63 protein-coding genes (2 of these 63 only partly in view) are annotated in these 54155 nt (G+C 61.7%); 21 read left to right on the forward strand and 42 right to left on the reverse strand.

Annotated features, from left to right (window positions below):
• The 4 genes from ACL0K2_RS10040 to betA all read left to right on the forward strand — a co-directional run.
• Positions 1-488: the 3' portion of an OprD family porin gene (locus tag ACL0K2_RS10040; protein ID WP_413044336.1), read on the forward strand. The gene continues 823 nt to the left of window position 1, outside the view; 488 of the gene's 1311 nt are visible here — the last part of the coding sequence; its start codon lies beyond the left edge, outside the window; it ends in the stop codon at positions 486-488.
• Positions 489-755: 267 nt separating this feature from the next.
• A complete protein-coding gene (gene betI / locus ACL0K2_RS10045; protein ID WP_413044337.1) occupies positions 756-1349 on the forward strand; it encodes a transcriptional regulator BetI in 594 nt (197 codons plus the stop codon).
• 34 nt (positions 1350-1383) lie between these two features.
• A complete protein-coding gene (gene betB, locus ACL0K2_RS10050; RefSeq protein WP_413044338.1) occupies positions 1384-2856 on the forward strand; it encodes a betaine-aldehyde dehydrogenase in 1473 nt (490 codons plus the stop codon).
• Between the two features lie 83 nt (positions 2857-2939).
• Entirely contained in the window at positions 2940-4661 is a 1722-nt protein-coding gene (betA, locus tag ACL0K2_RS10055; RefSeq protein ID WP_413044458.1) for a choline dehydrogenase, read from the forward strand.
• Between the two features lie 611 nt (positions 4662-5272).
• Here betA and choX read toward each other — a convergent pair.
• Together choX and betC are read right to left on the reverse strand one after the other, a co-directional pair.
• Positions 5273-6208 carry a choline ABC transporter substrate-binding protein gene (gene choX, locus ACL0K2_RS10060; protein ID WP_045160630.1) on the reverse strand — a complete coding sequence of 312 codons (936 nt, stop codon included), beginning with the start codon at positions 6206-6208 and terminating at the stop codon, positions 5273-5275.
• Between the two features lie 64 nt (positions 6209-6272).
• Entirely contained in the window at positions 6273-7781 is a 1509-nt protein-coding gene (betC, locus tag ACL0K2_RS10065) for a choline-sulfatase (RefSeq protein ID WP_196298634.1), read from the reverse strand.
• Between the two features lie 109 nt (positions 7782-7890).
• Between betC and ACL0K2_RS10070 the strand changes: the two genes are divergently transcribed.
• Together ACL0K2_RS10070 and gdhA are read left to right on the forward strand one after the other, a co-directional pair.
• Positions 7891-8811: a choline sulfate utilization transcriptional regulator gene (locus tag ACL0K2_RS10070; RefSeq protein WP_045160629.1), complete on the forward strand. Its 921-nt coding sequence runs from the start codon at positions 7891-7893 to the stop codon at positions 8809-8811.
• A gap of 166 nt (positions 8812-8977) precedes the next feature.
• Complete coding sequence (gene gdhA / locus ACL0K2_RS10075) at positions 8978-10315, forward strand: NADP-specific glutamate dehydrogenase (protein WP_045160628.1); 1338 nt, start codon at positions 8978-8980, stop codon at positions 10313-10315.
• A 180-nt stretch (positions 10316-10495) separates the two neighbouring features.
• Here the strand turns inward: gdhA and ACL0K2_RS10080 are convergent, their stop codons facing one another.
• A complete protein-coding gene (locus ACL0K2_RS10080; protein ID WP_045160627.1) occupies positions 10496-11272 on the reverse strand; it encodes a ferredoxin--NADP reductase in 777 nt (258 codons plus the stop codon).
• 216 nt (positions 11273-11488) lie between these two features.
• On the opposite strand from ACL0K2_RS10080, the gene ACL0K2_RS10085 reads away from it, so the two are divergent.
• The 4 genes from ACL0K2_RS10085 to ACL0K2_RS10100 all read left to right on the forward strand — a co-directional run bounded on the left by ACL0K2_RS10085 (position 11489) and on the right by ACL0K2_RS10100 (position 14839).
• Complete coding sequence (locus ACL0K2_RS10085; RefSeq protein WP_045160626.1) at positions 11489-12616, forward strand: methyltransferase; 1128 nt, start codon at positions 11489-11491, stop codon at positions 12614-12616.
• Positions 12613-12990, forward strand: coding sequence for a MerR family transcriptional regulator (locus ACL0K2_RS10090; protein ID WP_080890543.1), 378 nt, complete (start codon positions 12613-12615; stop codon positions 12988-12990). Before ACL0K2_RS10085 ends, ACL0K2_RS10090 begins: the two co-directional genes overlap by 4 nt.
• Before the next feature lie 56 nt (positions 12991-13046).
• Positions 13047-13451 carry a carboxymuconolactone decarboxylase family protein gene (locus ACL0K2_RS10095; protein WP_413044339.1) on the forward strand — a complete coding sequence of 135 codons (405 nt, stop codon included), beginning with the start codon at positions 13047-13049 and terminating at the stop codon, positions 13449-13451.
• A gap of 161 nt (positions 13452-13612) precedes the next feature.
• Entirely contained in the window at positions 13613-14839 is a 1227-nt protein-coding gene (locus ACL0K2_RS10100) for an MFS transporter (RefSeq protein ID WP_239612145.1), read from the forward strand.
• Between the two features lie 154 nt (positions 14840-14993).
• Here ACL0K2_RS10100 and ACL0K2_RS10105 read toward each other — a convergent pair whose 3' ends face one another.
• The 4 genes from ACL0K2_RS10105 to ACL0K2_RS10120 all read right to left on the reverse strand — a co-directional run bounded on the left by ACL0K2_RS10105 (position 14994) and on the right by ACL0K2_RS10120 (position 19546).
• Positions 14994-17198, reverse strand: a complete 2205-nt coding sequence (locus ACL0K2_RS10105) for a xanthine dehydrogenase family protein molybdopterin-binding subunit (protein WP_239612144.1) — start codon at positions 17196-17198, stop codon at positions 14994-14996.
• Positions 17195-18181, reverse strand: a complete 987-nt coding sequence (locus tag ACL0K2_RS10110; protein WP_045160622.1) for an FAD binding domain-containing protein — start codon at positions 18179-18181, stop codon at positions 17195-17197. The genes ACL0K2_RS10105 and ACL0K2_RS10110 overlap by 4 nt, the downstream gene beginning before the upstream one ends.
• On the reverse strand, positions 18178-18711 hold the full coding sequence (locus tag ACL0K2_RS10115; protein ID WP_413044340.1) for a (2Fe-2S)-binding protein: 534 nt from the start codon (positions 18709-18711) through the stop codon (positions 18178-18180). Before ACL0K2_RS10115 ends, ACL0K2_RS10110 begins: the two co-directional genes overlap by 4 nt.
• Positions 18712-18943: 232 nt before the next feature.
• On the reverse strand, positions 18944-19546 hold the full coding sequence (locus ACL0K2_RS10120; RefSeq protein ID WP_413044341.1) for a nucleotidyltransferase family protein: 603 nt from the start codon (positions 19544-19546) through the stop codon (positions 18944-18946).
• Positions 19547-19890: 344 nt separating this feature from the next.
• Between ACL0K2_RS10120 and ACL0K2_RS10125 the strand changes: the two genes are divergently transcribed.
• The 3 genes from ACL0K2_RS10125 (at position 19891) to ACL0K2_RS10135 (ending at position 23224) form a co-directional block, all read left to right on the forward strand.
• Positions 19891-21186: an NCS2 family permease gene (locus tag ACL0K2_RS10125; protein WP_413044342.1), complete on the forward strand. Its 1296-nt coding sequence runs from the start codon at positions 19891-19893 to the stop codon at positions 21184-21186.
• 123 nt (positions 21187-21309) lie between these two features.
• On the forward strand, positions 21310-22398 hold the full coding sequence (gene trmA, locus ACL0K2_RS10130; protein ID WP_413044343.1) for a tRNA (uridine(54)-C5)-methyltransferase TrmA: 1089 nt from the start codon (positions 21310-21312) through the stop codon (positions 22396-22398).
• A 274-nt stretch (positions 22399-22672) separates the two neighbouring features.
• Positions 22673-23224: a cytochrome b gene (locus ACL0K2_RS10135; protein ID WP_413044344.1), complete on the forward strand. Its 552-nt coding sequence runs from the start codon at positions 22673-22675 to the stop codon at positions 23222-23224.
• 54 nt (positions 23225-23278) lie between these two features.
• Here the strand turns inward: ACL0K2_RS10135 and glp are convergent, their stop codons facing one another.
• Both glp and ACL0K2_RS10145 read right to left on the reverse strand, forming a co-directional pair.
• On the reverse strand, positions 23279-24511 hold the full coding sequence (glp, locus tag ACL0K2_RS10140) for a gephyrin-like molybdotransferase Glp (protein ID WP_413044459.1): 1233 nt from the start codon (positions 24509-24511) through the stop codon (positions 23279-23281).
• 401 nt (positions 24512-24912) lie between these two features.
• Positions 24913-25449, reverse strand: coding sequence for a DUF4345 domain-containing protein (locus ACL0K2_RS10145; protein WP_413044345.1), 537 nt, complete (start codon positions 25447-25449; stop codon positions 24913-24915).
• Between the two features lie 172 nt (positions 25450-25621).
• On the opposite strand from ACL0K2_RS10145, the gene ACL0K2_RS10150 reads away from it, so the two are divergent.
• Complete coding sequence (locus ACL0K2_RS10150) at positions 25622-26056, forward strand: DUF411 domain-containing protein (RefSeq protein ID WP_045160616.1); 435 nt, start codon at positions 25622-25624, stop codon at positions 26054-26056.
• A 92-nt stretch (positions 26057-26148) separates the two neighbouring features.
• Positions 26149-27009, forward strand: coding sequence for a neutral zinc metallopeptidase (locus ACL0K2_RS10155; protein WP_239612140.1), 861 nt, complete (start codon positions 26149-26151; stop codon positions 27007-27009).
• Between the two features lie 20 nt (positions 27010-27029).
• Here ACL0K2_RS10155 and ACL0K2_RS10160 read toward each other — a convergent pair whose 3' ends face one another.
• Complete coding sequence (locus ACL0K2_RS10160) at positions 27030-27353, reverse strand: hypothetical protein (RefSeq protein WP_045160614.1); 324 nt, start codon at positions 27351-27353, stop codon at positions 27030-27032.
• A gap of 109 nt (positions 27354-27462) precedes the next feature.
• Here ACL0K2_RS10160 and ACL0K2_RS10165 point away from each other — a divergent pair, with 109 nt between their 5' ends.
• The 4 genes from ACL0K2_RS10165 (at position 27463) to ACL0K2_RS10180 (ending at position 30641) form a co-directional block, all read left to right on the forward strand.
• Positions 27463-28074 carry a DUF2796 domain-containing protein gene (locus ACL0K2_RS10165; protein WP_413044346.1) on the forward strand — a complete coding sequence of 204 codons (612 nt, stop codon included), beginning with the start codon at positions 27463-27465 and terminating at the stop codon, positions 28072-28074.
• 69 nt (positions 28075-28143) lie between these two features.
• Positions 28144-28851: an ABC transporter ATP-binding protein gene (locus ACL0K2_RS10170; RefSeq protein WP_413044347.1), complete on the forward strand. Its 708-nt coding sequence runs from the start codon at positions 28144-28146 to the stop codon at positions 28849-28851.
• Between the two features lie 3 nt (positions 28852-28854).
• On the forward strand, positions 28855-30120 hold the full coding sequence (locus tag ACL0K2_RS10175) for an ABC transporter permease (protein ID WP_239612138.1): 1266 nt from the start codon (positions 28855-28857) through the stop codon (positions 30118-30120).
• A gap of 8 nt (positions 30121-30128) precedes the next feature.
• Complete coding sequence (locus ACL0K2_RS10180; RefSeq protein WP_413044348.1) at positions 30129-30641, forward strand: DUF3299 domain-containing protein; 513 nt, start codon at positions 30129-30131, stop codon at positions 30639-30641.
• 102 nt (positions 30642-30743) lie between these two features.
• Here the strand turns inward: ACL0K2_RS10180 and ACL0K2_RS10185 are convergent, their stop codons facing one another.
• From ACL0K2_RS10185 to ACL0K2_RS10210, 6 genes are read right to left on the reverse strand one after another with little or no spacing between them, the layout of a single operon-like run.
• On the reverse strand, positions 30744-31835 hold the full coding sequence (locus tag ACL0K2_RS10185) for a tetratricopeptide repeat protein (protein WP_413044349.1): 1092 nt from the start codon (positions 31833-31835) through the stop codon (positions 30744-30746).
• A 1-nt stretch (position 31836) separates the two neighbouring features.
• Complete coding sequence (locus tag ACL0K2_RS10190; protein ID WP_045160607.1) at positions 31837-32547, reverse strand: energy transducer TonB; 711 nt, start codon at positions 32545-32547, stop codon at positions 31837-31839.
• Entirely contained in the window at positions 32547-32960 is a 414-nt protein-coding gene (locus tag ACL0K2_RS10195) for an ExbD/TolR family protein (protein ID WP_021210047.1), read from the reverse strand. The genes ACL0K2_RS10190 and ACL0K2_RS10195 overlap by 1 nt, the downstream gene beginning before the upstream one ends.
• A gap of 10 nt (positions 32961-32970) precedes the next feature.
• Positions 32971-33516 carry a MotA/TolQ/ExbB proton channel family protein gene (locus tag ACL0K2_RS10200; protein ID WP_045160606.1) on the reverse strand — a complete coding sequence of 182 codons (546 nt, stop codon included), beginning with the start codon at positions 33514-33516 and terminating at the stop codon, positions 32971-32973.
• Positions 33509-34855, reverse strand: a complete 1347-nt coding sequence (locus ACL0K2_RS10205) for a MotA/TolQ/ExbB proton channel family protein (protein ID WP_045160605.1) — start codon at positions 34853-34855, stop codon at positions 33509-33511. The genes ACL0K2_RS10200 and ACL0K2_RS10205 overlap by 8 nt, the downstream gene beginning before the upstream one ends.
• On the reverse strand, positions 34852-35622 hold the full coding sequence (locus tag ACL0K2_RS10210) for a DUF3450 domain-containing protein (RefSeq protein ID WP_045160604.1): 771 nt from the start codon (positions 35620-35622) through the stop codon (positions 34852-34854). The genes ACL0K2_RS10205 and ACL0K2_RS10210 overlap by 4 nt, the downstream gene beginning before the upstream one ends.
• 273 nt (positions 35623-35895) lie before the next feature.
• Here ACL0K2_RS10210 and ACL0K2_RS10215 point away from each other — a divergent pair, with 273 nt between their 5' ends.
• On the forward strand, positions 35896-36582 hold the full coding sequence (locus tag ACL0K2_RS10215; RefSeq protein WP_413044460.1) for an OmpW/AlkL family protein: 687 nt from the start codon (positions 35896-35898) through the stop codon (positions 36580-36582).
• Positions 36583-36652: 70 nt separating this feature from the next.
• Here ACL0K2_RS10215 and ACL0K2_RS10220 read toward each other — a convergent pair whose 3' ends face one another.
• The 4 genes from ACL0K2_RS10220 to ACL0K2_RS10235 form a co-directional block, all read right to left on the reverse strand.
• A complete protein-coding gene (locus ACL0K2_RS10220) occupies positions 36653-37582 on the reverse strand; it encodes an NAD-dependent epimerase/dehydratase family protein (protein WP_239612136.1) in 930 nt (309 codons plus the stop codon).
• Entirely contained in the window at positions 37575-38459 is an 885-nt protein-coding gene (locus tag ACL0K2_RS10225) for a sugar nucleotide-binding protein (protein ID WP_045160601.1), read from the reverse strand. The genes ACL0K2_RS10220 and ACL0K2_RS10225 overlap by 8 nt, the downstream gene beginning before the upstream one ends.
• An 11-nt stretch (positions 38460-38470) precedes the next feature.
• Positions 38471-38965: a single-stranded DNA-binding protein gene (locus ACL0K2_RS10230; RefSeq protein WP_019339955.1), complete on the reverse strand. Its 495-nt coding sequence runs from the start codon at positions 38963-38965 to the stop codon at positions 38471-38473.
• A gap of 174 nt (positions 38966-39139) precedes the next feature.
• Complete coding sequence (locus tag ACL0K2_RS10235; RefSeq protein WP_239612135.1) at positions 39140-40507, reverse strand: MFS transporter; 1368 nt, start codon at positions 40505-40507, stop codon at positions 39140-39142.
• A gap of 131 nt (positions 40508-40638) precedes the next feature.
• On the opposite strand from ACL0K2_RS10235, the gene uvrA reads away from it, so the two are divergent.
• Complete coding sequence (gene uvrA, locus ACL0K2_RS10240) at positions 40639-43476, forward strand: excinuclease ABC subunit UvrA (RefSeq protein ID WP_045160599.1); 2838 nt, start codon at positions 40639-40641, stop codon at positions 43474-43476.
• A 394-nt stretch (positions 43477-43870) separates the two neighbouring features.
• Here the strand turns inward: uvrA and rplQ are convergent, their stop codons facing one another.
• From rplQ to rplV, 22 genes are all read right to left on the reverse strand, one after another.
• On the reverse strand, positions 43871-44257 hold the full coding sequence (rplQ, locus tag ACL0K2_RS10245) for a 50S ribosomal protein L17 (protein ID WP_019339959.1): 387 nt from the start codon (positions 44255-44257) through the stop codon (positions 43871-43873).
• A 45-nt stretch (positions 44258-44302) separates the two neighbouring features.
• Positions 44303-45304, reverse strand: a complete 1002-nt coding sequence (locus ACL0K2_RS10250; RefSeq protein ID WP_019339960.1) for a DNA-directed RNA polymerase subunit alpha — start codon at positions 45302-45304, stop codon at positions 44303-44305.
• A gap of 22 nt (positions 45305-45326) precedes the next feature.
• The gene (gene rpsD / locus ACL0K2_RS10255; RefSeq protein WP_025240354.1) at positions 45327-45947 is read right to left on the reverse strand and encodes a 30S ribosomal protein S4; all 621 of its coding nucleotides are present in this window, start codon (positions 45945-45947) and stop codon (positions 45327-45329) included.
• A gap of 17 nt (positions 45948-45964) precedes the next feature.
• Entirely contained in the window at positions 45965-46354 is a 390-nt protein-coding gene (gene rpsK / locus ACL0K2_RS10260) for a 30S ribosomal protein S11 (protein ID WP_014854207.1), read from the reverse strand.
• Positions 46355-46384: 30 nt separating this feature from the next.
• Positions 46385-46741 (reverse strand): 30S ribosomal protein S13, encoded by a 357-nt coding sequence (gene rpsM, locus ACL0K2_RS10265; RefSeq protein WP_014854208.1) that lies wholly within the window; start codon positions 46739-46741, stop codon positions 46385-46387.
• A gap of 131 nt (positions 46742-46872) precedes the next feature.
• On the reverse strand, positions 46873-46989 hold the full coding sequence (rpmJ, locus tag ACL0K2_RS10270) for a 50S ribosomal protein L36 (protein WP_014854209.1): 117 nt from the start codon (positions 46987-46989) through the stop codon (positions 46873-46875).
• A gap of 30 nt (positions 46990-47019) precedes the next feature.
• Positions 47020-48348 (reverse strand): preprotein translocase subunit SecY, encoded by a 1329-nt coding sequence (secY, locus tag ACL0K2_RS10275; RefSeq protein WP_045160598.1) that lies wholly within the window; start codon positions 48346-48348, stop codon positions 47020-47022.
• On the reverse strand, positions 48349-48783 hold the full coding sequence (rplO, locus tag ACL0K2_RS10280; RefSeq protein WP_045160597.1) for a 50S ribosomal protein L15: 435 nt from the start codon (positions 48781-48783) through the stop codon (positions 48349-48351).
• A gap of 3 nt (positions 48784-48786) precedes the next feature.
• A complete protein-coding gene (gene rpmD / locus ACL0K2_RS10285) occupies positions 48787-48966 on the reverse strand; it encodes a 50S ribosomal protein L30 (protein ID WP_003281818.1) in 180 nt (59 codons plus the stop codon).
• Positions 48967-48968: 2 nt separating this feature from the next.
• Entirely contained in the window at positions 48969-49469 is a 501-nt protein-coding gene (gene rpsE, locus ACL0K2_RS10290; protein ID WP_019339966.1) for a 30S ribosomal protein S5, read from the reverse strand.
• Between the two features lie 3 nt (positions 49470-49472).
• The gene (rplR, locus tag ACL0K2_RS10295) at positions 49473-49823 is read right to left on the reverse strand and encodes a 50S ribosomal protein L18 (protein ID WP_025240351.1); all 351 of its coding nucleotides are present in this window, start codon (positions 49821-49823) and stop codon (positions 49473-49475) included.
• A gap of 10 nt (positions 49824-49833) precedes the next feature.
• Positions 49834-50367 (reverse strand): 50S ribosomal protein L6, encoded by a 534-nt coding sequence (rplF, locus tag ACL0K2_RS10300; protein WP_025240350.1) that lies wholly within the window; start codon positions 50365-50367, stop codon positions 49834-49836.
• A 12-nt stretch (positions 50368-50379) separates the two neighbouring features.
• The gene (gene rpsH, locus ACL0K2_RS10305; protein ID WP_003281824.1) at positions 50380-50772 is read right to left on the reverse strand and encodes a 30S ribosomal protein S8; all 393 of its coding nucleotides are present in this window, start codon (positions 50770-50772) and stop codon (positions 50380-50382) included.
• A 189-nt stretch (positions 50773-50961) separates the two neighbouring features.
• On the reverse strand, positions 50962-51267 hold the full coding sequence (rpsN, locus tag ACL0K2_RS10310; protein ID WP_025240349.1) for a 30S ribosomal protein S14: 306 nt from the start codon (positions 51265-51267) through the stop codon (positions 50962-50964).
• Positions 51268-51279: 12 nt separating this feature from the next.
• Entirely contained in the window at positions 51280-51819 is a 540-nt protein-coding gene (gene rplE, locus ACL0K2_RS10315) for a 50S ribosomal protein L5 (RefSeq protein WP_019339970.1), read from the reverse strand.
• A gap of 19 nt (positions 51820-51838) precedes the next feature.
• On the reverse strand, positions 51839-52153 hold the full coding sequence (gene rplX, locus ACL0K2_RS10320; protein WP_019339971.1) for a 50S ribosomal protein L24: 315 nt from the start codon (positions 52151-52153) through the stop codon (positions 51839-51841).
• A gap of 11 nt (positions 52154-52164) precedes the next feature.
• A complete protein-coding gene (rplN, locus tag ACL0K2_RS10325) occupies positions 52165-52533 on the reverse strand; it encodes a 50S ribosomal protein L14 (RefSeq protein WP_003289207.1) in 369 nt (122 codons plus the stop codon).
• Between the two features lie 23 nt (positions 52534-52556).
• Positions 52557-52823 (reverse strand): 30S ribosomal protein S17, encoded by a 267-nt coding sequence (rpsQ, locus tag ACL0K2_RS10330; RefSeq protein ID WP_029404618.1) that lies wholly within the window; start codon positions 52821-52823, stop codon positions 52557-52559.
• A gap of 2 nt (positions 52824-52825) precedes the next feature.
• Positions 52826-53017, reverse strand: coding sequence for a 50S ribosomal protein L29 (gene rpmC / locus ACL0K2_RS10335; RefSeq protein ID WP_003289209.1), 192 nt, complete (start codon positions 53015-53017; stop codon positions 52826-52828).
• A complete protein-coding gene (gene rplP / locus ACL0K2_RS10340) occupies positions 53017-53430 on the reverse strand; it encodes a 50S ribosomal protein L16 (protein WP_003176421.1) in 414 nt (137 codons plus the stop codon). The genes rpmC and rplP overlap by 1 nt, the downstream gene beginning before the upstream one ends.
• Before the next feature lie 12 nt (positions 53431-53442).
• Positions 53443-54129, reverse strand: coding sequence for a 30S ribosomal protein S3 (rpsC, locus tag ACL0K2_RS10345; RefSeq protein ID WP_021209375.1), 687 nt, complete (start codon positions 54127-54129; stop codon positions 53443-53445).
• A gap of 13 nt (positions 54130-54142) precedes the next feature.
• Positions 54143-54155, reverse strand: the 3' end of a protein-coding gene (rplV, locus tag ACL0K2_RS10350) for a 50S ribosomal protein L22 (protein WP_003103908.1). It continues 320 nt past the right edge of the window; only the last 13 of its 333 coding nucleotides appear in the window; its start codon lies off the right edge, out of view; its stop codon occupies positions 54143-54145.

Here is a 54155-nt window from a genome sequence, read left to right on the forward strand (position 1 = left end):
CCACAGCCTGGTCGCTGGCCGCCGGCTATTCGATCGGCGCGCATAGCTTCACCCTCGCCCATCAGCAGGTGAACGGCAACGCGCCCATGGACTACATCAGCATGGACGGCACCAACGCCGGCGACTCCATCTATCTGGCCAACTCTTCGCAGTGGTCGGACTTCAACGCGCCCGGCGAGAAGTCGGTACAGGCCCGCTACGATCTCAACATGGCGACCTACGGCGTGCCGGGTCTGAGCCTGATGGCCAGGTACATCAAGGGAGACATTGATGGCGCGAGCGTCGATCCCGATGGCGCCTACGCTTACTACGCCGGAGCCGCCGGCAAGGGCAAGGAATGGGAGCGCGACCTCGAAGCCAAGTACGTGGTCCAGGACGGTGACCTCAAAGACCTCTCCTTGCGTGTGCGTTACGCCACTGCGCGCGGCTTCGCCGGCGACATCGACGAACTGCGCGTGATCACCGAGTACCCACTGGACATCCTGTAAGCAGCACCCGTACGGGCGCTCACGCGCCCGCACCTTACCCCCGAACGCCGTCGTGGCAGTGCCCGGCGGCCTTCGATTGGGCCGCAGGCAACACTGCCATCGGGAAAACCGGCTAGCTGTCCCAACCCGCCTTTGGGCTCGTTCACATCTGCGTCTGCGACGCACGACATAGTCATATCCATTCCCGACAGCCCTTTGTTTTTTTATTGATCGATCAATCAATAAAAACTAGGGTGTACAGCATTCATCATCCTCCCGGAGCCTCCAATGCCCAAGGTTGGAATGCAGCCCATCCGACGCAAACAGCTGATCCATGCCACCCTCGCGGCCGTGGACCAGGTCGGTATGAGTGACGCCAGCATCGCCATGATTGCGCGACTGGCGGGCGTCTCGAACGGCATCATCAGTCATTATTTCCAGGATAAGAACGGCCTGCTCGAAGCCACCATGCGGCATCTGATGAAGGCGCTGAATCAGGCCGTTCGTATACGCCGCGAGGCGCTGACCGACAACAGTCCGCGCGCGCACCTGAAAGCGATCATCGAGGGCAACTTCGACGACAGCCAGGTGAACGGACCCGCGATGAAAACCTGGCTGGCGTTCTGGGCGTTCAGCATGCATCAACCCGCCCTGCACCGATTGCAGCGGATCAACGACTGCCGCCTGTATTCCAATCTCTGCTGCGAGTTCCGCCGCGTTCTGCCAAAGGAGCAAGCACGCTCGGCCGCGCGAGGCATGGCGGCATTGATCGACGGCCTGTGGCTGCGCGGCGCGTTGGCCAGCGACGACTTCGATATCGAACAGGCACTGCAACTGGCCTATGACTACCTGGATCAGCTACTGACCAAGCAGGTGCACTGATCCCCCTCCTTCACTATGCACCGCGAGGATGACCATGCCCCGTTTCGAACAACAGAAACTCTACATCGATGGCCGCTATACCGAGGCCACTAGCGGCGACACCTTCGAGACAGTCAATCCAGCGACCGGCGAAGTGCTTGCCGAGCTACAGCGCGCGTCGCGGGACGATGTCAATAAAGCTGTCGCCAGCGCCACCGCGGGACAGAAGGTCTGGGCCGCGATGACCGCCATGCAGCGCTCGCGCATCTTGCGTCGGGCAGTGGATATCCTGCGCGAACGCAACGATGAACTGGCCGAGCTGGAGACCCTCGATACCGGCAAGCCTCTAGCGGAAACCCGGGCGGTGGACATCGTGACCGGTGCCGATGTGCTCGAGTACTACGCCGGGCTGATCCCCGCCATCGAAGGCGAGCAGATCCCGTTGCGCGACACCAGCTTTGTCTATACCCGCCGCGAGCCGCTGGGTGTAGTAGCAGGCATCGGCGCCTGGAACTACCCGATCCAGATCGCCCTGTGGAAATCCGCGCCAGCATTGGCAGCCGGCAACGCGATGATCTTCAAGCCCAGCGAGATGACGTCCCTGAGCGCCCTGAAACTGGCCGAGGTCTATACCGAGGCCGGCGTACCGGACGGTGTGTTCAACGTACTCACCGGCAGTGGCCGGGAAGTCGGCACCTGGCTCACAGAGCACCCGGGCATCGCGAAGATTTCCTTCACCGGTGGCACCAGCACCGGCAAGAAAGTCATGGCCAGCGCGTCCAGCTCCTCGCTCAAGGACGTGACCATGGAGCTGGGTGGCAAGTCGCCGCTGATCATCTTCGAGGACGCGAACCTCAACCGTGCCGCTGACATCGCGGTCATGGCCAATTTCTTCAGCTCGGGCCAGGTCTGCACCAACGGCACCCGCGTGTTCGTCCATCGCTCGCTGCAAGCGCGGTTCGAAGCCAAGGTGCTCGAACGCGTCAAGCGCATTCGATTGGGCGATCCGCTGGACGAGGCGACCAACTTCGGTCCGCTGGTGGGCTATGCGCACATGGACAGCGTGCTCGACTACATCGAGTCGGGTCGGGCCGAAGGCGCGCGCCTGCTTTGCGGCGGAACGCGGGTGACCGAGGGCGAGTACGCCAAGGGCGCCTACGTCGCGCCGACCGTGTTCAGCGACTGCCGGGACGACATGCGCATCGTGCGCGAGGAAATCTTCGGCCCGGTGATGAGCATCTTGGTCTTTGACGACGAAGCGGAGGTGATTCGCCGCGCCAACGACACTGATTACGGGCTGGCCGCCGGCGTGGTGACCCGCGACCTGGCCCGCGCCCACCGGGTGATCCACAGCCTGGAAGCGGGTATCTGCTGGATCAACACCTGGGGCGAATCGCCAGCCGAAATGCCGGTCGGCGGCTACAAGCAATCCGGCGTGGGCCGCGAGAACGGGCTGATGACCCTGGCCCATTACACCCGCACCAAGTCGATCCAGGTCGAACTGGGCGATTTCGCCTCGGTGTTCTAAACCGTTGCCAGCCACACGCTTCAGGCAGGACAGCGCTCACTGTTGCTCGCGGCTTCAGGCCTGAAGCGTCCATCCCAAGGACGCTGCTCATGGAATACGACTACATTATCATCGGTGCCGGTTCGGCCGGTAACGTTCTGGCGACTCGCCTGACCGAGGACGCTGATGTCAGCGTGCTGCTGCTCGAAGCCGGAGGTCCCGACTACCGGATGGATTTCCGTACCCAGATGCCCGCCGCGCTGGCCTTTCCGCTGCAGGGGCGGCGCTATAACTGGGCCTACGAGACCGATCCCGAGCCGCACATGAACAATCGCCGCATGGAGTGCGGTCGAGGCAAGGGCCTGGGCGGCTCGTCGCTGATCAACGGCATGTGCTACATCCGAGGCAACGCCATGGACTACGATGGCTGGGCCAAGGCGCCCGGTCTGGAAGACTGGACCTATCTCGACTGCCTGCCCTATTTCCGTAAAGCCGAGACACGTGACATCGGCCCCAACGACTACCATGGCGGCGACGGCCCGGTGAGCGTGACCACGCCCAAGCCCGGCAACAATCCCTTGTTCCGCGCCATGATCGAGGCCGGCGTACAGGCCGGCTATCCAGAAACCGACGACCTCAACGGTTATCGCCAGGAAGGCTTCGGCCCGATGGATCGCACGGTCACGCCCAAGGGGCGTCGCGCCAGCACCGCGCGTGGGTATCTGGACATGGCCCGTGGCCGACCGAACCTGACCATCGTGACCCATGCGCTGACCGATCGCATCCTGTTCAGCGGCAAGCGGGCCATCGGGGCGGCTTACCTGCATGGCAGCAACGACACGCCAGTGATCGTCCATGCCCGGCGTGAAGTGCTGCTGTGCAGTGGCGCCATCGCCTCGCCACAGATCCTGCAGCGCTCTGGCGTCGGCCCGGGCGCGCTGCTGCGCGAACTGGGCATCCCGATCGTCCACGATCTTCCAGGCGTCGGGGCCAACCTGCAGGATCACCTGGAGATGTACCTGCAGTACGCCTGCAAACAACCGGTTTCGCTCTACCCTGCGCTGCAGTTGCATAACCAGCCTCTGATCGGCGCCGAGTGGCTGTTCCTGGGCAAGGGCATCGGCGCCAGCAACCAGTTCGAGGCGGGCGGGTTCATTCGCTCGCGCGCCGAGTTCGAGTGGCCGAACATCCAGTACCACTTCCTGCCGGTGGCGATCAATTACAACGGCAGCAACGCGGTAAAGGAGCACGGCTTCCAGGCCCACGTCGGTTCCATGCGCTCGCCCAGCCGCGGGCGTGTACATGCCCGCTCGCGGGACCCGCGCCAGCACCCGAGCATCCTGTTCAACTACATGTCGTGCGAGCAGGATTGGCAGGAGTTCCGCGACGGCATCCGGATCACCCGGGAAATCATGGCGCAATCGGCACTGGATCCCTATCGCGGCCGAGAACTGAGCCCCGGCGTCAACATCGACAGCGATGCCGAGCTGGATGAGTTCGTCCGCCAGCACGCCGAAACCGCCTTCCATCCGTCCTGCTCCTGCAAGATGGGCGAAGACGAGATGGCCGTGGTCGACGGCCAGGGCCGGGTGCACGGCCTCGACGGGCTACGGGTGATCGATGCCTCCATCATGCCGCTGATTACTACCGGCAACCTCAACGCGCCGACCATCATGATGGCCGAGAAGCTCGCCGACCGGATTCGCGGGCGCACGCCGTTGCCGCGCAGCACCGCGCCCTATTACGTCGCGGGATCCGACCCGGTGCGCAACGCGGCGCAGGCACAGCCGGCAGCCGCGCAGAAGGCGCAAAGCGTTCAGGTCTAGGGGGGCGATATAGGGTGGATGACGCTTTTTTCATCCACCGTTGTTGCCGTCGCCTGGTGGATCGATGAAGCGTGACCACCCTACGAAGCTCTCGCGTGTGCGCGCTCAGGAATCAGGCGACGCTCAACCAAACGTCCTGCGTAGGGTGGATGACGCTCTTTTCATCCACCGTTGCCGTCGCCCGGTGGATCGGTGAAGCGTGATCCACCCTACGAAGCTCTCGCGTGTGCGCGTTCAGGAATCAGGCGACGCTCAACCAAACGTCCTACGTAGGGTGGGTGGCGCTCTTTTTTCATCTACCGTTGCCGTCGCCTGGTGGATCGGTGAAGCGTGATCCACCCTACGAAGCTCTCGCGTGTGCGCGTTCAGGAATCAGGCGACGCTCAACCAAACGTCCTACGTAGGGTGGATGACGCTCTTTTCATCCACCGTTGCCGTCGCCTGGTGGATCGATGAAGCGTGACCCACCCTACGAAGTTCTCGCGTGTGCGCTTCAGGAATCAGGCGACGCTCAACCAAACGTCCTGCGTAGGGTGGATGACGCTCTTTTCATCCACCGTTGCGGTCGCCTGGTGGATCGATGATGCGTGATCCACCCTACGAAGCTAACCTCAGAGCGAGGCTTTCACCGCGGCCAATCCGTCTTCACCCTCTCGGGTCGTGACGCCTTGCAGCCAGCCTTCGAGCACCTCGGGATGGGCCTTCACCCAGGCCTTCACCGCCGCGTCGTTGCTGGCATTTCTGGCCAGCACCTCGTCCATGATGGCGTTCTCCATGTCCTGGGTGAATTTCAGGTTGCTCAGCAATTTGCCAACGTTCGGGCACTGCGCGGCATAGCCCTTGCGTACCAGCGTATTGACCGTGCCGCTCTCGCCGAAATAGGCCTCGCCACCTTTGAGGTACTTGATGTCGAACTGCACGTTCATCGGGTGTGGCGTCCAACCGAGAAAGACCACACCCTTATCGCGCTTCACCGCGCGCCCCACCTGCACCAGCATCGCCTGCTCGCTGGATTCCACCAGTCGCCAGTCGCCCAGCCCGAACTCATCTTGATCAATCATTTTCTGGATCGACAGATTCGCCGGCGCACCGGCGGCAATCCCGTAGAGGGTCTTGTCGAACAGCTCGGCGTGCGAGTCGAGGTCCTCGAAACGCTTCACGCCGGCATTCCACACCGAGGTCGGCACCGCCAGGGTGTATTCGGTGCCGGTCAGGTTGACGCTGTGCTCTTCGATTTCACCGGTCGCCACGAACTTGTCGTAGTTGTCCTGTTGCGCCGGCATCCAGTTGCCGAGAAAGACATCGAGCTGATTCTTGGTCAGCCCGGCGAAGATGATCGGCACGCCCAGCGTCATGACCTTCGGCTTGTAACCGAGGCCCTCCAGCAGCAGGCTGGCGATGCCATTGGTGACCGCGATGTCGCTCCAGCCCGGATCCCCCAGGCGCACCGTAGAGCACTGCTCGCCTTCGACCGCGCCCTGCGCCTGGAGACTCGTGACGGCCAGCAACACGCTGCCGACCACAACCGCATTTATAGTTTTATTCATGTCCGTCTGCCTTCTCTCTGTTCGAAAGTTCCTTTGGTGACACGGGCTCGCCGCCGATTGGCGCTCAAGGCCGGGGGTAACGTGCCTTGCGCTCGAGATCGTCCAGGTCGATGTGATTGCGCATGTATTGCTGGCTGGCATCGACCCAGGGTTGATGGTCCCAGCTGGTCAGCTTGCCCAGGCTCAGCGCTTCGCTGACCAGGCGCCGACGACGCTGGCTGGCGAGCACCTGATCATGGATGGCCTGGATGTCCCAGCGCTTCCGCGCCTCGGTCAGAAAGGCCTCGGCAAGCGCCTGGTGATCGGGGGAGTTCATCAGGTTTTCGCGCTCCAGCGGATCGCCGGCCACATCGAACAGCAGGCAAGGGTCCTGCTCCGAATAGATGAACTTGTAGGCGCCGCGCCGAATCATCATCAAAGGGCTGGTAGTGCCTTCGGCCATGTATTCGCCGATCACTTCGTCATGGCCCTCGTGGCCGGTGAGGTGCGGCAGCAGCGAGCGCCCATCGAGCGGTAGATTGGCTTCCAGCGTGCCGCCCGCCAGCTCGACCAGGGTTGGCAACAGGTCGGCGGTCGATACCGAAGCACCGACCCGTGCCGGGTCGATTCCCGGGGCACGGATGATCAGCGGCACGCGAGCGGCCATCTCGAACCAGTGCATTTTGTACCAGAGGCCACGCTCGCCTAGCTGGTCGCCGTGATCTCCGGAGAACACCACGATGGTGTCCTCGGCCAGGCCGCACGCCTCGAGCGTTTTCAGCAGCTTGCCAACGTTGTCGTCGATATAACTGCAGGCGCCGAAATAGGCGCGGCGGGCATCGCGGATTTTCTCTTCGGGCAGTGATTTGCCCCAAAGATCGATGACCTTGAGCAGGCGCTGCGAATGAGGGTCCTGCTCGTCCTGGTCGATGTCCTGGCGCGGCAGAGGGATGTCCTCATCCTGATAGCGGTTCCAGTATTCCTCGGGAATGGTGTACGGGTCGTGAGGGTGGGTCATCGAAACCGTCAGGCAGAACGGCTGGCCCTCGTCTGCGCGAACGAAGTCGTAGAGGTACTGCTGCGCCTTGAACACCACTTCTTCATCGAAATCCATCTGGTTGGTACGCACGCTGGGCCCGGCCTGCAGCACCGACGACATATTGTGGTACCAGCTCAGGCGGACTTCTGGCTCGTCCCAGTTCACTGCCCAGCCGTAGTCGGCGGGATAGATGTCGCTGGTCAGCCGCTCTTCGTAGCCATGCAGCTGGTCCGGGCCGCAGAAATGCATCTTGCCGGACAGCGCCGTGCGATAACCGAGCCGCCGCAAGTAGTGCGCGTAGGTGGGCACGTCGGCTGGGAAGTCGGCGGCATTGTCGTAAGCGCCGATCTTGCTCGGCAGCTGCCCACTGACCAGGGTGAAGCGCGACGGCGCGCAGAGCGGGCTGTTGCAATAGGCCGAATCGAACACCACGCCTTCGGCGGCGAGACGCGCTAGGTTCGGCACTTGGATCGGCGACGCCGGGTCATGCATCGGCAGGATGGGAGCGGCCATCTGGTCGGCCATGATGAACAGGATATTGGGGCGCTTCATAATGCGAATGGTCCATGCCTTGTTTTTATGCGAGATTGCCTGGAACACAGTCTGGACCCTGTAGCGCTGCGGTAAACCCGGCTGCGACATATGCCTAGGATAAGCACAGCTAATGCCAAATCGAATCGATCAGATCCCCCTCGATGCACTGCGGGTCTTCGAATCCGCGGCTCGCCAACAAAGCTTCACCGCCGCTGCGCTGGAGCTGGGCAGCACGCAGCCGGCCATCAGTCAGCAGATCAAACGCCTGGAGCAGCAGTTGGCGATCCGGCTGTTCGATCGCGTCTACCGCGGCATCGTCCTCACCGAGGCCGGCGAGCTGCTCCTGGGCTATGTGCAGCAGGGCCTGGGCGCGCTGGACGCCGGCCTCGCCGCGGTGACCGCGCAGCAGCAGCATGAGGTGCTCCAGGTCGCCACCGATTTCGCCTTCGCCGCGTACTGGCTGATGCCGCGCCTGGAGCGTTTTCATCAGCTTCATCCTGCAGTGGATGTCAGCCTGGTGACCAGCGAGCGCGGCCTCGGCGTGCTGCCATCGGAAACCGACGTGGCCATCGTCTTCGGCGACGGTCGCTCCAAGCATGGCGAGGCGCATCTGCTGTTTCACGAGGAGGTCTATCCCGTCTGCAGCCCGCTGCTGCTGAAGAATGAGACGACGCCCCTGGCGCCGACAGCGCTTTCGCGGCTGCCGCTGCTGCATCTGCGCCCGGAAAGCCGCTCACGCTGGCTCGACTGGAGCAGCCTGTTTCGCGCGTTCGGCATCACTGAGACACCTGGCGCGGGCATGTTGCGCTTCGACAACTACACGCTGCTGATCCAGGCGGCGATTGCCGGCCAAGGCGTGGCCATCGGCTGGCGTCATCTGGTCGATGATCTCCTGGCTCAGGGTCTGCTCTGCCGGGTTTGTAATGAAAGCGTGCGAACCGAGTTCGGCTATTACGTCGTGCTGCCTGAGCGCAAACGACGCCAACGCCTGATCGGCAGCTTCGTGACCTGGCTGCAGGCCGAGTTGGCCAGCGACGTTGGCCAGGTCTGAATCACCAACGCCCATCCGCTCACAGGAGCAGGACACGGCCATGATCACGCACCAATAATGTGCGTAGCGCATTACATGCACTATCGCGGGGCAAACCCGCTTTGCTAGAGTCGACGGCCTTATCCCTTTTTCGTGACCGCTACCGCGGTATTCCGAGGCCATTCGAATGACTGAAACCGTCCATGCGTTTCTTGACCGCCTGAAGCAGCGCGACCCTCACCAACCAGAATTCCATCAAGCCGTCGAAGAGGTACTCGGCAGTCTCTGGCCTTTTCTGGAAGCGAACCCGAAGTACCGGCAGGCCGGCATCCTAGAGCGCATGGTCGAGCCGGAGCGGGCCATTCTATTCCGCGTTCCGTGGGTCGATGATCGGGGGCAGGTCCAGGTCAACCGCGGCTTTCGGATTCAGATGAACAGTGCCATCGGTCCCTATAAGGGCGGCCTGCGCTTTCACCCCTCGGTCAACATGGGCGTTTTGAAGTTTCTCGCCTTCGAGCAAGTATTCAAGAACTCCCTCACCTCGCTGCCCATGGGCGGCGGCAAGGGCGGCTCGGACTTCAACCCCAAAGGCAAGAGCGACGGTGAAGTGATGCGCTTCTGCCAGTCCTTCATGAGCGAGCTGTTCCGCCATGTCGGCGCCGACCTGGATGTACCGGCCGGCGACATCGGAGTTGGCGCACGCGAGATCGGCTACCTGTTCGGCCAGTACAAACGCCTGTCCAATCAGTTCACCTCGGTGCTGACCGGCAAGAGCCTGTCCTATGGGGGCAGCCTGATCCGCCCGGAAGCCACCGGCTACGGCTGCGTGTACTTCGCCGAAGAAATGCTCAAGACCTCCCACGCCAGTTTCGATGGCAAGCGTGTGGCGATTTCCGGATCGGGTAACGTCGCGCAATTCGCCGCACAGAAGGTCATGGAGCTGGGCGGCAAGGTCGTTTCACTATCGGATTCAGGGGGTACGCTGCACTTCCCTGATGGGCTGAGCGACGAGCAGTGGGAATATTTGATGGACCTGAAGAACGTCCGTCGCGGGCGGCTCGAGGAAATGGGCCGGCATTTCGATGTCACCCACCTGCCCGATCAGCGTCCCTGGAGCCTGCCCTGCGAAATCGCCCTGCCCTGCGCCACGCAGAACGAACTCGATGGCGAGGATGCGCGCACCCTGTTGAGTAACGGCTGCCTCTGCGTTGCCGAAGGCGCCAACATGCCCTCGACGCTCGAAGCGGTGGACCTGTTCCTCGAAGCGGGCATCCTGTTCGCCCCGGGCAAGGCGTCCAACGCCGGCGGCGTGGCCTGTAGCGGCTTGGAAATGAGCCAGAACGCCATGCGCATGCATTGGACCGCCGGTGAAGTGGATACCAAGTTGCACGGCATCATGCAGTCGATTCACCATGCCTGCGTGGCGTACGGCGAAGAAAACGGCCGCACCAACTACGTGAAAGGCGCCAATATCGCCGGCTTCGTCAAGGTCGCCGATGCCATGCTGGCCCAGGGCGTGGTCTAAGCAGGGTCGAACGGCGAGCCTCAGGCGGAGCCACTCGAACGAAAGCCCCCGCCGGATCGTCCGGCGGGGGCTTTTTGGTTCAGATAGTGCGTCGCACAGACCTCAGACTGGCTTCAGCCCAACGGAGGTTTCGATCCGGCCACGGCAGGCTAAAGCCCCAACGAACATCCAGCTCATGCGCTACCAGTAATTCTCCACCGCCACCTGACCGGGCTTACGGGTCAAGGCGAGGTTCAGCTCGCGGGCCTTGAGAATGGCGCGGGTGTCTTCAATCATCTGCGGATTGCCGCAGAGCATGATCCGCGAGTGCTCCGGTTCCAGCGCCAGGCCGGCGGCACGCTCCAGCTCGCCGCTATCGATCAGCGTGGTGACGCGCCCGTGCAGCGCGCCGGGGATCCGTTCGCGGGTCACCACCGGCAGGTAGGTAAGCTTCGAACCGAGGCCTTCCAGGTAGTCGCGATGCGGCAAGTCGCGAATCAGCGCCTGGTAGGCCAGTTCGGATGCGGTCCGCGCGCTGTAGACCAGGATGATCCGTTCGAAGCGCTGCCAGACCTCGAAGTCCTGCAGAATCGAGAGAAACGGCGCGATGCCGGTCCCGGTGCCGAGCAACCACAGGTCGCGACCATCGATGAAGCGGTCCAGGGTGAGAAAACCGAACGCCTGTTTGTCCACCAGCAACTCATCGCCAGGCTTGAGGCGGCTCAGCTCGCTGGTGAACTCGCCATCCGGCACCACGATTGAAAAGAAGTCGAGAAACTCGTCATGGGGCGCCGAGACCATCGAATAGGCCCGCCAGACGATGCTGCCGCTGGGCTTGCGGACACCGAGACGGGCGAACTGGCCCGCCGTGAACCGAAAGCCGGGATCGCGAGTGGTACGCAGGGTGAACAGGCTGGGCGTCAGCGTCTGCACCTCGAGCAGACGTTGACGGGTGAACTTCTCTTCGCTGACGGTCATACTTCGCTCCCTTCGCGGACTTCTGCGGATTGAGGCTCATCAGGCCACTGAATAACCTTGGCGAGGCAAGTACGCCACCCGACAGCCAGAGCAAGCAGCGTCAAGCCGTTCTGAACCGACCAGGCTACGCTGCCGATGCGTATAGCGACGCCGATCGTTTCAACGGTTTGATTCCTTGATACTCCATTCCGACGCCCACAAACACCGCCAGTTCTTATGCCTATTCTCGAATCGCCTTTCGCCCGCCTCGACCTGATCCGTCAGCCCGAGCAGCCCAACGAGCCGCTGCAGGCCTTCGACGCCGCCGACGAGTATCTGCTGACGCAGCTGCATGAGCAGGACCTGTCGCCGGATAGCCGGGTGCTGATCCTCAACGACAGCTTCGGGGCGCTGGCGTGCTCGCTGGCGCAGCACGCCCAGGTCACCAGCAGCGGCGATTCGCACCTGGCGCACCTGGCGCTGGAAAAGAATCTGCAACGCAACGACCTGACGGGTGACGCGGTGACTTTCGTTCCTGCCAGCGAAGTTGCGCGAGGGCCGTTCGACCGCGTGCTGATTCGGGTGCCCAAAACCCTGGCGCTGCTGGAGGAACAACTGATCCGCCTGCACGGCCAGCTTGCACCGGGTGCGCAGGTGATCGCCGGCGCGATGATCAAACATCTGCCACGTGCAGCGGGCGACTTGCTGGAAAAGTACATCGGCCCAGTGCAAGCCTCACTGGCGGTAAAAAAGGCACGCCTGCTGATTGCCATACCGAGCGACAAGCCAGCGCCCGTGTCGCCCTACCCGACCCGCTACCGCCTCGATCAGCCGGGCATCGAACTGCTCAACCACGCCAACCTGTTCTGCCGCGAAGAACTCGACATCGGCACCCGCGCCTTCCTTCCGCACCTGCCCAAGGCGCTCGGCAACCTGCGCGTGGCGGATCTGGGCTGTGGCAACGGCGTGCTCGGCATCGTCTACGCGCTGAGCAATCCGCAGGCGCAGATGACATTGGTGGACGAGAGCTACATGGCGGTGCAATCGGCAGAGGAGAACTGGCAGGCGATCCTCGGCGAGCGTCCGGCCGATATCCGAGCTGGCGACGGGCTCGCCGAACAGCCGCCCGCCTCGCTGGATCTGGTGTTGTGCAATCCGCCTTTTCACCAGCAGCAGGTGGTCGGCGACTTTCTCGCCTGGCGCATGTTCACCCAGGGCAAGACCGCGCTCGCGAAAGGCGGCGAGTTGTGGATCGTCGGCAACCGCCACCTCAGCTATCACCTCAAGCTCAAGCGCCTGTTCGGCAAGGTCGAACAGGTCGCGGCGACGCCCAAGTTCGTCATCCTGAGGGCGATCAAGCCGTGAGCGAAGCACCGGCCAGGCTGAGCATCCAGCAGTTCGCCGCACGCACCGGGCTGTCCGCCGATACCCTGCGCTATTACGAGAAGATTGGCCTTCTGCGCCAGGTCGCGCGGGACGCCAGCGGCTTTCGTGTCTATGGTCCGCGTGACCTGGAGTGGGTCGCGTTCATCCTTCGGTTGAAGGAAACGGGCATGGCGCTGGAGGACATCACCCGCTATGCCGATTTACGCGAACAGGGAGAGGCGACGCTCGCCGCGCGCCAGGTCCTGCTCGAAGCGCACGCCGCCAGGCTGCAGGCACGCCTTGAGCGCGACCGCGAGCACCTCGATGCACTGCAGGCGAAGATCGAACTGTATCGCCAGCAAACAATGGCTTGACCTGGAGTCCGCTCCAACCCGCAGGCTTTCCTCTACCCAATCGAGAGGAACGCTCCATGTCTGCATCGACCCGCTACACCGAAGGCCTGGCCAAGCTCCAACAGATCGACGGCGAGGCTGGCCGCAAGGTCATTGACAGCCTGCAAGTCATCGCCCCGGACCTGGCCCGTTACGTCATCGAGTTTCCCTTCGGCGACATCTACCAGCGCCCCGGCCTCGACCTGCCGCAACGCGAGCTTGCTACGGTGGCGGCGCTGACCGCACTCGGGCATTGCCAGCCGCAGTTGGCGGTACATATCCACGGCGCGATGAACGTCGGCTGCACGCCGCAGCAGGTGGTCGAGGTGATCATTCAGATGGCCGTCTATGCCGGCTTCCCTGCGGCGCTCAACGGCATGATGACGGCCAAGGCAGTGTTCGACGAACGTGGTGTCCTGCCCCACGCATCGGGTGACAGCTGAATGGTGCGCAAGACAGCTCAGACGCCGATCATTGCGTAGGCTGGGCCGGTAGCAGCAATGATCGAACCGGTGCGAACAACGAACGCCACCGTCAAACGCGAGCCTCGCGTGCATTGGCTGCGTGCTAATCTGCCCGGCCCTGCCGTTCTTGCGCTTGCCTGATGTCGACCCACGCCAAACTCCTGCTGCGCCACCAACGCCCCTTCATCAAGTTCTGGTTTGCGCGCGTATTCACCGCCAGCGGCTTTCAGATGTTGGCGGTGGCCATCGGTTGGCACATGTACGAACTGACCGGCAGCGTGCTGGATCTCGGCCTGGTGGGGTTGGCCGAGTTCTTTCCGCGTCTGTTGTTCATCCTCTGGACCGGGCATGTCGCCGATCGCTTCGATCGCCGCCGGGTCGCCGCGTTGTGTCAGGGATTGCAAGGCCTGATCGCCCTGTCGCTGGTGCTCGGTGCCGGGGGGCTCGGGGTGACGCGGGAAATGATCTTCGTGCTAGCTTTCCTGCTGGGCACCGCGCGAGCCTTCGAAGGTCCTGCTACCCAGGCGTTACTGCCGAGTCTGGTGCCGACGCAGCTGTTTCCGGCGGCGGTCGCCGCCTCGTCTTCGGCCATGCAGACAGCGACCATCGTCGCCCCGGCGCTTGGCGGGTTGCTCTTTGCCATCGGCCCCTTGTGGGTGTATGGCCCGGTGGCACTCCTCTTCGCTCTGGCCTGCAGCCTGATGCTGAGCCTGCCGAAACGCCCGGCCCCATCGAAACAGACCGGCCCGGCGATGGACAACCTGCTCGCCGGCATGCGCTTCATCCGCAGCCGGCCGGACATCTTCGGTGCCATTTCGCTGGACATGTTCGCCGTGCTGCTCGGTGGTGCCACGGCGCTGCTGCCGGTGTTCGCCAAGGACATCCTGCTCACCGGGCCTTGGGGCCTCGGGCTGCTGCGCTCGGCGCCAGCGGTGGGCGCACTGCTGATGTCGTTCTGGTTGGCGCGATATCCAATCAACCGGCAGGTCGGTCGGGTGATGTTCGCCGCCGTCGGGGTATTCGGCCTGGCCACCATCGCCTTCGGCCTATCGACCTCGTTTTGGTTGTCGCTCGGCGTGCTGGTGATACTCGGCGCGGCGGACATGATCAGCATGGTGATACGCGGCGCCTTCGTGCAGCTGGAAACGCCGGACGCCATGCGCGGCCGGGTCAGCGCGGTCAATGGACTGTTCATCGGCGCGTCGAATCAGCTCGGCGAATTCGAATCCGGCCTGACCGCACACTGGTTCGGCACGGTGCCAGCTGTAGTGATCGGCGGGGTCGGAACGCTGATCATCACCGGCACCTGGATGAAACTCTTCCCAACCTTGGCCAACCGCGACCAGTTGCACCGCGATCTGGATTAACGTCGAAACGAGGCGGAATAACGTACCCCCCTCGCGCCCGTTTTTAGAGCTTGGACTTCGCTGGGGGCTGAAGCGGAGCGCCGCCCGGTCCACCCTACATACTGATGCCCAACCGTAGGGTGGAAAACGGCGAAGCCTTCCGCCGCCCTGCCTTTTACAACAGCTTATCCATGGTGATTGGCAAATCCCGCACCCGCTTGCCAGTGGCGTGATAGATCGCGTTGGCGACCGCTGCAGCGACACCGACGATGCCAATCTCGCCGACGCCTTTGGAGCCGAGCGCGTTGACGATTTCGTCCTTCTCCTCGACGAAAATCACGTCGATCTCACCGATATCGGCATTCACCGGGACGTGATATTCGGACAGGTTGTGGTTCATGTAACGACCTAATGCGTGGTCAATCATGGTTTCCTCATGCAGGGCCTGGCCGATGCCCCACACCACCCCACCGACGATCTGGTTGCCGGCGGTCTTGGAATTGACTACCCGCCCGGCGGCCACGGCGCTCACCGCCCGGCTGACCTTGACCGTACCCAGGTTCTCATCAACCCGTACTTCGATGAATACCGCCGAGTGCGTGGCGGTGGAATAGGCGTTACGCTCCTCTCCGGGCTTGACGCTCGCCTCGGCCTCGAGCACGCCACTGACGGCAACGATCTGCTCGACCTCTACGCTGTGGGCGGGCGTGGCCTTCAGCCGCATCTGGCCTTCGACAAACTCAACGTCGTCGAGCTTGGCCCCGGTAAATGGCGATACCGGCGACTGCTGAGCCGCGTCCAGTATCTTCTGACGCAACCCTTCGCAGGCCTGCTGCACGGCGCTGCCGACCGAGGACACGGTCGCCGATCCGCCTTCCAGCGGCGCCTGGGAAAAGTTGGAATCCCCCAGGCGGAACTCGACACGCTCCAGCGGCAGCCCCATGGCCGCCGCCGCGATCTGGGTCATCACCGTATAGGTACCGGTGCCGATGTCAGCCGTGGCGCTGCTGACCACCAACCGACCATCGGGCTCCATGCAGGCCTTGGCGCTGGCCGGCATCTGCATCGCCTCCCAAACGCCGGTGGCCATGCCCCAGCCGATCAGTTGATTGCCGTCGCGCATACTGCGCGGCTCCATGGAGCGACGTGACCAACCGAAACGTTCGGCGCCCTGCTCGTAGCACTGGCGCAGCGCCTTGCTGGAGTACGGCTTGCCCTCGTTGCCGTTGCGCTCGGCATAGTTGGTCAGGCGCAGCGCCAGCGGATCGACGGCGGCGGCATAGGCCAGCTCATCCATCGCGCATTCCAGTGCGTAGACGCCGATGGTCGCGCCCGGCGCGCGCATGTCCAGCGGGGTGTAGACGTCCAGCGGCACCAGCTGGTAATCCAGCCGCACATTGGGACACTGATAGAGCATCCCGGACCACTCGACCTCATGCTCGGTGAAATCCTCGAAGCTCGACGTCTGACCGATCGCCTGATGGGTCAGGGCCTCCAACTGCCCGTTGGGTGCAGCGCCGATGGAGATGCGCTGCAGGGTGCGCGGTCGATAGCCAAAGGTGAACATCTGCTGGCGCTTGAGCACAACGCGCACCGAGCGCTGCAGTTTCAGCGCCGCCATCACCGCGAGCGTCAGCTGATATTGCGGGCGCAGCCCGGAACCGAAGGCACCGCCAACGAAAGGCGACAGCACCCGAATCCGGCCTTTCATGCCGAACACGTCTTCGAGATAGCGCATGCAATTCTGCACGCCCTGCGTCTTGTCATGGATCTCCAGGTTGCCTTCCGGGAAATAGTGGACGGTGGATGCGTGCGGCTCCATCGGGTTGTGGTGCTCGACCGGCGTGCTGTATTTGAGATCGAGCCTGAGCATGGCGCCGCGCAGGGCGGCATCCACGTCGCCGCGGACCGGCGGTAGCTCGGCCGGTGCCTTGTGCATGGTGTCCAGTTCGCTGAGCAGATCGGTCCGATGCGGCTCTTGCTCGTACTCCACCCGCACCAGGCTGCCGGCATAACGGGCCAGTTCGAGATTTTCCGCGACCACCAGCGCGATCGGCTGGCCGCTGTAGAGGATGTGATCGTTATACAGCGGCCGGAACGGCGAGCCCTCGGCGGCATCGTCGTCTTCGTACGGCTCGTCGTAACTGGCGATCGGTGGGCGGTTCTGGTGAGTCAGCACCAGCTTGACGCCGGGCACCGCCTCGGCTGCGCTGGCATCGATGGAGACGATGCGTCCGCGCGCGATGCTGCTGTTGACCACGCTGCCGTAGAGCAAACCGGGCAGATGGAATTCGGCGGCGTATTGCGCCTGGCCGGTCACCTTGGGCGGGCCGTCGACTCGATCGATGGGCTGGCCGAAGGGAGAAGTGGCTGGTTTCATCGGGCGTCTCCTTTGGCGGCATCGCTCAGGGCACGCACGATGGCGCGCCGGCCCAGTTCGATCTTGAAGGCGTTGTGTTCGAAGCCGCTGGCACCCTCGAGGAGGATGCCCGCCGCAGCTGTGAAGGCGGCCTCGCCGGGCCCCTTGCCAATCAGCGCCGCCTCCGCTTCGGCCTTGCGCCAAGGTTTGTGCGCTACGCCGCCCATGGCGATGCGGGCGTTGCGAATGCCGGCACCATCCATCTCCAGCGCCGCTGCCACCGACACCAGGGCGAACGCATAGGAAGCGCGATCACGCAGCTTGAGGTAGCTGCTGTGGGCAGAGAAACCCTGCGCCGGCAGCTCGACCGCGGTGATCAGCTCGCCATCGACCAGTGTGTTGTCGCGGTCTGGCGTGTCACCCGGTAGTCGATGGAAGTCGGCAAAAGCGATACGGCGCTCGCCTTGTGGGCCCTGTACCTGCACCACCGCCTCCAGAGCGGCGAGGGCCACGCACATATCGGACGGATGCACCGCGATGCACGCCTGACTGTGACCGAGAATCGCATGGATGCGATTGAGCCCATCGCGCGCCGAGCAGCCGCTGCCAGGCTCGCGCTTGTTGCACGGTGTGGTGCTGTCGTAGAAGTAGTAGCAACGGGTGCGCTGCAATAGGTTACCGCCGGTGCTGGCCATATTGCGCAGCTGTGGCGAAGCGCCGGCGAGAATCGCCTGGGACAGCAGCGGGTAGCGTTGCTGCACCAGCGGATGCCAGGCCAGATCAGCATTGCTGACCAGCGCACCGATGCGCAGCCCGCCCTCAGCCGTCTCCTCGACATCTGTCATCGGCAGCCGGGTAATGTCGATCAGTTGCTCCGGACGGGTGACGTTTTCCTTCATCAGGTCGAGCAGATTGGTCCCGCCGGCAATGTAACGACTGTTCGGCCGGAACAGGCCGATCGCTTCATCGATGGCAACCGGACGTGCGTAGCTGAACGGATTCAAGGCTTCACCTCCCGCACAGCCGTGAGGCGATCGCGGGTCTGTGGCATAGCCTCTTCGATCGCCGCGAGAATGTTCGGATAGGCGCCGCAGCGACAGAGGTTGCCGCTCATTTGCTCGCGCAGCTCATCGCGGGTCTGTGCGTGGCCTTCAGCCACCAACCCGACCGCCGAGCAAATCTGCCCGGGCGTGCAATAACCACACTGAAAGGCGTCATGGCTGACGAAGGCGGCTTGCATCGGATGCAGCACCTCGCCTTGGGCCAGGCCTTCGATGGTGGTCAACTCGGCACCGTCGTGCATCACTGCGAGGGTCAGGCAGCTGTTGATCCGCTTGCCGTTGAGCAACACCGTACAGGCGCCGCATTGGCCGTGGTCGCAGCCTTTCTTGGTGCCGGTCAGATGCAGCTGTTCGCGCAGCAGATCGAGCAATGTGGCCCAGGGATATACCTCGACCTGGCGGGTCTGGCCGTTCAACTCAAGGGTGATCGGGCAGGCGGCGATCCCACCTGCGGGAGAAGATGTTTCGCTCATGGCAGCCTCACGGTTGGGGGCCGTCCGGCACCTGTTCTGTGCAGGTTTGCCGAAGACCTCAGGCATTGGGTGCGCTGTCCGTGCGTCTAGGGGGTACGACTGCCACAGGCGAAAGAATGTTCAGCCGGGGTGGCGGGCGGAGGGCGGCGAAGCCCGGAAGAGCCAAGCACCGCGCGGGCATTCATGACCGACGGGATCTCACTTGGCCCGCCGGGCGGATCATGGGAAAAATTCAACGGTGACGGCGGTCTTCCGGGCGATCGATGTCCTGCAGCACGCCCGGATCGTTCAGTTCGATCTCTTCCACCGCCGCGCTTGCGAACAGCTCCTGCGCGCCTCGATCACCCTCCAGCGTGAGCAAGCGATGGAGATAGTCGGCACCAATCCCCCGCGGATGGCCGCGGCGACCCTGGTAGGTCGGCACCACCAGCCGTTGCGGCTGAATGTCAGTGACGATGCGGGCGATGCTGTCGCGCCGCACGTAGGGCATGTCGCCCAGGACCACTAGCCAGCCACGACGAGCCGACCGGTGCGCCACCGCCTGCGCCAGGCTATGGCCAAGGCCATTGGTCCGCACTGCCAGGATTTCCGCGTCGAATCTACCAGCGTGGCATTCGAGCCAGGCCAGCAGCCCAGGGTTGTCGTCGCGGGTGACCACCAACAACCGCTCGGTCATCCCGGCCAGGGCGTTCAGGGTCTCGGCCAGCACTGGCGGCGCATCGCTGACGTCACGGCTGGCCGCGAGCAACTTGTCCTCGTCGCGATGTTCGCGATACCGGCAGCCCTGTCCCGCAGCCAGGACAATGGCGCAAACGCCCTCAGTCGAATCAGGCACAACGCCGCCCTGCCGCGACCTGCTGGCGAGTGCCGTATGCAAAGGGATTCCTATGGCAAGCGGATCGGTTTCCTCGCACAGTCATGCCGCTCATTTTTTCTCACTCATTCAGCCAATGTGCTCTCAATGAAGGGGTTGTATCGATGGCGCCGACCATAGCGCAGCAGCCGATCAGCCGGAACCCACCAGTCACGCAACGGAAAATTCAACCCGATGCAGGGCCGGTGTAAGATGCGCGGCTTTTGCGGGCAAGGCCTCGATAGGCTTTGCTATAGCGAATGAACTGCCCAGAGAGGCAGGCAGACCAACCGCCAACCCCTGACCGGCACACACGAGGATTGACCATGCTGGAGAAGCTGTTCCAACTCAAGGCGCACAACACCACGCTGCGCACCGAGATCCTCGCCGGTCTCACCACCTTCCTGACGATGGCCTACATCCTCTTCGTCAACCCGAGCATCCTCGCCGAAACCGGCATGGATCACGGCGCGGTGTTCGTCGCCACCTGCCTGGCCGCCGCTATCGGCTCGGCCATCATGGGCCTGGTCGCCAACTACCCGATCGCCCTGGCACCGGGCATGGGCTTGAACGCCTTCTTCACCTACACCGTGGTGCTGACCATGGGCTACACCTGGCAGACGGCGCTGGGCGCGGTGTTCCTCTCGGGTGCGATCTTCTTCCTGCTGTCGATCTTCAAGATCCGCGAATGGATCATCCACAGCATCCCGCTGGCGTTGCGTTCCGGTATCGCGGCCGGTATCGGCCTGTTCCTGGCGATCATCGCGCTGAAGAATGCCGGAATTGTCGTCGATAACCCGGCCACGCTCGTGGGCCTCGGCGACCTGACCGCCGGCGGCCCATTGCTGGCCTGCCTGGGCTTCTTCCTCATCGCCGCGCTGGCTTACCGCAAGGTGACCGGCGCTGTGATGATCGGCATTCTGGCAGTCACCGCCCTGTCGATCGTCCTTGGCCTCTCCGAACTCAACGGCGTTGTCTCGATGCCGCCATCGCTGATGCCGACCCTGCTGCAGCTGGATATCGCGGGCGCGCTGGACATCGGCCTGCTCAGCGTCATCTTCGCCTTCCTTTTCGTCGACCTGTTCGACACCTCCGGCACCCTCATCGGGGTGGCGCAGAAAGCCAACCTGTTGGACAAGGACGATCGCATGCCGCGCCTCGGCCGTGCGTTGCTGGCCGACAGCACCGCGACGATGGCAGGCGCCGCGCTCGGCACCTCGACCACCACCAGCTACATCGAATCGGCCGCTGGCATCAGCGCTGGTGGCCGCACCGGGCTGACCGCCTGCGTGGTCGCCCTGCTGTTCTTGCTCAGCCTGTTCTTCGCCCCGCTGGCTGGTGCCGTGCCCGCCTACGCCACAGCACCGGCGCTGCTGTTCGTCGCCGTGCTGATGATGAGCAGCCTCGCCAACATCGATTGGGAAGACCTTACCGTCGCCGCCCCGGTGGCCATCGCCGCGCTGGCCATGCCGCTGACCTTCTCCATCGCCAACGGCATCGCCTTCGGCTTCATTGCCTGGACTGCGATCAAGCTGCTCGCCGGCCGCTGGCGTGAGCTGAGCCCGGCGATGTGGATCCTCTCGATCCTGTTCGTGATCAAGCTGGGCTGGTTTGCCGGCTGATAGCGCCATGGGCACGATGATGCTTTCATCATTCACCTGCCGTGCGGTAACGGTGGATGGGTAAAGCGTCAGCTGCGCGCCCCGATCCACCCTACGATTCATTCAATTTTCCCAAGAGTCTTCATGAGCGCTCCGCAATTCGACCCCGCCACCTACGATGCCCAACTCGCCGAGAAAGCCGCACGGCTGGTTGAGCTGCTGGCGCCCTTCGACGCACCCGCCCCGGAAGTCTTCGACTCGCCACGTGAACACTATCGGCTGCGCACCGAATTTCGCCTGTGGCGTGAGGACGGCCAGCGTCACTACGCAATGTTCGAGCAGGGCGACAAGCACACGCCCATTCTGATCGACGAGTTCCCCATCGCCAGCCGTCGCATCAATGAACTGATGCCGCAGCTCAAAGCCGCCTGGAAAGCCAGCGAGACCCTGAGCTTCAAGCTGTTCCAGGTCGAGTTCCTCACCACGCTTTCCGGCGATGCGCTGATCACCCTCGCCTACCATAGGCCGTTGGACGACGCCTGGCAGGCCGAAGCCGAGCAGCTGGCCGCTGCCCTGGGCGCCAGCATCGTCGGCCGCTCCAAGGGCAAGCGCATCGTCATCGGCCGCGACTATGTCACCGAGCAGCTGACCGTTGCCGGCCGCACCTTCAGCTACCGGCAACCCGAAGGCGCCTTTACCCAGCCCAACGGCGACGTGTGCCAGAAGATGCTGAACTGGGCCTACGACGTGCTTGGAGAACGAGACGACGACCTACTCGAGCTCTATTGCGGTAACGGTAACTTCACGCTGCCGTTGGCAACGCGTGTGCCCAAGGTACTCGCAACCGAGATCAGCAAATCCTCGGTTAATGCTGCCCTGGCCAACCTCGACGACAACGGCGTCGACAACGTGAGCCTGGTACGCCTGTCCGCTGAAGAGCTGACCCAAGCGCTGAACGAAGTGCGCCCGTTCCGCCGCCTGGCCGGCATCCAACTGAAGAGCTACAACTTCGGCAGCGTCTTCGTCGACCCGCCCCGCGCCGGCATGGATCCGGACACTTGCGAACTGACCCGCCGCTTCGAGCGCATCCTCTATATTTCCTGTAACCCGGAAACCCTCGCGGCGAATATTGCCCAGCTGCACGACACCCACCGCATCGAGCGCTGCGCGCTGTTTGATCAGTTTCCCTACACGCACCACATGGAGTCAGGCGTGCTGCTGGTTCGCAGGTGATCGCCGAGTGAACGTCCGGTAACCCGCTGGCTTTCCACATTCGTAACCATTGAGCCGTTACGGAGGTGGGGACATGCTGGTTTTTCGAGCCGATCTATACCGACGGCCTGGCGCAGATCTCCTATCTGGTGGGCAACAGCAAGGCTTTGGCCGCCGCAGTGATCGACTCGTGCAACGCCGCGACCGTCCGCCGCAGGCGAAACGGCCATTCGCCAATGGTTTGCTTAAGCCTGTCACCCTAGACTGGCGAAATCCCCTACTCGGAGTGTGTGAAATGACTGTTTTGAACCCACTGGCACGCTACGGGCGGCTGTCCATCGCCTTGCACTGGCTGATGGTGCTGTTTATCGCTGCGGTCTACGCGACCATCGAACTCAAAGGCAATTTCGCCAAGGGCAGTGAACCGCGCGAAGTGCTCAAGCAATGGCACTTCATGCTGGGTCTGACGGTGTTTGCACTGGTCTGGCTGCGCCTGCTTACCCGATGGCTGCGTCCGGCACCGAAGGCAGTCGCCGGGGCGGGCTGGGAACGCGCGCTGGCCAAGCTGGTGCACCTGGCGCTGTACGGCCTGATGATTGGCCTGCCGCTGCTCGGCTGGCTGACCCTGAGCGCGGCGGACAAGCCGATTCCCTTCTTCGGCCTCGAACTTCCGGCGCTGATCGGCGCCAACAAGGAGCTGGCCGGTGAGTTCAAGGAGTTGCATGAAACGCTGGCGGTGGCCGGCTACTGGCTGATCGGCCTGCATGCGGCGGCAGCCTTGTTCCATCACTACGTGCGCCACGACGGCACCCTGCTGCGCATGCTGCCGCAGCGCCACCAGGCCTGAAGCGCAGACGCAAAACGCCCGGTCGACTCATCATCGACCGGGCGTTTTCATGTCTCAGCCGAGCAGTTCGCTGAACGGCAGATACTCCACCGTCTCACCCGCTTCCAGCGTGCGGTTAGGCTCGACGATCGCTAAGCCCTCCGCCCAGCTAGCGGAGGTCAGCATCGCCGAGCCCTGCCGCGGGTGCAGGCACACGCGCAGCTCGCCATCGACCTGCTCCAGCCGCGCGCGCAGGTATTGGCGGCGGTTGTTCGACTTGCGCCAGACGAAGCCGGCGGTCAGGTGCAGCGGCTTGGGCAGCACCTCGGTGCAACCCTGGGCACTGAGCAGGAACGGCCGAGCCACCACCAGCGAAGTGATCAGCGCCGCCGCCGGGTTGCCCGGTAGGCCGATCCACGGCTTGCCGTTGACCTCACCGAACGCCAGCGGTTTGCCCGGCTGGATCGCCAGGCGCCAGAGGTGCAACTCGCCCAGCTCCCGAATCGCTTGTTTGAGATGATCTTCCTCGCCAACCGAGACGCCACCGGAGGTAATGAGAACGTCCCACTCAGAGGCAGCCAGCGCCAGAGCGTCGCGGCTGGCGGCCAGCTCGTCGACGAGGATTTCGTAGTCGTGCACCTCCAGCCCGAGGCTGCGCAACACCCCGAGCAGCGCGTAGCGGTTGGCGTTGTAGATCTGCCCGGGCGCTAGCGGCTCGCCCGGCTCGCGCAGTTCGTTGCCGCTGGAGAGCAGGCCGACGCGCAGCCGTCGATAGACCGCAACCCGGGCCACGCCCAGGCTCGCCAGCAGTCCCAGCTCCTGCGGTCGCAAGCGCTTGCCGGCCTGCAGCACCGGCGCACCGGTCACCAGCTCCTCACCCCGGCGGCGCACATGCATGCCCAGGTTGACCGCCGGAAGCCGCACGCGGTCAACCTCGATCTGGCAGTCTTCCTGGGCCACCACGGTGTCGGCGCCCGGCGGCAGCGGTGCGCCGGTGAAGATGCGTACCGCATGCCCCACCGGCAGGTGCTGATCGGCCGAATCGCCGGCGGCGATGCGCCCGAGCAGCGGCAGCCAGCCGCCTTCGGCGGGCAGGTCGGCGGCGCGCAGCGCGTAGCCGTCCATTGCACTGTTGTCCCACGCCGGTATCGAAAATGGCGCGTTCAGCGACTCCGCCAGCACCCGACCGAGAGCATCGGGTAACGCCACACGCTCCACCGCGGGTAACGGCGGGACGCGGGCGAGCAACTCATCGATCGCCTCGTCCACAGGTTTAAGACCACTGATGTCGCAACCGCAGGCGCTCAGGGGCGGCTGGAATTCGTTCTGGGGTAGGTGAGCCATGGCTCCAAGCTCCGAGGAAAATAGCGGCAGGCCGAACCTGCGCGGGACCGGGGGCACCCCGTCGGGGTGTTTCCACCTACCCTAGCCGTTTGCGCAGCGACCTGCTGCGGGTTGCGGCCAAGGGTCGCGGCAGCCCGCTAATAGTCGCTACCTTGCTCCGTGTTCGAAGCCGCGGGAGGCGTTCCGGCAACCCTGGCGGAACAGCATGCGAAGAAGCAGAACGCAGGGGCACGCGATGATCGGCTCGAGTGCCCCGTCATCCTGGGTGCTACGCGGTGACGTGAATGTCAGCATCAGATCGTTGAATGGAAGTAATGGCTACGGACATTAGGTAACTGGCCAGCCGGGACGTGATCCAGCCAGCATCAGGGCGCTGCATCATCACGGCGAAACGGCATCGGCTCGGTCGGCGGTTCCGGCTCCGGCCGGGCATCGCCCAGACGGAACGGCTGCGGCGCTTCGTCCACCAGCCGACGGGTCGGCGGCCCGACCCGCTCCGCCGGTGTTTCAGGTGTTGCTCGCTCGCGCATGAACAGCAGCGCAACCGCGGCAAGCAGTGCAGCGCATACCCGGTAAATCAACGAGGCTAGATCGAAGCCGATCAGCTCACCGCCATCGAGCCACAATGATCCCAGCCGTCCAGCGGCCAATGCCAGCATGGTGATAACCAGCATGACCAGCGCCGCCCTGGCGCGCTCCGGCTCGCGCATCGCCCAGATCAGGAACAACGCCATACCCAGCTGCAATCCGCCGTAATAGACACGCATATGGCTGACCGAGGCGGTCTCCATCAACAGCATCCCGTTCAGATTGGCCATCTCATAAGGGCGCAGCCAGTAGGCGAGGCTGAAACCGATCATGATCACGGCCTGGGCAACCAGAACGAAACGGGCAAAACGCATCGAAAACTCTCCTGATAGCGGCTCCGTACCACGGTAGACATCCGACCGAAGCGGCGGGCGTTGGTTCGCCCGCAGGACCGCGGTAGTGGTGCGGTGATCGCACATGGGAGGGCACTTGGGCCACGTGCCCGGTTGGCGGTATTCTGCAGTGAGTTCGCCGGAGTAAAACACCATGCGCCATCTGCTACTCGTCACTACCCTCTTCGCCAGCCTGGCTCAGGCAGCCGAACCCATCGCCATCGACGTTCACCGCGACGCCAGCTGCGGCTGCTGCCGCGCATGGATCCAGCATCTCGAAGACAACGGTTTTCAGGTCAACGACCACGTCGAGGCCGACATGATCGCGGTCAAGACCCGCCTCGGCGTGCCGCAGCGGCTGGGCTCTTGCCACACCGGCGTGATCGACGGCAAGTTCGTCGAAGGGCATGTCCCGGCCCGCGACATCCTCAAACTTCGTGCTCAACCGGAGCTGATCGGCGCGGCAGTGCCCGGTATGCCCATGGGCTCGCCGGGCATGGAGATGGGCGACCGCAAGGATGCCTTCAAGGTGATCGGGCTGAGCAACCAGGGCAAGGAATCGGTGCTGGCCGACTACCCGGCGAACTGATCGAGAAATAGACGAAACGCCAAGCGCTTGCTGAATTAACGGGCGGCATATCGGGTCTACCCAGCGGCAGACACCTGTAAAGGGATTCGTATATGCGTTGGAAGAAAGCACGTCGCAGCGACAACGTAGTAGATGCCCGGGGGCGCAGCGGCGGCATTGGTGGCGGGCGCCTGAGTCTGGCCGGGGTGGCTGTCGTGGTAGTGATCGGCTTGCTGTCCGGTCAGGACCCCATGCAGATCCTCGGTCAGCTGGCCAATCAGACCGGCTCCGGCCCCACTCAGCAGAGCACCACGCCAGCCCGCGGCGACGACCCGCAAGTGGCATTCGTCCAGGCCATTCTAGGTGACACCGAGGACACCTGGCGCGCACTGTTCCAGCAGTCCGGCGAGCAATACCGCGACCCAACGCTGGTGCTCTTTCGCGGCGGAGTCAATTCAGCGTGCGGCTTCGCCAGATCGGCGGTCGGCCCCTTCTATTGCCCGGGCGACCGGCAGGTGTACCTCGATCTGCAGTTCTTCGACGAAATGGCCTCGCGCTTCTCCGTCGCCGGAGATTTCGCCCAGGCCTACGTCATCGCACACGAGGTCGGTCATCACGTCCAAACTCTGTTAGGTGTCTCGCAGCAGATGCAGGCGGCACGTCAACGCGGGGCACGCATGGAAGGGGATAACGGCTTGCTGGTTCGCCAAGAGCTGCAGGCCGACTGCTTCGCCGGTGTCTGGGCTTTCCATGCCCAACAGCGCCATGACTGGCTCGAGGAAGGCGATCTGGAGGAGGCACTGAACGCCGCCAACGCCATCGGCGATGATCGTCTGCAAAAGCAGAGTCAGGGTCGCGTGGTGCCGGATGCCTTCACCCATGGCACCTCGGCACAGCGGGTGAAATGGTTCCGCACCGGCTTCGACAGCGGCGAGCCGGCACGCTGCGATACGTTCCAGGCGCAACGACTCTAATCCGGTCGTGGTCAGCGCCGTCAGCCGACCCAGCGGTACACCGGTGCGTCGCCTCCGCTGTCAATCTTCACCTGAGCGCTGTGGCGCAGGCGCACCAGCAAGCGCTTGCCCGCCTGCGCACTGCCCGTCAGCGCTTCCAGCTCCGCCAGCAACTGCGGTCCATCCATTCGCCCTGCATCGCGCAGCAGCTGCTGCGCATTCAGCCAGTGCGGATCGGCCTGCGCCTGAGCCGGAGCAACCTCTGACGTACGCAGCTGGGATGCCAGCTGTGTCCAGTCGTGCTCATCCATCTCGATGCTGAGGTCAACCGGCCATTCGCCTACATACCCACGAATTCGAATCATCCCCACTCTCCTGAACGTTCCGGATGGCATGCTCCCACGCTCCAAGCAGGCTGGCTAGCCAGCGTCATTTTTTGTTATAACGTAACCAACAATTCAACTGGAGTTCGTTATGCGCCGCTTGCTGCTTGCCCTGCCCTTCGCCCTGCTGCCCGGTTTCGCTCTGGCCGCCGAACATCACGATCATGACCACGATCACCATGACAGCCTCGGCGCCCATGAGCACGGCGCCGCCGAGCTGGACGCCGCGCTGGAAGGCTCGACGCTGGAAATCGAACTGCGTAGCCCGGCGATGAACCTAGTGGGCTTCGAACACGCGCCGAGCAGCGACGCGGACAAGCGCAAGATCGCCGACGCCCGCAAATGGCTGGAACAACCGGATACGCTGTTTGGGCTGCCAGCCGCGGCAAACTGCAAACTGGTCGAAACCGGGCTGGAAAGCCCACTGTTCGAAGGCGCAGCTCATGACCATGATCATGGCGATGAGCACGAGCACGAGCACGAGCACGAGCACGAGCACGACGATGATCAGGAAGGTCAGCACAGCGAGATCCACGCGCACTACCACTTTGATTGCGCCACACCCCAAACGATTCAAGCACTCGACCTGCAGGAACTGTTCAAGGCTTTTCCCGGCACTAAGAAAATCCAGGCTCAGCTGATCGGCCCGAATGGGCAACGCGGCGCACAACTTGACGCCAGCCAGCCGCGCGCGACCTTCTGACCCCCGTGGCCTGCCGCCGCCCGGCCCGACGCAGTAAACTCACCGGCTCGCCTGAAACGGATCATCTCGATGACCGCACCCTTGCTCGATCTCCACCACCTGGGTTTTGCCTGGCCCGGCCAGGCAGAACTGCTCGACATCCCCAGCTTCAAGCTGGAACGCAACCAGAGCCTGTTCCTCAAGGGCCCGTCCGGCAGCGGCAAGACCACCTTGCTCGGACTGATTGGCGGCGTGCATAAAGCGCAGCGCGGGACGGTTCGCCTGCTTGGCAGCGATCTCGCGGCGCTCTCGGCCGGCGCACGGGACCGTTTTCGCGTCGACCACACCGGTTATATCTTTCAGCAGTTCAACCTGCTGCCGTTTCTCTCGGTGGCCGAGAATGTAGGCTTGCCCTGTCACTTCTCCAAGGCTCGCGCCGAGCGCGCCCGTCAGCGGCATGGCAGCGTTGCGCAAGCAACGGCAAGCCTGCTCCAGCATCTCGGACTATCCAAGAGCCTGCTCGAGCGACGTGCCGAAGCATTGTCGATCGGCCAGCAACAGCGCGTCGCTGCCGCACGCGCACTGATTGGCCAGCCAGAGCTGGTGATCGCCGACGAGCCCACTTCGGCACTCGACGCAGACAGTCGGGAAGCCTTCCTACAACTGCTCTTCGCCGAATGCCGGGAGGCCGGATCGAGCCTGCTGTTCGTCAGCCACGACCAGAGTCTGGCGCCGCTATTCGACCGCAGCCTGTCATTGGCGGACCTCAACCGCGCCGCTCGCACCCCGGAGATATAGGCCATGTACCTGTTGCGCCTGGCGTTGGCGAGCCTGAACAACCGCCGTTTCACCGCCCTGCTCACCGTCTTCGCCATTGCCCTCTCGGTATGCCTGTTGTTGGCCGTCGAGCGCGTGCGCACCGAAGCCCGAGCCAGTTTCGCCAGCACCATCAGCGGCACCGACCTGATCGTCGGCGCCCGTTCCGGCTCGGTGAATCTGTTGCTGTACTCGGTGTTCCGCATCGGTAACGCGACCAACAACATTCGCTGGGACAGCTTCGAACACTTTGCCCGACACCCGCAGGTCAGCTGGGCCATTCCCATCTCGCTGGGTGATTCCCATCGCGGCTATCGCGTCATGGGCACCAGCAGCGCCTATTTCGAACACTACCGCTACGGGCGTAAGCAACCGCTGCAACTCGCGCAAGGTCGGCCGTTCGCCGAAGACCCGTTCGAAGTGGTATTAGGCGCCGAAGTGGCCGAAGCGCTGAAATACAAGCTGGACGACCAGCTGGTGCTGGCGCATGGCGTCGCCACGGTCAGCCTGGTCAAGCATGACGACAAGCCGTTTCACGTAGTCGGCATTCTACGGCGCACCGGTACTCCGGTGGATCGCACACTGCATATCAATCTGGCCGGCATGGAAGCGCTGCACATCGACTGGCAGAACGGCATGCCGGCGCGCGGCGCGGCGCGCATCGACGCTGCACAGGCGCGTCATATGGATTTGCAGCCCAAGCAGATCACCGCCTTCATGCTCGGCCTCAACAGCAAGATCGCCACCTTCAGCCTGCAGCGCGAAATCAACCAGTATCGCGGCGAGCCGCTGCTGGCGATTCTCCCGGGTGTTGCCCTGCAAGAGCTCTGGGGCCTGATGGGCACCGCGGAAAAGGCCCTGTTCGTGGTATCGCTGTTCGTCGTACTGACCGGATTGATCGGCATGCTTACGGCGATCCTGACCAGCCTCAACGAGCGACGTCGGGAAATGGCGATTTTGCGCTCGGTGGGGGCACGTCCCTGGCATATCGCCGGACTGCTGATACTTGAGGCGTTCAGCCTGGCGTTGGCAGGCGTGTTGTTCGGCCTGCTGTTGTTGTACGCCGCGATTGCGGCCGCCCAAGGTCCGCTGCAGAGTCACTATGGACTCTACCTGCCATTGGCGTTGCCCAGCGCCTATGAGTGGTCGTTGCTTGCCGGCATACTGCTGGCCGGGCTGCTGATGGGTGGCGTGCCGGCCTGGCGCGCCTACCGGCAGTCCTTGGCCGACGGCCTGTCGATCAGACTATGAGGAACTCCATGTCTCGCCTGCTGTTCGCCGCCCTGCTCGCCCTTGCGGCCCCCTTCGCCGCTGCCGATGTCCGCGAACTGCAGTGGTCGGACCTGATTCCGGCGGATGCGCCTCCGCCGCCACCCCCCATAGCGATGCATGACATGTCCCAGCTGGCCGATGTGCTGGCAGCCGAAGCGGGCCCGGCAGCGGCTCAGCAATCGCCTGCCGAGCCAGTGGTCAAAGAACTCGATGGCGTGCAGGTCAAACTGCCGGGATATATCGTGCCGCTGGAGGTCGGCGAGGATGGGCGGGTAATCGAGTTTCTACTGGTACCCTATTTCGGCGCCTGCATCCACGTACCACCGCCGCCGTCGAACCAGATCGTCCATGCAACCAGCGAACTGGGCGTCAAGGTTGATGAGCTGTATCAGCCGTTCTGGATCGAGGGCCCGTTGAAAGTCGAGCACGCCAGTAGCGAACTGGCTGAGGCGGGCTATCGCATGGAAGCCCAGAAGATCTATCTCTACGAGCTGGAGTAAGGGTCGCCGCCGGCCCCGGGTCCTCGATAGATCGAGCTACCGAGGCCGGAGCAGCATCAGGAAGCGCGGAGTCACCCGGCCGGGCGACTCCATGCACTGGACTTAGCGAACACTTGCAATCTGGCGCTGCCGTTCGAAACTCAGCTCACCCTCGGCCCAGTCCCGCCAGGCCCGCACCTTGCGGCGTTCGGCGCCGGCGCGCTCGGCCTGTTTCAGCGCATCGAGGCCGGCCTGCCAGCGAGCTTGCTCCAGCTCCAGCTGCGCGACATTCAGCCAGAGCTTGGCGTTGCCGGACTGTGTCGCCAGCTCGCGGTAAATCTGCACCGCTTCCGAGCGCTCACGCGCTTGCCACCAGAGCATGCCCAGACGTTCACGCCGCGTGGCATCGCTGGGCAGCAGACGCGACTCGAGCATGCCCTTGAGCAGTTTCGCGCCTTGCCAGGGTTGGCCAGCGGCCCCGGCCAACAGCACCAGATTGTCCAGCTCCGCCTCGCTGAAACGCAGCCCTTTGACATGGGCGGCACGCAGGGTCGCGAGCGCCTTGTCCTCGTCACCTGCCATCTGCTGCAAGCTCGCCAACTGACGCCAGCTCTTGACCTGATTAGGGTGACGCACAAGCAGTCGGCTCTGCCAGCGTTCGGCGGTTTCGTAGCGCTTCAACTCGGCGTTGCCGGCCACCAGGAACTGCAACCAGGTATCGGCCGCGTTGGGGTTGGCCTGGACATAGCGCTCTGCCAACGGCAGTGCCTTGGCGTGCTGCCCAAGCCCCTGATAGGCCTGGACCAGCATCTGCAGGACTTCTTCGTTCGCCTGGTCAGGCGAGCCCAGCAGGCTGATCACCTTGTCGTAGCGATGCTCGATCAGATTGAGCTTCGCCAGGTTGAGCCGCTCGTTCGTCAGTATCGACTCGTCCAGCTTGCCGCTGGTTATCGCTTTCTCGAGTAATTCGAGGGCCTGCCGGTTGTTGCCTTGCGCCCAAGCCAGATAAGCGCGGCTGCGCCATAGCAGTGCCTCTTCGGCGCTACCTGGCTTGGCTTCGGCTTGCTCGAGCGCCCTTCGCGCGGCGCCGAAATCCCCTCTCTCCTGGGCGCTTTGCGCGCGTTCCAATGCCTTGAATACGCCAGGATCGATGCTCTGGGCGGCTTGAGCCGATAGAGCGAACAACAACGAGATCAGTAACAGCAAACGGGGCATGTCAGCGTTCTCCTTGCAGGCGGAAATGCAGGGTTTTGACGGCTTCGCGCGATACCGCGGAGCCGTTCTCGGTACGCGGCGTAAAGCGCCAGCGAGCGGCGGCACGACGTGCTTCGCGGTCGAAGACATTCGGCGGCGAGGCGTCCAGTACCCGGATGTTTTCGACCTTGCCCGCTGCCGTGATGGTGAAGGCGAGCTTGATGTGGCCTTCGATGCCGCGTTGACGTGCCCGATAAGGGTACTCGGGACGCACATCGTTGAGCGGCATGACCTCCTGCTCGGGGCCGGACTGGCCTGCCGTCTCGTCGGCCGAAGGGGCCGCCGGCGCTGGAGGTGCTGCTGGGGCGGACGCGGCCGTCAGCCCGGCAAGGCTCGGTGCCGGCGCGCTGGCAACCGAGACGCCAGTATCGATGTTCGGCAGCGGCAGATCGAGCTTGGGCAGATTGGCACTGGGACTGGCCATACTCGGTGTCGGCGGCGTGGGCGTCGGCGGCGTCTTCGGCTGCGGCGGTTGTGGTGCCTGCTGCCGCGAGCGCGTCGCCGCACTTTCGTCTCGATTGTCCATACGCACGAAATTGGCGATGGCTACTGGATCGTCCGTCACCTCGTTACGCGGCGGGTTGACCATGCTCAGCATCAGCGCAAACAACAGCAGCGCCACCACGCAGGCAGCGACGAAGGACACCCCGACGCGGGTCAACCCACGAACCATCACGGCGCTCCCGACGTAGCGGCAAGCGCCACGTCCTGGACCCCGGCCAGACGCGCCTGGTCCATAACCTGGACGACAAGACCGGTACGTGCATCCTGGTCGGCCTGGACCACCACGGCGCCCTCCGGCTGGTCGACGCGCATGCGTTCGACATGGGCACGCACGCTGCGTACATCCACGGCCTGCTTGTCGATCCAGACCTGACCATCTGCCGTGACCGCGATGAGAATGTTGCCCTTATCCTGCGCACTGGCGGTGTCGGCCTGAGGCCGCTGAACCTCGACGCCGGACTCTTTGATGAACGAGCTGGTGACGATGAAAAAGATCAGCATGATGAAGACCACGTCGAGCATCGGCGTCAGATCGATGCCGGTGTCTTCTTCCTGCTGGTAATGGTGACGACGCATACGCATCCGTTAATCCTCAATCGTGACGCAGCTGGTCGGCCAGCCGGTCGAGAGCCTGGCGCGAAATACGTTCGAGACGCGCCAGGCTGAACAGTCCAGTGATGGCGAGCACCATGCCAGCCATGGTCGGCAGGGTCGCCTGCCAGACGCCCGCGGCCATGCCGCGAGGGTTGCCGGTGCCGTTGAGCGCCAGCACATCGAATACAGCAATCATGCCGCTGACGGTACCGAGCAGGCCCAGCAACGGATACATGGCCACCAGAGTCTTGCTCATGCGCAAGGGACCTGCGAGCTGCTGCTGGGCCTGGGCCAGCCAGGCGCTGCGCACCGCGCGCTGCCAGCTGCCGGATTCGTTGCCCAGCTGCGACCAGGCCTGGCGCCGGCTTTCGACCCAGCGTGGAAACACGCGGCGCATGAACCACAGACGCTCGAACACCAGCGTCCAATAGAGCACGCACAGCGCCGCCAGCGCCCACATCACCGCGCCGCCCGCCGCCATGAAGTCGAGCAGCGAGTAAGCGCTGTCGACCAGACGTAGCCATTGGCCGTGCAGGTCAGTCACGGCGCTGTGTTCCCGACAAGTGCAGCGCGATCAACCCGGCGCTCTGCTGCTCGAGCAGCTGGATCAGCGCCTTGCTGCGGCTGGCCAGCAGGCTGTGCAGGAACAGCAGCGGAATCGCCACGACCAGGCCGAGCACTGTGGTGACCAGCGCCTGAGAGATGCCGTCGGCCATTAGCCGCGAATCGCCACCGCCGCTCTGGGTGATCGCCTGGAACGTCACGATCATACCGGTCACCGTGCCCAGCAGACCGAGCAACGGCGCGACCGCACTGAGCAGCTTGAGCAGTGGCTGGCCGCGCTCGAGAGGCGGTGTTTCTTGGAGGATCGCCTCGTCGAGCTTGAGCTCCAGAGTTTCGAGGTCCGACAGCTGTGGCTTGGGTCCCAGCACCCCGATGATGCGGCCTAGCGGATTGTCATCGCGCGGCTGATGAAGCTCCCGGGTCTGACGGCTTACCGCACGGCCAACGCCCGCTAGATAGATCATGCGCCAGACCGCAAGGACAAGCCCGATGGCGCCCAGGACCAAAATGACCCAACCCACCAGCCCGCCTTGCTGAAGGCGATCCCACAGCTGTGGCTGGCGCTGCAACTGAGCCAGCAGCGAGCCGCGGCTCGGGTCGATCGGCAGCGTCGCCAGCGCGTCACTGCTGCTCAGGTAGTCACTCACCTGCCCGATGCCGGCCGGCTGACGGCTGGGCGTCAGCAGCTCGCGAGCGTCACTGTCGTAGCGCAGGAAATTGTCCTGAGTGAAAGCCGAGAAGTTGCCGACACGCAGGACCGATTGCTCGCTGCGTTGCCCGTCGACACCTACTACCGGCAGTTCGACGCGCTCGATCTGACCGCTGGCTGTGAGGTCCTCAAGCAGGGTCATCCAGAAGCTGTCCAGATCCTCGGCCGAGGGCAACGTGCGGCTTTCAGCCAGCGCTTTGAGCCGCTTGAGTCGCTCTGGATACTGCGCATTGAGCAGGCTGTCCTGCCATTGGCCGGCGATATCGCCAGCGCTCTGCCGCACTACTCCGAACAATTCGCCAAGGTGGCCAACCCGCTGCGCCAGCAGTTTTTCCTGTTCGGCCAGCTCGGCTTCCTGGCGATCGAATTCAGCTTTCAGGCGCTCGGCTTCGGCTTTTTGCTTTTCAAGCGCGGCATTGGCTCGCGCCAGCAGCTGCGCTTGTTCGCCGCGATTCTGGATGAACGCCTGCTCGCGTGCTTGCATGGCATCGACTTCCGCAGCGCGCTCGCTGCGAATGCGCTGCAGCAACTGATCAGGGCTCAAGGGCTCGGCGGCCTGAACCATTGTCGGCAACAGGCCGATGAGTAACAACGTCAACAAGCGGCTCATTGCGCAGCCTCCTTGGCCAAAGTCTTCACAGGCAGTTCCAGCCAGGTCGGTGCCTGCTGCTGACGAGCAATCGCAATCGCCTTAGTGATTGGTCGACGGGCACTGCCGTCCAGCGCTTCCCACGCGCGAGTCCTGGGGTTCCACCAACCACTCTCATGGGCATCCAACGTCTGGTAATAAAGCATCGTACGCCCCAGTCGGAGGAACTCTACGCTGCGGCTGCCACCTTCGACCGGTAGCTCTCCGCGCCAGGCTTCCAAGGTGCGGCCGTAGTCGCTCTCGATCTGATAGGCCTCAAGGATGCGGCGATATTTCTCAGCGAGACTGACGTCGGCGCGCGCCTGCATGTCCTGCAAGCTGGCCAGGCGATCGGCGCGCTCGTCTGGAAGGAACGGAAGGTCTGCCGCGATGAACTCTTCAAGCACTTCGATCATCCGCCCCATCTGCGGTGCAACGGCTTCCTGGGTACGCTCGATGCTGTCTAACTGACGCTGAAACCCGTCCAGCTCCTTGCGCTGCGCAGCGGTCAGTTCGACCAATTGCTCGTTGTATGCCTTCAAAGCCTCCGCTTGCTGGACGGCATTGCGGTATTCGGTGAGCATTTTCCGAGCGGTGTCATCGAGCTGCTCGATGCGCGCTTGGGACGCCTGGGCCTCAGCAGCCAGTTGCTGGCTTTCTTCCAGTGCAGCGTCCAGCGGAGCCGCATTAAGCGGCAGGCATAACGACAACAGCACGCCTGCGAGCAAGCGAGTCGGGTACTGATTCATGCGGAGCGGATCCTCGGTTCACGGCGGCTTCAAAAGCGTTATGTTATAACACTTGACGATAGTCTCGCAGCCTATTCCCTCACCTGCGATACCTACCTGAGACCACTGCGGTTCAGAAAGAGGAACATTATCATCCGCAAGCAGAGCACAAAGCAACCAGATCAAACAGGCGAAACATAGCCGGAGGCTTTGTTGAGCTAGATCAAAATGGACCCAAGGGAGAGCTCTAACATGGGCGCCAACGCAACACACCATGTCTCGATGGAGTCCATTATGTGCAAGACCCTGTTTACCGCGTCCGTGCTGGCCGTAGCCCTGGCCGCCCCCTTCGCCCAGGCCCATCAGGCTGGTGATGTAGTCGTTCGCGCCGGTGCGATCACCGTTGATCCGCGAGAAGAAAGCGGTGACATTTATGTAGGTGCTCTCTCCACGAGCGTTGCGGGGACCAAGGCCACGCTTGATAGCGATACCCAGCTAGGACTGAACTTCGCCTACATGGTTACCGACAAGATCGGCATTGAGCTGCTCGCAGCGAGCCCTTTTACCCATGACGTAGGCGTGGCCGGCATGCCCGGCGGTTTTGCATCACTGAATGGCAAGCTGGGCGAACTCAAGCACCTGCCACCGACCCTCAGCGTCGTGTACTACCCGCTCGACAGCAAGTCGGCGTTCCAGCCCTATGTCGGCGCCGGCATCAACTACACCTGGTTTTTCGATGACAAACTCAGCAGCGAAGCCGAGGGCAAGGGCTTTAGCGGCCTGGACATGAAGGACTCGTGGGGCCTGGCGGCGCAAGTGGGCATGGACTACATGCTGACCGACAGTTTGATGGTCAACGCCCAGGTTCGCTATATCGACATCGATACCACCGGCACCACCAGCTTTGGCGGAGCCAAAGTAAAGGTCGACGTGGACGTCGACCCGATGGTCTATATGGTCGGCCTCGGTTATAAGTTCTGACGAATCCGGTACATTACCGGACCGTAGAGGCGACAAAGGCGCCCACGGCGCCTTTGTTTTTTAACTTTCGCTAGCGCTCCAGCAACTTCGCCAGTCCTGTACGCATATCGGTCGCCGGCTCCGGCAGACGATATCGCTGCAGCAAGCGCGTATTATCAGCCCGTGAATGGCGGATATCTCCACCACGAGCCGCTTGATAGCTGACGGGCGGCAACGGCCCCAATACATCACCGATCGCTGCCAGCAACTGGTTCAGACTGGTGGCGCGATTCAGCCCGACGTTGACCGCTCCAACTTCAACAGTCGGACTCTCCAATGCCTGCAACAGGATTTCGACCAGGTCGCCCACATAGAGAAAGTCGCGAGTTTGCTCGCCATCGCCAAACACGGTGATCGGCAATCCCTGTTGCGCGCGCTCGGTGAAGATGCTGATCACTCCCGAATAGGGCGAAGAAGGATCCTGGCGCGGCCCATAGATATTGAAGAAGCGGAACACCACAGGCTCCAGACCATGCTGGCGTCGGTAGAAATCCAGGTAGTGCTCGCTGGCCAACTTGTCTGCGGCATAAGGAGTCAGCGGAGCCTTCGGTGTTTCTTCGTCGATGGACTGCCCTTCGCCATTATTGCCATAGATCGCCGCACTCGAGGCGAAAAGGACTCGGCGCACGCCAAACTCGCGCAGCGCCTCGCACAGGTTCAGGGTGCCCACCAGATTGCTCTGGTGCGTGCCGACCGGATCATCGACCGAAGCCTGCACCGAAGCCACCGCGGCGAGATGCACCACGGCCCGGCATCCCTGAACCGCGCGCCGCACGAGCTGCGCATCAGCCACGTCGCCTTCGATCAGCTCCACATTGGCGCTATCCGGCAGGTTGCTGCGCTTGCCGGTTGATAAATTATCCAGCACCCGCACCGCATAACCGTGAGCAACAAGCGCATCGACCAGGTTGGAGCCGATGAAGCCGGCACCCCCGGTAACCAGAATCGGTGAGTCAGCCATGACGGTAGTAACGCTCCAGCAGGCTCGGCAGCCCGGTGCGCCAGGCACGCGGCTTGATACCGAAGGTGTTGAAGATTTTCTTGCAGGCCAATACGCCATGCTGCGGCTCGTCTGCTGCGTCCGGGCACGCCGCGTGTGCGACGGGCGTCAAGCTACTGACTTTCAGCTGCCGATGGTGAGCCGCTTCGGCAAGTAGCGCTTGACCGACCACCAGCGGAGTCGAGGCCTCGTGTCCGCCATAGTGGTAAGTCCCCCACAGCGGCGCTTGGCAGTCCAACTGTTTCAGCACAGCCAAGATGACCCGCGCGGCGTCTTCGACCGGTGTCGGATTACCACGACGATCATCGGCGAGGCAAAGTTCATCGCTCTGTTCGAGCCGCTGAAGAAATCGTCCCAGCAAACCGTCCGAACTGTCATCGAGCAACCAGCCGAACCGCAGCAGAACATGGCGCGGGCAGAGCGCGCGAACGCTCTGCTCGATACGCCAGAGCGCCTGGCCGCGCGAGTCCAGCGGCGCGACTTCGTCCTTCTCGCTGTAAGCGCTGGTACGAGCGCCATCGAATACGCGGTAGCTGGAGGGCTGCATCAGGACGAACTGGTGGTGCTGGCACAGTTCGGCCAACCGCTCTACCGCCCGCTCCTGACTGGCCAGCACGTTGCCCTCGACATAACCACTCTGAAACCAGTCGAAGTAGTAGGCGAGGTTGATCACGACGTCCGGACGATTGTCGTCGAGCAGATTGGTCAGACTAGGCGCATCCCACCCCTGATCGGGCGGGCGTGGCGCGAGGAAGCCAATGTCTTCCTCCGCACCCAGGCGGATCAGCGCCTGACCCAGGGCATTGCCGCCGCCCAACAGCATCAGGCGCATTCGCATGGAGGTGGACTCTAGAACGGGATATCGTCGTCGAAGCTGTCGTAGTCCGGAGCGGGTTGCTGCGCGGGCTGCGGCTGAGACTGCGGGCGCGACTGCTGCTGAGGTTGCGACTCACGCTGAGGACGCGGCTGCGACTGACGCGGCGCATCGTCGGAGCTGCCACCGCGGCCGCCGAGCAGCTGCATGGTGCCGCCCATGTCCACTACCACCTCGGTGGTGTAGCGCTTGACGCCATCCTTTTCCCATTCACGGGTCTGCAGGCGGCCTTCGATATAGCACTGCGAGCCCTTGCGCAGGTACTCGCCGGCAATCTCGGCAACCTTGCCGAACAGCACGACGCGGTGCCACTCGGTGCGCTCCTGCTGCTGGCCGGTCTGCTTGTCCTTCCAGCTGTCAGTGGTGGCCAGCGTGATGTTGGTCACCGCATTGCCATTGGGCATGTAGCGGGTTTCCGGGTCGCCGCCGACATTACCGATCAAGATGACTTTATTCACCCCTCTGGCCATGAGGTAACTCCTTAGTTTGAACGTGAATTGGGTTGGCTCATTGGAGAGAATCCCCGTGACCGGGAAAACCAATGACCGTGAATCTTACCTTACCACCCCAAGTCGGCCAACCGGCGCGAGCTTGGGCGTTGGGACACTAAGCATCCCGACGCGGGCAGCAATCCCAGAAGCCAGTCAGGCGACTAGCCGATCGAGCGCAGCCCGATCCAGCGCTTGCATGTCGACCTTGACGTAGGCGGCCGACTCCTCGGTGATCACCACGGCATCCGAGACACCTGGAACCGCCAGCATCTGTTCGGCGAGCGCCGGATTACGCGCTGCATCGATCGAGAGCGGCAGGCGCAGCCCGGTTACATAAGGCGGCTCCCGCATGCCCCAGGCAACCAGCAGCCACAGCGTGCACAACACCGCACAACCGGCAAAGACCAGCCCTAAACCGCCGAGTTGATAAAGCCAGCCACCAAGAACGCCACCCAAGCCGGAACCGAGAAACTGACTCGTGGAATAAATCCCCATCGCCGTGCCCTTGCCGCCAGCGGGTGCCACCTTGCTGATCAATGAAGGCAGAGAAGCCTCCAGCAGATTGAACGCGATGAAGAACGCGATCATGCCAGCAACCAGCGACCAAAGGCGGTCACCGAACAACCAGAAGAACAGCTCGGTCAGGACCAGTGCACCCACGGCGCCCAGCACGACGCGCTTCATTTGACGCTTCTTCTCACCGTAGATGATGAAAGGCACCATACCGAAGAAGCCAACCACCAGCGCCGTGAGATAGACCCACCAATGCTCATCCTTGGGAAGGCCTGCGTTATTGACCAGAGCCAGGGGCAGGGCAACAAAGCTCGCCATCAGAATGGCGTGCAGAACGAAGATACTGAAATCGAGCCGCAGCAAATCGGGATCACGCACGGTAACGCCGAGCGCCTGCTTCGCCACGCCGGATTCGCGATGGCGCAAATGCCGATGAGCCCGTGGTAGCGTCGCAACAATGAGCGCGCCCAACAGCGCCATTCCAGCCGTTATCCAGAACAGGCCGGATAATCCGTATGCGCGGGTCAACAGCGGGCCGACGACCATGGCAACAGCGAATGAAATACCGATACTCATGCCGATCATCGCCATCGCTTTGGTGCGATGCTGCTCGCGAGTGAGATCCGATAGCAGAGCCATCACCGCCGCCGAAATGGCCCCCGCCCCCTGCAGGATACGACCGGCGATGACGCCCCAAATGGAGTCGGCCGACGCCGCCAGCACGGCTCCAGCAGCGAAGATCAGCAGACCGAAATAGATCACTGGCAGCCGACCGATTCGATCTGAGAGCATGCCGAACGGAATTTGTAGCACAGCCTGGGTCAAACCATAGGCACCGATAGCGAGGCCAATCAGTGCCGGTGTCGCTCCCCGCAGATCCATGCCGTACGTCGCCAGGACTGGCAGCACCATGAACATGCCGAGCATACGAAACGCGAAAACCAGGGCCAGCCCGGATGCGGCGCGGGTTTCTCTGACGCTCATGCGCTCGCTGTAGGGATCGTGCATTGCGGGACTCGCTTGAATGAACCGGCGGCGATTCTAGCAGCCATCCCCGGCTCGGCACAGGCTCGCAACTTTGCCGCGATGTCGCCCCTGGTCGTATACTTTCGGGTTTTCGCCCGCCACGCGAGGCTGCTTTGGACAAGATTCTGATTCGTGGGGCTCGCACCCACAACTTGAAGAACATCGACCTCACTCTGCCGCGCGACAAGTTGATCGTGATTACCGGCTTGTCCGGCTCCGGCAAATCCTCGCTGGCCTTCGACACGCTTTATGCCGAAGGGCAACGCCGCTATGTTGAATCTCTTTCGGCCTACGCGCGGCAATTCCTCTCGATGATGGAAAAGCCTGACGTCGATACCATCGAAGGGCTCTCCCCCGCCATTTCCATCGAGCAGAAATCGACATCGCATAACCCGCGATCGACTGTCGGCACCATCACCGAAATCTACGACTACCTGCGCCTGCTCTATGCACGCGTAGGCACACCGCGGTGCCCTGACCACGATGCGCCGCTCGAAGCCCAGACGGTCAGCCAGATGGTCGATCAGGTACTGGCACTGCCGGAGGGCCGTAAGCTGATGCTTCTCGCCCCGGTCATCCGCGAGCGAAAAGGGGAGCATCTGGCGGTGTTCGACGAGCTGCGCGCTCAAGGCTTCGTGCGCGCTCGGGTCAATGGACGGCTTTACGAGCTCGACGAACTGCCAAAACTCGATAAACAGAAGAAGCATTCGATCGACGTCGTGGTGGATCGCTTCAAGGTGCGCGGCGATTTGCAGCAGCGTCTCGCCGAGTCCTTCGAAACCGCGTTGAAGCTCGCCGATGGCATCGCGCTGGTCGCCTCGATGGAGGAAGGCGACGACAGCGAGGAGATGATCTTCTCCGCCCGCTTCGCCTGCCCGATCTGCGGGCATTCCATCAGCGAACTTGAGCCCAAACTGTTTTCATTCAATAACCCGGCCGGCGCCTGCCCGACCTGCGACGGCCTTGGTGTGAAACAGTTCTTCGATGCCAAGCGCCTGGTCAATGGCGAGCTGACCTTGGCCGAGGGCGCCATCCGCGGCTGGGACCGGCGCAACGTCTATTATTTCCAGATGCTCGGCTCACTCGCTTCGCACTACGGTTTCAGTCTCGATAAACCATTCGATTCCCTCCCGGCAGAGCAGCAGAAGGTGGTTCTGCGCGGCAGTGGCAAGGAAAACGTTGACTTCCGCTACCTGAACGACCGCGGCGACATCGTCAAACGCTCCCATCCTTTCGAGGGAATCATCCCCAACCTCGAACGCCGTTACCGGGAAACCGAATCCAACGCGGTGCGCGAAGAGCTGGCCAAGTACCTGAGTACTCAGCCCTGCCCGGAATGCCGCGGTACCCGTCTGCGTCGCGAAGCCCGCCATGTCTGGGTAGGTGACAAGACGCTGCCGGCGGTGACCGGGCTGCCGATTGGCGATGCCACCGAGTATTTCGGTGGGCTTTCGCTGTCCGGCCGGCGAGGAGAGATTGCCGACAAGATCCTCAAGGAGATTTGCGAGCGCCTGCAATTTCTAGTCAACGTAGGACTCGACTACCTGACGCTCGACCGCAGTGCCGATACCCTGTCCGGGGGAGAGGCGCAGCGAATTCGCCTGGCCAGCCAGATTGGTGCAGGCCTGGTCGGGGTGATGTATATCCTCGACGAACCTTCTATTGGCCTTCACCAACGCGACAACGAGCGCCTGCTGGGCACCCTGCGTCACCTGCGCGACATCGGCAATACAGTGATTGTCGTTGAACACGACGAAGACGCCATACGCCTTGCCGATTATGTAGTCGACATCGGCCCCGGGGCGGGCGTGCACGGCGGGCAGATCGTCGCCGAAGGCACACCGGACGAGGTCATGAACAACCCCGCCTCGCTAACCGGGGGATACCTTTCTGGTCGGGTGAAGATCCTCTATCCAGAGAAACGCACGCCCCGCGACGCCAGCAAGCTGCTCAAGCTCAAAGGCGCGCGCGGCAACAATTTGCGCAACGTCGACCTTGAGATTCCTGTCGGGCTGCTCACCTGCATCACCGGGGTTTCCGGCTCCGGCAAATCGACGCTGATCAACAACACACTTTTCCCCATCACCGCCACCGCCTTGAACGGCGCGACCACGCTGGAAGTGGCGCCCCATGATTCGTTCGATGGCCTGCAGCATCTGGACAAGGTCGTCGATATCGATCAGAGCCCGATCGGCCGTACGCCGCGCTCCAACCCGGCTACCTATACCGGACTGTTTACGCCAATCCGGGAACTCTTCGCCGGCGTACCAGAGGCCCGCTCGCGTGGCTACGGCCCTGGACGTTTCTCTTTCAACGTCAAGGGTGGCCGCTGCGAGGCTTGCCAGGGCGATGGGGTGATCAAGGTAGAAATGCACTTCCTGCCGGATATCTATGTGCCCTGCGACGTCTGTAAGGGCAAGCGCTATAACCGTGAAACGCTGGAAGTGAAATACAAGGGCAAGAGCATTACCGAAGTGCTGGACATGACCATCGAGGAGGCTCGGGAGTTTTTCGATCCGGTACCAGCCGTGGCGCGCAAACTTCAGACCTTGATGGATGTGGGGCTGTCCTATATCAAGCTGGGCCAGAGCGCGACCACGCTTTCAGGCGGCGAGGCGCAGCGGGTCAAGTTGTCACGCGAACTGTCCAAACGTGACACTGGCAAAACACTGTATATCCTCGACGAGCCCACTACCGGCCTGCACTTCGCGGACATACAGCAATTGTTGGATGTGCTGCACCGGCTGCGTGATCACGGCAATACGGTAGTGGTCATCGAACACAATCTCGATGTCATCAAGACGGCCGACTGGCTGGTGGACCTCGGCCCCGAAGGCGGCTCGAAAGGAGGCCAGATCATCGCGACAGGCACTCCGGAACAGGTTGCCGCGATGCCCCAATCTCATACTGGCCATTTCCTCAAGCCTCTGCTCGACCGCGACAAAGCCTGACCCACAGGTAAGAAAAAGCCGGGCCTTGCGCCCGGCTTTATTTTTCTGCTCTTAGCTAGCCTCATCAGGATCGAATTCCAACCCCTCCACGATACCAACACCATGCACCTGGTTGGCCTGGAAGAAATATCCAGGCTGACGGGCTGAATATCACTGGCCTCATGGCGCCGATATCTGAGCGGATGTTCAATATCAAGCTGAGCCTTGATCGCCCCGCCGCTGATAAGTGCAAGAACAAAGGCGCTCGCTTATCTTTGGTCTCGCAGGCTGAGGATCGAATCTAACCAGACGGCCGCAGCACACCGTTCATTGAACGGGCCTTCGCGATAGATCCAGCCTAAAAAATGAAAAAAAAAACCGGGCGATCGCCCGGTTTTTTCAAGCAAGCGAATGCTTACTCTGCAGCTTCCACTTCACCGGTAACCGGACGGTCAACCAGTTCAACGTAAGCCATCGGAGCATTGTCTCCAGCGCGGAAGCCGCACTTGAGAATACGCAGATAACCGCCCTGACGGGTGGCGTAACGCGGACCCAGATCGTTGAACAGCTTGCCGACGATAGCCTTCGAGCGAGTACGGTCGAAAGCCAAACGGCGGTTGGCGACGCTGTCTTCCTTGGCCAGGGTGATCAGCGGCTCAGCAACACGACGCAGCTCCTTGGCCTTGGGCAGGGTTGTTTTGATCAGTTCGTGCTCGAACAGCGACACCGCCATGTTCTGAAACATGGCCTTGCGGTGAGCGCTTGTGCGGCTGAGATGACGGCCACTTTTACGATGACGCATGATTGAAATTCCTTACCAAACGATCAGTTCGGTGACTATGGTCGATCAGGCCGTAGCCTTATCGTCCTTCTTGAGACTGGCCGGCGGCCAATTGTCGAGGCGCATGCCGAGGGACAGACCACGAGAAGCCAGAACATCTTTGATTTCGGTCAGAGATTTCTTGCCCAGGTTCGGCGTTTTCAACAGCTCGACTTCGGTGCGCTGGATCAGGTCACCGATGTAGTAGATGTTTTCTGCCTTGAGGCAGTTTGCCGAACGTACGGTCAGTTCCAAATCGTCAACCGGACGCAACAGGATCGGATCGATCTCGTCTTCCTGCTCGACTACGACCGGCTCGCTGTCACCCTTGAGGTCGACGAACGCGGCCAACTGCTGCTGCAGGATGGTCGCGGCACGACGGATCGCCTCTTCGGGATCCAGGGTTCCATTGGTTTCCAGGTCGATGACCAGCTTGTCCAAGTTGGTGCGCTGCTCAACACGAGCGTTTTCGACAACATACGCTACGCGACGAACCGGGCTGAATGTCGCGTCGAGCTGAAGACGGCCAATGCTGCGGCTCTCGTCTTCGTCACTCTGACGTGCATCAGCCGGCTCGTAGCCACGGCCGCGTGCGACCTTAAGCTTCATGTTGATCGAGCCATTGGCCGCCAGGTTGGCGATCAGGTGATCGCCATTGACGATTTCGACATCGTGATCCAGCTGGATATCGGCAGCGGTAACAGCGCCCGCGCCCTTCTTCACCAGGCTCAAGGTCACTTCATCACGGCCGTGCAGCTTGATGGCGATACCTTTGAGGTTCAGCAGGATTTCGATGACATCTTCCTGCACGCCCTCGATAGCACTGTACTCGTGGAGCACACCGTCGATCTCAGCCTCGACCACAGCGCAGCCGGGCATGGAGGACAACAGGATACGACGCAGCGCGTTGCCCAGGGTATGGCCGAAACCACGCTCGAGAGGCTCGAGCGTAATCTTGGCACGGGTCGGACTGACCACCTGCACATCGATATGGCGGGGGGTCAGGAACTCATTTACCGAAATCTGCATGGATACACCTATTTTCTAGCCCTTACTTGGAGTAGAGCTCGACAATCAGGTTTTCGTTGATGTCGGCGGACAGATCACTGCGAGCCGGAACACTCTTGAAAACACCAGATTTCTTGTCGGCGTCTACTTCGACCCACTCAACGCGACCGCGCTGTACGCACAGTTCCAGGGCTTGGGCGATGCGCAGCTGGTTACGGCACTTCTCACGAACGGCAACCACGTCACCGGCCTTCACCTGAAAGGACGGAACGTTCACGGTTTTGCCGTTAACGCTGATAGCCTTGTGGGAAACAAGCTGACGCGACTCGGCACGAGTAGAGCCGAAGCCCATGCGGTAAACCACGTTATCCAGACGGCATTCCAGCAGTTGCAGCAGGTTTTCGCCGGTAGCGCCCTTACGGCTGGCAGCTTCTTTGTAGTAGCCGCTGAACTGACGCTCAAGTACGCCGTAGATACGACGAACTTTCTGCTTTTCACGCAGCTGCGTGCCGTAGTCAGACAGACGACCACGACGCTGACCATGAACACCCGGTGGGGTTTCGATGTTGCACTTCGATTCGAGCGCGCGCGCACCACTCTTCAAGAAGAGATCGGTGCCTTCACGACGAGACAGTTTGCACTTGGGACCAATATAACGAGCCATTTCTCACTGTCTCCTGATTACACGCGGCGCTTCTTCGGCGGACGGCACCCGTTGTGCGGGATTGGCGTCACGTCGGTGATGCTGGCGATTTTATAACCACAGCCGTTCAATGCACGAACGGCAGATTCACGGCCCGGACCAGGACCCTTGACGTTGACGTCGAGGTTCTTGAGGCCATATTCCAGTGCCGCTTGACCAGCACGCTCGGCAGCCACCTGGGCAGCGAACGGAGTGCTCTTACGGGAGCCGCGGAAACCGGAACCACCGGACGTAGCCCAGGACAATGCATTGCCTTGGCGATCGGTGATAGTGATGATGGTGTTGTTAAAAGATGCGTGGATATGGGCGATGCCATCAACCACCGTCTTTTTTACTTTCTTACGAGGACGAGCAGCAGGTTTTGCCATGATTAGATTCCTGTCGATGCGCTAACGCGATTACTTGCGGATCGGCTTACGCGGACCCTTACGGGTACGAGCGTTGGTCTTGGTGCGCTGACCGCGTACCGGCAGACCACGACGATGACGCAGGCCGCGATAGCAACCCAGGTCCATCAAGCGCTTGATCTTCATGTTGACTTCGCGACGCAGGTCACCTTCAACGATGAACTTGGCCACTTCACCACGCAGCAGTTCGACCTGCTCGTCGGAAAGATCCTTGATTTTCGCTGCCGGATTTACACCGGTAGCAGCACAGATAGTCTGCGCACGAGTGCGACCGACACCATAGATGTAGGTCAGCGAGATAACAGTGTGCTTGTTATCCGGAATGTTTACGCCTGCAATACGGGCCATTCAGTGAAACTCCAATTGACAGCTACCCAACGCCCCGGAAGCCAAGAAAAGGGCGCGAGATACTAACGCTGTAATAACAAATAATCAACCCGGCAGCGCACTAGCTGCCGGGCTCGAGCCTTAGCTCACAATCAGCCTTGGCGCTGCTTGTGACGCGGTTCTGCGCTGCAGATCACTCGAACGACGCCTTCGCGACGAACGATTTTGCAGTTGCGGCACAGCTTTTTGACCGATGCACGAACTTTCATGACCAACTCCTGGAACCTTACGGGCTGACCTCAGCGGAGCATTCCGCTGCCATAGCCCTTCAGGTTGGCTTTTTTCATCAGGGAATCGTACTGGTGAGACATGAGGTGAGATTGAACCTGGGACATGAAGTCCATTACAACCACAACCACAATCAGCAACGACGTCCCGCCAAGGTAGAACGGCACGTTTGCTGCCACCACAAGAAACTGCGGTAGCAAGCATACAGCCGTCATGTATAGGGCGCCGAACATGGTCAAACGAGTCAACACACCATCGATATAGCGTGCCGACTGCTCACCAGGCCGAATCCCCGGGATAAATGCACCGGACTTCTTCAGGTTTTCTGCAACATCCTTCGGATTGAACATCAATGCCGTGTAGAAGAAGCAGAAGAAGATGATGCCGGCGCTGAACAATAGGATATTCAACGGCTGACCAGGGGCGATCGACTGAGAAATATCAGCCAGCCATCCCATGTTCTCCGACTGTCCGAACCACTGTCCCAAGGAAGCAGGGAACAGCAGAATGCTGCTGGCAAAAATGGCAGGGATGACACCCGCCATGTTCACCTTCAGCGGAAGGTGACTCGTCTGCGCAGCGAAGACCTTGCGGCCCTGCTGACGCTTGGCGTAATGCACGGCGATTCGCCGCTGACCACGCTCGATGAACACAACGAACCCGATGATGGCGATCGCCAGCAAACCAACGGCCAGCAGTGCGATGATGTTGACATCGCCCTGCCGCGCAGATTCGAACGACTGCCCCAGGGCGCCAGGGAGACCGGCAACGATACCAGCGAAGATCAACATCGAAATGCCGTTACCGACACCCCGCTCGGTGATCTGCTCCCCCAGCCACATCATGAACATCGCCCCTGCCACAAAGGTAGTGACAGCTACGAAGTAGAAGCCGAAGTCAGTGCTGAAGGCGACACCCTGGCCGGCGAGACCGACCGACATACCGATGGCCTGCACGATAGCCAACACCAAAGCACCGTAGCGCGTGTATTGACTAATCTTGCGACGACCGGACTCGCCCTCTTTCTTCAACTGCTCCAACTGGGGACTGACAGCCGTCATGAGCTGCATGATGATCGATGCCGAGATATACGGCATGATCCCCAAGGCAAAGATGCTCATGCGCTCCAGCGCACCACCGGAAAACATGTTGAACAAGCTAAGGATGGTCCCTTCGTTCTGACGGAACAGCTCGGCCAACCTGTCGGGATTGATTCCCGGAACCGGGATGTGTGCGCCAACACGATAGACGATGATCGCCATCAGCAGAAAACGCAGACGAGCCCAAAGTTCAGAAAGCCCGCCACTATTCAGCGCGGAGAGAGCACCTTGCTTAGCCATTTATTCCTCGAACTTGCCGCCAGCTGCTTCGATAGCCGCACGCGCACCCTTGGTGGCGGCGATGCCTTTCAGAGTTACCGCACGACCAACCTCACCCGACAGCATGACTTTCACGCGCTGTACGTTCTGATTGATGATGTCGGCATCCTTAAGGCTCTGCAGAGTTACGACGTCGCCCTGAACCTTTGCCAGCTCGGAGGTACGTACTTCAGCACGATCCATAGCCTTCAAGGAGACGAAGCCAAACTTAGGCAGACGGCGATGCAAAGGCTGTTGGCCGCCTTCGAAACCGGGAGCGATCTTGCCGCCAGAGCGGGAAGTCTGACCCTTGTGACCACGACCACCGGTCTTGCCGAGGCCGCTACCGATACCACGGCCCGGACGCAGCTTTTCGCGACGGGCGCCTGGCGCAGAACGCAGATCGTTCAGTTGCATGGCTTAGCCCTCCACACGGAGCATGTAGTAAGCCTTGTTGATCATGCCGCGATTTTCAGGAGTATCCTGGACTTCGACGGTGTGACCAATGCGACGCAGACCGAGGCCTTTGACGCAAAGCTTGTGATTGGGGATACGACCGCTGACGCTTTTGATCAGCGTGACCTTGACGGTGTTAGCCATGATCAGGAAATCTCCTCAACGCTCTTGCCACGCTTAGCAGCGATCGACTCAGGCGACTGCATGGCCTTCAATCCCTTGAAAGTGGCATGGACCACGTTCACTGGATTGGTAGAGCCGTAGCACTTGGCCAGGACGTTCTGCACGCCAGCCACTTCAAGAATGGCACGCATCGCACCACCGGCAATAACACCGGTACCTTCCGAAGCAGGCTGCATGTACACCTTGGAAGCGCCATGCGCTGCCTTGGTCGCGTACTGCAGAGTCGTGCCGTTCAGATCGACCTGGATCATGTTGCGGCGAGCCGCTTCCATAGCCTTCTGAATGGCAGCCGGCACTTCGCGCGACTTGCCACGACCGAAACCTACACGACCCTTACCATCACCCACTACGGTCAACGCAGTGAATGTGAAGATACGACCACCTTTTACTGTCTTGGCGACGCGGTTAACTTGAACCAGCTTCTCAATGTAGCCTTCGTCGCGCTTTTGCTCGTTATATGCCATAACTTAGAACTCCAGCCCGCCTTCACGAGCAGCATCAGCCAGTGCCTTGACACGACCGTGGTACTTGAAGCCAGAACGGTCGAACGCCACCTGGGTGACACCTGCGGCCTTAGCACGCTCAGCGACCAGCTGACCAACTTTCTTGGCAGCGTCGACGTTGCCGGTGGCTCCGTCGCGCAGTTCTTTGTCGAGAGTCGAGGCACTGGCCAGGACCTTGCCGCCGTCGGCCGAAAGGACCTGGGCGTAGATGTGCTGGGAAGAGCGGTACACACAAAGGCGTACGGTTTCCAGCTCGCGCATCTTCAGGCGTGCCTTGCGAGCGCGACGCAGACGAGTAACTTTCTTTACGCTCATTTGCTATGCCCTACTTCTTCTTAGCTTCTTTACGACGGACCACTTCGTCCGAGTAACGCACGCCTTTGCCCTTGTAGGGCTCAGGACGGCGGAAATCACGGATTTCAGCAGCCACCTGACCGACCAGTTGCTTATCGACACCCTTGATCAGGATATCGGTCTGGCTGGGGGTCTCAGCGGTAACGCCTTGCGGCAGTTCATACTCCACCGGGTGCGAGAAGCCGAGAGCCAGGGACAGCACTTGACCTTTGGCTTGCGCCTTGTAACCAACACCAACCAGCTGAAGCTTGCGCTCGAAGCCTTGGCTGACGCCGATCACCATATTGTTAACCAGCGCACGGGTGGTACCGGCCATGGCACGGTTCTGCTGATCGCCATTACGCGCAGCAAAACGGAGCTCACCGGCCTCGTGGATCACTTCCACAGACGAGTGCACGTTCAGTTCGAGAGTACCCTTGGCACCCTTCACCGAAAGCTGCTGGCCGGCCATGTTGAATTCAACACCAGCGGGCAGCTTGACGGGGTTCTTAGCAACGCGAGACATGCTTATCCCCCCTTAGAACACTGTGCAGAGCACTTCGCCGCCAACGCCAGCAGCGCGAGCAGCCCGATCCGTCATCACACCTTTATTGGTGGATACGATCGAAACACCCAGACCGCCGCGAACTTTCGGCAACTGATCAACGGATTTGTACTGGCGAAGGCCAGGACGGCTTACGCGCTTCAGCTCTTCGATAACCGGACGGCCTTCGAAGTACTTGAGCTCGATAGACAGCTGCGGTTTGGCGTCGCTGCTGACGTTGTATCCTGCGATATAGCCCTCACCCTGAAGAACGTTGGCTACAGCCACCTTCAAAGTGGAAGACGGCATGCTTACGACGGACTTTTCGGCCATCTGGGCATTACGGATACGAGTTAGCATGTCCGCTAACGGGTCCTGCATACTCATGGGCTCTTGGCTCCTAATTCAAAAAAATAAGCCCGCTAGGGCTCGTGTCGCCTGCTACTAAATGAGCGAACGCCTAACAGGCATGGCTCGGGCGAGCCGGACATTCTAGAGACAGTTCAGAAACGAATCAAGCCCCATAAGGGGCTTGATTCGACAACTGCAGTTCCGACAACAACTGCCGGAGCGTTATTACCAGCTGGCTTTCACCAGACCCGGCACATCACCGCGCATCGCAGCCTGACGCAGCATGTTACGCGCAAGACCAAACTTGCGGTACACACCATGCGGGCGGCCAGTCAGACGGCAACGATTACGCAGACGCGAAGCACTGGCATCACGAGGCTGCTTCTGCAGCGCAACCTGAGCTTCCCAACGCGCCTCTGGAGACGACTCGGGATTAGCGATGACAGCTTTCAGCGCAGCACGCTTCTGGGCGTACTTGGCAACCGTCTGCTGACGCTTCAGCTCGCGGTTCTTCATGCTTTGCTTAGCCATTTCCTACTCCAATTAGTTACGGAACGGGAAGTTGAAGGCACGCAACAGTGCGCGACCCTCTTCATCCGTTCGAGCAGTAGTGGTCAGCGTGATGTCCAGACCACGCAGCGCATCGATCTTGTCGTAATCGATTTCCGGGAAAATGATCTGCTCTTTCACGCCCATGCTGTAGTTACCACGTCCGTCGAAGGACTTGGCATTCAGGCCGCGGAAGTCGCGAACCCGGGGCAGGGAGATCGACAGCAAACGATCCAGGAATTCGTACATACGATCGCTACGCAGGGTCACCTTGACACCGATCGGCCAACCTTCGCGGACCTTGAAGCCGGCGATGGACTTGCGTGCGTGAGTCACGACGACCTTTTGGCCGGTGATCTTTTCCAGATCAGCAACCGCGTTGTCGATAATTTTTTTGTCACCGATCGCTTCGCCGATACCCATGTTCAGGGTGATCTTGGTGATGCGCGGAACTTCCATCACGTTGCCAAGCTGAAGCTCTTCTTTCAGCTTGGGAGCGATTTGCTTCCGATAAACTTCTTTTAGTCGTGCCATGGTTATCTACCTAGCAGTCTCAAGCTTCAACCGGCTTTTGGGTCGACTTGAAGACACGAATTTTCTTGCCGTCTTCTACTTTGAAACCAACACGGTCAGCCTTGTTGGTTTCGCCGTTGAAGATAGCGACGTTAGAGGCGTGCAGAGGCGCCTCCTTTTCGACGATACCGCCTTGAACGCCCGACATCGGGTTCGGCTTGGTATGACGCTTCACGAGGTTGATACCACCGACGACCAGACGGTCGTCAGCGAGAACCCGGAGCACCTTACCGCGCTTGCCCTTGTCTTTGCCGGCGATGACGATGATCTCGTCGTTGCGACGAATCTTTTGCATGCGGCTTCTCCTTACAGCACTTCAGGCGCGAGCGAGACGATCTTCATGAACTTCTCGGAACGAAGCTCACGTGTCACCGGCCCGAAAATACGGGTGCCGATCGGCTCCTGCTTGTTGTTCAACAGAACAGCAGCGTTGCCATCGAAGCGAATAATGGAGCCGTCCGGACGACGAACACCGTGACGAGTGCGGACTACGACAGCAGTCATCACCTGGCCTTTCTTGACCTTGCCACGCGGGATCGCTTCCTTGACGGTTACCTTGATGATGTCGCCGATGCCGGCGTAACGGCGGTGCGAACCGCCGAGAACCTTGATACACATGACGCGACGAGCGCCACTGTTATCCGCCACATCGAGCATTGATTGAGTCTGAATCATATAATTTCTCCGACCCCTAGCCCTTAGACTTCGACGGCACGTTCAACGACATCAACCAGCATCCAGCACTTGGTCTTCGCCAGCGGACGAGTCTCGCGGATAGTGACCTTGTCGCCAATACGGCACTGGTTGGTTTCGTCGTGGGCGTGCAGTTTGGTCGAACGCTTCACGTATTTACCGTAGATCGGGTGCTTAACACGACGCTCGATCAGAACGGTGATGCTTTTGTCCATTTTGTCGCTGACGACGCGGCCAGTCAGCGTGCGGACAGTTTTTTCAACTTCAGCCATGATCACTTACCTGCCTGCTGGTTGAGCACAGTCTTGACACGAGCGATGTCGCGCTTGACTTGCGAGAGCAGGTGAGACTGCCCCAACTGGCCAGTTGCCTTCTGCATACGCAGATTGAACTGGTCGCGCAGCAGCTCGAGCAGTTGCTCGTTCAGCTGCTGAGCGGATTTTTCACGAAGCTCATTCGCTTTCATCACATCACCGTCCGCTTAACAAAGGAGGTGGCGAGCGGCAGCTTTGCAGCAGCCAGGGCGAATGCCTCACGCGCCAGCTCTTCGGAAACACCCTCGATCTCGTAGAGCACCTTGCCCGGCTGAATCTGGGCCACCCAGTACTCGACGTTACCCTTACCTTTACCCATCCGGACTTCCAGAGGCTTTTTGGAGATAGGCTTATCGGGGAACACACGGATCCAGATTTTACCGCCACGCTTCACGTGACGGGTCAACGCACGACGTGCGGACTCGATCTGGCGTGCAGTGAGACGTCCACGAGCGACAGACTTCAGAGCGAACTCGCCGAAGCTGACTTTGCTACCGCGCTGAGCCAGGCCACGATTGTGACCAGTCATCTGCTTACGGAATTTTGTACGCTTGGGTTGCAACATTTGGCGTACTCCTTACTTGGCAGCTTTTTTACGAGGCGCAGGCGCTTGCGGCTTGAGCTCTTCATGGCGACCACCAATAACTTCGCCCTTGAAGATCCAAACCTTGACGCCGATCACACCGTAAGTGGTGTGTGCTTCGTAGGTGTTGTAGTCAATATCGGCACGCAGGGTGTGCAGCGGCACACGACCTTCCCGATACCATTCCGTACGGGCGATTTCAGCCCCACCCAGACGACCGCTCACCTGGATCTTGATGCCCTTGGCACCAATGCGGATCGCGTTCTGTACGGCGCGCTTCATGGCGCGACGGAACATTACGCGACGCTCCAGCTGCTGAGCGACGTTCTGTGCTACCAGCATTGCATCGAGTTCCGGCTTGCGGATTTCTTCGATGTTGATGTGCACAGGCACACCCATTTTCTTGGTCAGGTCCTGACGCAGCTTCTCAACATCCTCACCTTTCTTGCCGATCACGATGCCGGGACGAGCGGTATGGATAGTGATGCGTGCGGTTTGAGCCGGGCGATGGATATCGATACGGCTTACGGACGCGCTTTTTAATTTGTCTTGGAGGTACTCACGCACGTTCAGATCTGCAAGCAGATAATCGGCGTACGTACGTCCGTCTGCGTACCAGACGGAGGTGTGCTCCTTGACGATTCCCAGGCGAATGCCAGTGGGATGTACTTTCTGACCCATCTGATCGACTCCGTTACTTGTCCGCA

The sequence above is a fragment of the Pseudomonas sp. YJ42 genome, from assembly GCF_047225135.1.
GTDB classification, from domain to species: Bacteria; Pseudomonadota; Gammaproteobacteria; order Pseudomonadales; family Pseudomonadaceae; genus Stutzerimonas; species Stutzerimonas stutzeri_E.

What these genes read in the sequence shown, in the direction of transcription:
- ACL0K2_RS10180 (WP_413044348.1), top strand. Translation starts at nt 30,129, where the DNA reads ATGTCTCGCCTGCTGTTCGCCGCCCTGCTCGCCCTTGCGGCCCCCTTC.
- ACL0K2_RS10125 (WP_413044342.1), top strand. Translation starts at nt 19,891, where the DNA reads ATGCTGGAGAAGCTGTTCCAACTCAAGGCGCACAACACCACGCTGCGC.
- betB (WP_413044338.1), top strand. Translation starts at nt 1,384, where the DNA reads ATGCCCCGTTTCGAACAACAGAAACTCTACATCGATGGCCGCTATACC.
- ACL0K2_RS10170 (WP_413044347.1), top strand. Translation starts at nt 28,144, where the DNA reads ATGACCGCACCCTTGCTCGATCTCCACCACCTGGGTTTTGCCTGGCCC.
- gdhA (WP_045160628.1), top strand. Translation starts at nt 8,978, where the DNA reads ATGACTGAAACCGTCCATGCGTTTCTTGACCGCCTGAAGCAGCGCGAC.
- ACL0K2_RS10220 (WP_239612136.1), bottom strand. Translation starts at nt 37,582, where the DNA reads ATGGCTGACTCACCGATTCTGGTTACCGGGGGTGCCGGCTTCATCGGC.
- ACL0K2_RS10165 (WP_413044346.1), top strand. Translation starts at nt 27,463, where the DNA reads ATGCGCCGCTTGCTGCTTGCCCTGCCCTTCGCCCTGCTGCCCGGTTTC.
- ACL0K2_RS10115 (WP_413044340.1), bottom strand. Translation starts at nt 18,711, where the DNA reads ATGAGCGAAACATCTTCTCCCGCAGGTGGGATCGCCGCCTGCCCGATC.
- ACL0K2_RS10185 (WP_413044349.1), bottom strand. Translation starts at nt 31,835, where the DNA reads ATGCCCCGTTTGCTGTTACTGATCTCGTTGTTGTTCGCTCTATCGGCT.
- ACL0K2_RS10250 (WP_019339960.1), bottom strand. Translation starts at nt 45,304, where the DNA reads ATGCAGATTTCGGTAAATGAGTTCCTGACCCCCCGCCATATCGATGTG.
- rpmD (WP_003281818.1), bottom strand. Translation starts at nt 48,966, where the DNA reads ATGGCTAACACCGTCAAGGTCACGCTGATCAAAAGCGTCAGCGGTCGT.
- trmA (WP_413044343.1), top strand. Translation starts at nt 21,310, where the DNA reads ATGAGCGCTCCGCAATTCGACCCCGCCACCTACGATGCCCAACTCGCC.
- ACL0K2_RS10175 (WP_239612138.1), top strand. Translation starts at nt 28,855, where the DNA reads ATGTACCTGTTGCGCCTGGCGTTGGCGAGCCTGAACAACCGCCGTTTC.
- ACL0K2_RS10085 (WP_045160626.1), top strand. Translation starts at nt 11,489, where the DNA reads ATGCCTATTCTCGAATCGCCTTTCGCCCGCCTCGACCTGATCCGTCAG.
- ACL0K2_RS10190 (WP_045160607.1), bottom strand. Translation starts at nt 32,547, where the DNA reads ATGGTTCGTGGGTTGACCCGCGTCGGGGTGTCCTTCGTCGCTGCCTGC.
- ACL0K2_RS10105 (WP_239612144.1), bottom strand. Translation starts at nt 17,198, where the DNA reads ATGAAACCAGCCACTTCTCCCTTCGGCCAGCCCATCGATCGAGTCGAC.
- rpsM (WP_014854208.1), bottom strand. Translation starts at nt 46,741, where the DNA reads ATGGCCCGTATTGCAGGCGTAAACATTCCGGATAACAAGCACACTGTT.
- rplX (WP_019339971.1), bottom strand. Translation starts at nt 52,153, where the DNA reads ATGCAAAAGATTCGTCGCAACGACGAGATCATCGTCATCGCCGGCAAA.
- ACL0K2_RS10145 (WP_413044345.1), bottom strand. Translation starts at nt 25,449, where the DNA reads ATGCGTTTTGCCCGTTTCGTTCTGGTTGCCCAGGCCGTGATCATGATC.
- ACL0K2_RS10070 (WP_045160629.1), top strand. Translation starts at nt 7,891, where the DNA reads ATGCCAAATCGAATCGATCAGATCCCCCTCGATGCACTGCGGGTCTTC.
- rplE (WP_019339970.1), bottom strand. Translation starts at nt 51,819, where the DNA reads ATGGCACGACTAAAAGAAGTTTATCGGAAGCAAATCGCTCCCAAGCTG.
- rplQ (WP_019339959.1), bottom strand. Translation starts at nt 44,257, where the DNA reads ATGCGTCATCGTAAAAGTGGCCGTCATCTCAGCCGCACAAGCGCTCAC.
- rplP (WP_003176421.1), bottom strand. Translation starts at nt 53,430, where the DNA reads ATGTTGCAACCCAAGCGTACAAAATTCCGTAAGCAGATGACTGGTCAC.
- ACL0K2_RS10225 (WP_045160601.1), bottom strand. Translation starts at nt 38,459, where the DNA reads ATGCGAATGCGCCTGATGCTGTTGGGCGGCGGCAATGCCCTGGGTCAG.
- betI (WP_413044337.1), top strand. Translation starts at nt 756, where the DNA reads ATGCCCAAGGTTGGAATGCAGCCCATCCGACGCAAACAGCTGATCCAT.
- ACL0K2_RS10235 (WP_239612135.1), bottom strand. Translation starts at nt 40,507, where the DNA reads ATGCACGATCCCTACAGCGAGCGCATGAGCGTCAGAGAAACCCGCGCC.
- ACL0K2_RS10080 (WP_045160627.1), bottom strand. Translation starts at nt 11,272, where the DNA reads ATGACCGTCAGCGAAGAGAAGTTCACCCGTCAACGTCTGCTCGAGGTG.
- ACL0K2_RS10205 (WP_045160605.1), bottom strand. Translation starts at nt 34,855, where the DNA reads ATGAGCCGCTTGTTGACGTTGTTACTCATCGGCCTGTTGCCGACAATG.
- ACL0K2_RS10135 (WP_413044344.1), top strand. Translation starts at nt 22,673, where the DNA reads ATGACTGTTTTGAACCCACTGGCACGCTACGGGCGGCTGTCCATCGCC.
- rplO (WP_045160597.1), bottom strand. Translation starts at nt 48,783, where the DNA reads ATGCAACTGAACGATCTGCGTTCTGCGCCAGGCGCCCGTCGCGAAAAG.
- rpmJ (WP_014854209.1), bottom strand. Translation starts at nt 46,989, where the DNA reads ATGAAAGTTCGTGCATCGGTCAAAAAGCTGTGCCGCAACTGCAAAATC.
- ACL0K2_RS10210 (WP_045160604.1), bottom strand. Translation starts at nt 35,622, where the DNA reads ATGAATCAGTACCCGACTCGCTTGCTCGCAGGCGTGCTGTTGTCGTTA.
- rpsQ (WP_029404618.1), bottom strand. Translation starts at nt 52,823, where the DNA reads ATGGCTGAAGTTGAAAAAACTGTCCGCACGCTGACTGGCCGCGTCGTC.
- ACL0K2_RS10230 (WP_019339955.1), bottom strand. Translation starts at nt 38,965, where the DNA reads ATGGCCAGAGGGGTGAATAAAGTCATCTTGATCGGTAATGTCGGCGGC.
- rplF (WP_025240350.1), bottom strand. Translation starts at nt 50,367, where the DNA reads ATGTCTCGCGTTGCTAAGAACCCCGTCAAGCTGCCCGCTGGTGTTGAA.
- rplR (WP_025240351.1), bottom strand. Translation starts at nt 49,823, where the DNA reads ATGAGCGTAAAGAAAGTTACTCGTCTGCGTCGCGCTCGCAAGGCACGC.
- ACL0K2_RS10100 (WP_239612145.1), top strand. Translation starts at nt 13,613, where the DNA reads ATGTCGACCCACGCCAAACTCCTGCTGCGCCACCAACGCCCCTTCATC.
- rpsK (WP_014854207.1), bottom strand. Translation starts at nt 46,354, where the DNA reads ATGGCAAAACCTGCTGCTCGTCCTCGTAAGAAAGTAAAAAAGACGGTG.
- rpsE (WP_019339966.1), bottom strand. Translation starts at nt 49,469, where the DNA reads ATGGCATATAACGAGCAAAAGCGCGACGAAGGCTACATTGAGAAGCTG.
- secY (WP_045160598.1), bottom strand. Translation starts at nt 48,348, where the DNA reads ATGGCTAAGCAAGGTGCTCTCTCCGCGCTGAATAGTGGCGGGCTTTCT.
- rpsN (WP_025240349.1), bottom strand. Translation starts at nt 51,267, where the DNA reads ATGGCTAAGCAAAGCATGAAGAACCGCGAGCTGAAGCGTCAGCAGACG.
- rplN (WP_003289207.1), bottom strand. Translation starts at nt 52,533, where the DNA reads ATGATTCAGACTCAATCAATGCTCGATGTGGCGGATAACAGTGGCGCT.
- rpsD (WP_025240354.1), bottom strand. Translation starts at nt 45,947, where the DNA reads ATGGCTCGTTATATTGGTCCCAAGTGCAAACTGTCTCGTCGTGAAGGC.
- rpsC (WP_021209375.1), bottom strand. Translation starts at nt 54,129, where the DNA reads ATGGGTCAGAAAGTACATCCCACTGGCATTCGCCTGGGAATCGTCAAG.
- rpsH (WP_003281824.1), bottom strand. Translation starts at nt 50,772, where the DNA reads ATGAGTATGCAGGACCCGTTAGCGGACATGCTAACTCGTATCCGTAAT.
- choX (WP_045160630.1), bottom strand. Translation starts at nt 6,208, where the DNA reads ATGAATAAAACTATAAATGCGGTTGTGGTCGGCAGCGTGTTGCTGGCC.
- ACL0K2_RS10215 (WP_413044460.1), top strand. Translation starts at nt 35,896, where the DNA reads ATGTGCAAGACCCTGTTTACCGCGTCCGTGCTGGCCGTAGCCCTGGCC.
- ACL0K2_RS10095 (WP_413044339.1), top strand. Translation starts at nt 13,047, where the DNA reads ATGTCTGCATCGACCCGCTACACCGAAGGCCTGGCCAAGCTCCAACAG.
- rpmC (WP_003289209.1), bottom strand. Translation starts at nt 53,017, where the DNA reads ATGAAAGCGAATGAGCTTCGTGAAAAATCCGCTCAGCAGCTGAACGAG.
- ACL0K2_RS10160 (WP_045160614.1), bottom strand. Translation starts at nt 27,353, where the DNA reads ATGATTCGAATTCGTGGGTATGTAGGCGAATGGCCGGTTGACCTCAGC.
- ACL0K2_RS10155 (WP_239612140.1), top strand. Translation starts at nt 26,149, where the DNA reads ATGCGTTGGAAGAAAGCACGTCGCAGCGACAACGTAGTAGATGCCCGG.
- ACL0K2_RS10150 (WP_045160616.1), top strand. Translation starts at nt 25,622, where the DNA reads ATGCGCCATCTGCTACTCGTCACTACCCTCTTCGCCAGCCTGGCTCAG.
- ACL0K2_RS10195 (WP_021210047.1), bottom strand. Translation starts at nt 32,960, where the DNA reads ATGCGTATGCGTCGTCACCATTACCAGCAGGAAGAAGACACCGGCATC.